51 protein-coding genes and 1 tRNA gene (1 of these 52 running past the window's edge) are annotated in these 52,883 nt (G+C 64.8%); 17 read left to right on the top strand and 35 right to left on the bottom strand.

Annotation, left to right across the window (positions count from 1 at the left end; all coding sequences use genetic code 11):
• The first annotated feature begins 10 nt into the window (after positions 1-10).
• Positions 11-87 (top strand) — tRNA-Met (locus tag BM353_RS11835).
• A gap of 343 nt (positions 88-430) precedes the next feature.
• Here BM353_RS11835 and BM353_RS11830 read toward each other — a convergent pair.
• Positions 431-1,117: a GntR family transcriptional regulator gene (locus BM353_RS11830; RefSeq protein WP_092081110.1), complete on the bottom strand. Its 687-nt coding sequence runs from the start codon at positions 1,115-1,117 to the stop codon at positions 431-433.
• 124 nt (positions 1,118-1,241) lie between these two features.
• On the opposite strand from BM353_RS11830, the gene BM353_RS11825 reads away from it, so the two are divergent.
• Genes BM353_RS11825 through BM353_RS11800 form a run of 6 tightly spaced genes read left to right on the top strand, consistent with a single transcriptional unit; the run spans position 1,242 to position 8,405 of the window.
• Positions 1,242-2,726 (top strand): FAD-binding oxidoreductase, encoded by a 1,485-nt coding sequence (locus tag BM353_RS11825; RefSeq protein ID WP_092081108.1) that lies wholly within the window; start codon positions 1,242-1,244, stop codon positions 2,724-2,726.
• A 33-nt stretch (positions 2,727-2,759) separates the two neighbouring features.
• A complete protein-coding gene (locus tag BM353_RS11820; RefSeq protein WP_218155479.1) occupies positions 2,760-3,716 on the top strand; it encodes an MBL fold metallo-hydrolase in 957 nt (318 codons plus the stop codon).
• A 28-nt stretch (positions 3,717-3,744) separates the two neighbouring features.
• Positions 3,745-4,692, top strand: coding sequence for a Bug family tripartite tricarboxylate transporter substrate binding protein (locus BM353_RS11815; protein ID WP_092081104.1), 948 nt, complete (start codon positions 3,745-3,747; stop codon positions 4,690-4,692).
• Between the two features lie 57 nt (positions 4,693-4,749).
• Positions 4,750-5,178: a tripartite tricarboxylate transporter TctB family protein gene (locus BM353_RS11810; RefSeq protein ID WP_092081102.1), complete on the top strand. Its 429-nt coding sequence runs from the start codon at positions 4,750-4,752 to the stop codon at positions 5,176-5,178.
• Positions 5,179-5,187: 9 nt separating this feature from the next.
• A complete protein-coding gene (locus tag BM353_RS11805; RefSeq protein WP_092081100.1) occupies positions 5,188-6,741 on the top strand; it encodes a tripartite tricarboxylate transporter permease in 1,554 nt (517 codons plus the stop codon).
• Complete coding sequence (locus BM353_RS11800) at positions 6,741-8,405, top strand: sulfatase-like hydrolase/transferase (RefSeq protein WP_092081098.1); 1,665 nt, start codon at positions 6,741-6,743, stop codon at positions 8,403-8,405. Before BM353_RS11805 ends, BM353_RS11800 begins: the two co-directional genes overlap by 1 nt.
• 74 nt (positions 8,406-8,479) lie before the next feature.
• Here BM353_RS11800 and BM353_RS11795 read toward each other — a convergent pair whose 3' ends face one another.
• Genes BM353_RS11795 through BM353_RS11760 form a run of 8 tightly spaced genes read right to left on the bottom strand, consistent with a single transcriptional unit; the run spans position 8,480 to position 15,943 of the window.
• Positions 8,480-9,421, bottom strand: coding sequence for a hypothetical protein (locus tag BM353_RS11795; RefSeq protein WP_092081096.1), 942 nt, complete (start codon positions 9,419-9,421; stop codon positions 8,480-8,482).
• Between the two features lie 22 nt (positions 9,422-9,443).
• The gene (locus BM353_RS11790) at positions 9,444-10,220 is read right to left on the bottom strand and encodes an SDR family NAD(P)-dependent oxidoreductase (protein WP_092081094.1); all 777 of its coding nucleotides are present in this window, start codon (positions 10,218-10,220) and stop codon (positions 9,444-9,446) included.
• Complete coding sequence (locus BM353_RS11785) at positions 10,217-11,320, bottom strand: NAD(P)/FAD-dependent oxidoreductase (protein WP_218155478.1); 1,104 nt, start codon at positions 11,318-11,320, stop codon at positions 10,217-10,219. Before BM353_RS11785 ends, BM353_RS11790 begins: the two co-directional genes overlap by 4 nt.
• Entirely contained in the window at positions 11,317-12,717 is a 1,401-nt protein-coding gene (locus BM353_RS11780; RefSeq protein ID WP_092081092.1) for an FAD-dependent oxidoreductase, read from the bottom strand. Before BM353_RS11780 ends, BM353_RS11785 begins: the two co-directional genes overlap by 4 nt.
• On the bottom strand, positions 12,717-13,001 hold the full coding sequence (locus BM353_RS11775) for a (2Fe-2S)-binding protein (protein WP_092081090.1): 285 nt from the start codon (positions 12,999-13,001) through the stop codon (positions 12,717-12,719). Before BM353_RS11775 ends, BM353_RS11780 begins: the two co-directional genes overlap by 1 nt.
• Positions 12,998-13,897 (bottom strand): dihydrodipicolinate synthase family protein, encoded by a 900-nt coding sequence (locus BM353_RS11770; protein ID WP_092081088.1) that lies wholly within the window; start codon positions 13,895-13,897, stop codon positions 12,998-13,000. Before BM353_RS11770 ends, BM353_RS11775 begins: the two co-directional genes overlap by 4 nt.
• Positions 13,898-13,901: 4 nt before the next feature.
• Positions 13,902-14,780 (bottom strand): SMP-30/gluconolactonase/LRE family protein, encoded by an 879-nt coding sequence (locus BM353_RS11765; RefSeq protein WP_092081086.1) that lies wholly within the window; start codon positions 14,778-14,780, stop codon positions 13,902-13,904.
• Positions 14,777-15,943, bottom strand: a complete 1,167-nt coding sequence (locus tag BM353_RS11760) for a CaiB/BaiF CoA transferase family protein (protein ID WP_092081084.1) — start codon at positions 15,941-15,943, stop codon at positions 14,777-14,779. Before BM353_RS11760 ends, BM353_RS11765 begins: the two co-directional genes overlap by 4 nt.
• An 80-nt stretch (positions 15,944-16,023) precedes the next feature.
• Here BM353_RS11760 and BM353_RS11755 point away from each other — a divergent pair, with 80 nt between their 5' ends.
• Both BM353_RS11755 and BM353_RS11750 read left to right on the top strand, forming a co-directional pair.
• On the top strand, positions 16,024-17,361 hold the full coding sequence (locus BM353_RS11755) for an aspartate aminotransferase family protein (protein WP_092081082.1): 1,338 nt from the start codon (positions 16,024-16,026) through the stop codon (positions 17,359-17,361).
• A 3-nt stretch (positions 17,362-17,364) separates the two neighbouring features.
• On the top strand, positions 17,365-18,243 hold the full coding sequence (locus BM353_RS11750) for a beta-keto acid cleavage family enzyme (RefSeq protein ID WP_092081080.1): 879 nt from the start codon (positions 17,365-17,367) through the stop codon (positions 18,241-18,243).
• 2 nt (positions 18,244-18,245) lie between these two features.
• Here the strand turns inward: BM353_RS11750 and BM353_RS11745 are convergent, their stop codons facing one another.
• On the bottom strand, positions 18,246-19,034 hold the full coding sequence (locus BM353_RS11745; RefSeq protein WP_092081078.1) for an IclR family transcriptional regulator: 789 nt from the start codon (positions 19,032-19,034) through the stop codon (positions 18,246-18,248).
• A gap of 73 nt (positions 19,035-19,107) precedes the next feature.
• Here BM353_RS11745 and BM353_RS11740 point away from each other — a divergent pair, with 73 nt between their 5' ends.
• Both BM353_RS11740 and BM353_RS11735 read left to right on the top strand, forming a co-directional pair.
• A complete protein-coding gene (locus BM353_RS11740; protein ID WP_092081076.1) occupies positions 19,108-19,707 on the top strand; it encodes a dioxygenase family protein in 600 nt (199 codons plus the stop codon).
• 3 nt (positions 19,708-19,710) lie between these two features.
• Positions 19,711-20,379 (top strand): dioxygenase family protein, encoded by a 669-nt coding sequence (locus BM353_RS11735; RefSeq protein WP_092081074.1) that lies wholly within the window; start codon positions 19,711-19,713, stop codon positions 20,377-20,379.
• A 295-nt stretch (positions 20,380-20,674) separates the two neighbouring features.
• Here the strand turns inward: BM353_RS11735 and BM353_RS17130 are convergent, their stop codons facing one another.
• The 15 genes from BM353_RS17130 to BM353_RS11660 form a co-directional block, all read right to left on the bottom strand.
• Positions 20,675-20,821 (bottom strand): hypothetical protein, encoded by a 147-nt coding sequence (locus BM353_RS17130; RefSeq protein WP_245759637.1) that lies wholly within the window; start codon positions 20,819-20,821, stop codon positions 20,675-20,677.
• Between the two features lie 208 nt (positions 20,822-21,029).
• Positions 21,030-21,842 (bottom strand): phosphonate ABC transporter, permease protein PhnE, encoded by an 813-nt coding sequence (gene phnE, locus BM353_RS11730; protein WP_092081072.1) that lies wholly within the window; start codon positions 21,840-21,842, stop codon positions 21,030-21,032.
• Positions 21,839-22,642 carry a phosphonate ABC transporter, permease protein PhnE gene (gene phnE, locus BM353_RS11725; RefSeq protein ID WP_092081070.1) on the bottom strand — a complete coding sequence of 268 codons (804 nt, stop codon included), beginning with the start codon at positions 22,640-22,642 and terminating at the stop codon, positions 21,839-21,841. The genes phnE (BM353_RS11730) and phnE (BM353_RS11725) overlap by 4 nt, the downstream gene beginning before the upstream one ends.
• Complete coding sequence (gene phnC, locus BM353_RS11720) at positions 22,639-23,460, bottom strand: phosphonate ABC transporter ATP-binding protein (protein ID WP_092081068.1); 822 nt, start codon at positions 23,458-23,460, stop codon at positions 22,639-22,641. Before phnC ends, phnE (BM353_RS11725) begins: the two co-directional genes overlap by 4 nt.
• Positions 23,461-23,526: 66 nt before the next feature.
• Positions 23,527-24,483: a phosphate/phosphite/phosphonate ABC transporter substrate-binding protein gene (gene phnD, locus BM353_RS11715; protein ID WP_092081066.1), complete on the bottom strand. Its 957-nt coding sequence runs from the start codon at positions 24,481-24,483 to the stop codon at positions 23,527-23,529.
• A gap of 388 nt (positions 24,484-24,871) precedes the next feature.
• On the bottom strand, positions 24,872-26,548 hold the full coding sequence (locus BM353_RS11710; protein WP_092081064.1) for a tannase/feruloyl esterase family alpha/beta hydrolase: 1,677 nt from the start codon (positions 26,546-26,548) through the stop codon (positions 24,872-24,874).
• A 47-nt stretch (positions 26,549-26,595) separates the two neighbouring features.
• On the bottom strand, positions 26,596-28,143 hold the full coding sequence (locus BM353_RS11705) for an acyl-CoA dehydrogenase family protein (protein ID WP_092081062.1): 1,548 nt from the start codon (positions 28,141-28,143) through the stop codon (positions 26,596-26,598).
• Between the two features lie 538 nt (positions 28,144-28,681).
• Positions 28,682-29,554, bottom strand: a complete 873-nt coding sequence (locus tag BM353_RS11695) for an amidohydrolase family protein (RefSeq protein ID WP_092081058.1) — start codon at positions 29,552-29,554, stop codon at positions 28,682-28,684.
• Between the two features lie 11 nt (positions 29,555-29,565).
• Positions 29,566-31,380: a feruloyl-CoA synthase gene (locus BM353_RS11690; RefSeq protein ID WP_092081057.1), complete on the bottom strand. Its 1,815-nt coding sequence runs from the start codon at positions 31,378-31,380 to the stop codon at positions 29,566-29,568.
• A complete protein-coding gene (locus tag BM353_RS11685) occupies positions 31,377-31,868 on the bottom strand; it encodes a MarR family winged helix-turn-helix transcriptional regulator (protein WP_092081055.1) in 492 nt (163 codons plus the stop codon). Before BM353_RS11685 ends, BM353_RS11690 begins: the two co-directional genes overlap by 4 nt.
• Positions 31,869-31,879: 11 nt before the next feature.
• The gene (locus BM353_RS11680; protein WP_092081053.1) at positions 31,880-33,202 is read right to left on the bottom strand and encodes a TRAP transporter large permease; all 1,323 of its coding nucleotides are present in this window, start codon (positions 33,200-33,202) and stop codon (positions 31,880-31,882) included.
• On the bottom strand, positions 33,199-33,741 hold the full coding sequence (locus BM353_RS11675) for a TRAP transporter small permease (RefSeq protein WP_092081051.1): 543 nt from the start codon (positions 33,739-33,741) through the stop codon (positions 33,199-33,201). The genes BM353_RS11680 and BM353_RS11675 overlap by 4 nt, the downstream gene beginning before the upstream one ends.
• 3 nt (positions 33,742-33,744) lie before the next feature.
• Positions 33,745-34,785: a TRAP transporter substrate-binding protein gene (locus BM353_RS11670; RefSeq protein WP_092081049.1), complete on the bottom strand. Its 1,041-nt coding sequence runs from the start codon at positions 34,783-34,785 to the stop codon at positions 33,745-33,747.
• 44 nt (positions 34,786-34,829) lie between these two features.
• Positions 34,830-35,618: a crotonase/enoyl-CoA hydratase family protein gene (locus BM353_RS11665; protein ID WP_092081047.1), complete on the bottom strand. Its 789-nt coding sequence runs from the start codon at positions 35,616-35,618 to the stop codon at positions 34,830-34,832.
• A gap of 14 nt (positions 35,619-35,632) precedes the next feature.
• A complete protein-coding gene (locus BM353_RS11660; RefSeq protein ID WP_092081045.1) occupies positions 35,633-36,397 on the bottom strand; it encodes an SDR family NAD(P)-dependent oxidoreductase in 765 nt (254 codons plus the stop codon).
• Between the two features lie 263 nt (positions 36,398-36,660).
• Here BM353_RS11660 and BM353_RS11655 point away from each other — a divergent pair, with 263 nt between their 5' ends.
• Positions 36,661-37,308: a TetR/AcrR family transcriptional regulator gene (locus tag BM353_RS11655; protein ID WP_092081043.1), complete on the top strand. Its 648-nt coding sequence runs from the start codon at positions 36,661-36,663 to the stop codon at positions 37,306-37,308.
• A 13-nt stretch (positions 37,309-37,321) separates the two neighbouring features.
• Here the strand turns inward: BM353_RS11655 and BM353_RS11650 are convergent, their stop codons facing one another.
• Complete coding sequence (locus tag BM353_RS11650) at positions 37,322-38,359, bottom strand: helix-turn-helix domain-containing protein (RefSeq protein WP_092081042.1); 1,038 nt, start codon at positions 38,357-38,359, stop codon at positions 37,322-37,324.
• Positions 38,360-38,471: 112 nt separating this feature from the next.
• Between BM353_RS11650 and BM353_RS11645 the strand changes: the two genes are divergently transcribed.
• Positions 38,472-39,485: an alpha/beta hydrolase family protein gene (locus tag BM353_RS11645; protein ID WP_092081041.1), complete on the top strand. Its 1,014-nt coding sequence runs from the start codon at positions 38,472-38,474 to the stop codon at positions 39,483-39,485.
• A 41-nt stretch (positions 39,486-39,526) separates the two neighbouring features.
• Here the strand turns inward: BM353_RS11645 and dtd are convergent, their stop codons facing one another.
• From dtd to BM353_RS11605, 8 genes are all read right to left on the bottom strand, one after another.
• Complete coding sequence (gene dtd / locus BM353_RS11640; protein WP_092081039.1) at positions 39,527-39,970, bottom strand: D-aminoacyl-tRNA deacylase; 444 nt, start codon at positions 39,968-39,970, stop codon at positions 39,527-39,529.
• Complete coding sequence (locus BM353_RS11635) at positions 39,967-40,887, bottom strand: carbohydrate kinase family protein (RefSeq protein ID WP_092081037.1); 921 nt, start codon at positions 40,885-40,887, stop codon at positions 39,967-39,969. Before BM353_RS11635 ends, dtd begins: the two co-directional genes overlap by 4 nt.
• 78 nt (positions 40,888-40,965) lie before the next feature.
• Positions 40,966-42,078, bottom strand: a complete 1,113-nt coding sequence (locus BM353_RS11630; RefSeq protein WP_092081035.1) for a TFIIB-type zinc ribbon-containing protein — start codon at positions 42,076-42,078, stop codon at positions 40,966-40,968.
• 53 nt (positions 42,079-42,131) lie between these two features.
• Positions 42,132-43,250, bottom strand: a complete 1,119-nt coding sequence (locus BM353_RS11625) for an SPFH domain-containing protein (RefSeq protein WP_092081033.1) — start codon at positions 43,248-43,250, stop codon at positions 42,132-42,134.
• A gap of 33 nt (positions 43,251-43,283) precedes the next feature.
• Positions 43,284-44,252: a DUF2927 domain-containing protein gene (locus BM353_RS11620; RefSeq protein WP_092081138.1), complete on the bottom strand. Its 969-nt coding sequence runs from the start codon at positions 44,250-44,252 to the stop codon at positions 43,284-43,286.
• Positions 44,253-44,257: 5 nt separating this feature from the next.
• Positions 44,258-45,457, bottom strand: a complete 1,200-nt coding sequence (locus BM353_RS11615) for a toxic anion resistance protein (RefSeq protein WP_092081031.1) — start codon at positions 45,455-45,457, stop codon at positions 44,258-44,260.
• A gap of 48 nt (positions 45,458-45,505) precedes the next feature.
• Positions 45,506-46,414 carry a 5-bromo-4-chloroindolyl phosphate hydrolysis family protein gene (locus BM353_RS11610; RefSeq protein WP_092081029.1) on the bottom strand — a complete coding sequence of 303 codons (909 nt, stop codon included), beginning with the start codon at positions 46,412-46,414 and terminating at the stop codon, positions 45,506-45,508.
• Between the two features lie 208 nt (positions 46,415-46,622).
• The gene (locus tag BM353_RS11605; RefSeq protein WP_092081027.1) at positions 46,623-47,498 is read right to left on the bottom strand and encodes a pseudouridine synthase; all 876 of its coding nucleotides are present in this window, start codon (positions 47,496-47,498) and stop codon (positions 46,623-46,625) included.
• Between the two features lie 49 nt (positions 47,499-47,547).
• On the opposite strand from BM353_RS11605, the gene BM353_RS11600 reads away from it, so the two are divergent.
• Positions 47,548-48,003, top strand: coding sequence for a nucleoside deaminase (locus BM353_RS11600; RefSeq protein WP_092081025.1), 456 nt, complete (start codon positions 47,548-47,550; stop codon positions 48,001-48,003).
• Positions 48,004-48,119: 116 nt separating this feature from the next.
• On the opposite strand, the gene hrpB is transcribed toward BM353_RS11600, so the two are convergent.
• On the bottom strand, positions 48,120-50,567 hold the full coding sequence (gene hrpB / locus BM353_RS11595; RefSeq protein WP_092081023.1) for an ATP-dependent helicase HrpB: 2,448 nt from the start codon (positions 50,565-50,567) through the stop codon (positions 48,120-48,122).
• Between the two features lie 92 nt (positions 50,568-50,659).
• On the opposite strand from hrpB, the gene meaB reads away from it, so the two are divergent.
• The 3 genes from meaB to BM353_RS11580 all read left to right on the top strand — a co-directional run.
• Positions 50,660-51,670 (top strand): methylmalonyl Co-A mutase-associated GTPase MeaB, encoded by a 1,011-nt coding sequence (gene meaB / locus BM353_RS11590; RefSeq protein WP_092081021.1) that lies wholly within the window; start codon positions 50,660-50,662, stop codon positions 51,668-51,670.
• A 394-nt stretch (positions 51,671-52,064) separates the two neighbouring features.
• Positions 52,065-52,499 carry a universal stress protein gene (locus BM353_RS11585; RefSeq protein WP_092081019.1) on the top strand — a complete coding sequence of 145 codons (435 nt, stop codon included), beginning with the start codon at positions 52,065-52,067 and terminating at the stop codon, positions 52,497-52,499.
• A gap of 31 nt (positions 52,500-52,530) precedes the next feature.
• Positions 52,531-52,883, top strand: the beginning of a protein-coding gene (locus BM353_RS11580) for an alanine/glycine:cation symporter family protein (protein WP_092081017.1). Its footprint extends 1,189 nt past the window's final position; the window shows 353 of its 1,542 coding nt (coding positions 1-353); its start codon is at positions 52,531-52,533; its stop codon lies beyond the right edge, outside the window.

Raw genomic sequence — 52,883 nt, 5'->3', positions numbered from 1 at the left:
CAATGGTTGACGCGGGATGGAGCAGCCCGGTAGCTCGTCAGGCTCATAACCTGAAGGTCGTAGGTTCAAATCCTACTCCCGCAACCAACTTTACCGAACAAGCCGCAGTCAAAAGACCAGCGGCTTTTTTGTTGTACCCAAAACTCAACAGCTTCAAGAGCTGACCTCTCAGGATAGACTTGTCCTGCAACTGGAGGATCTGCAGTGGCGGCGAAACGAGAGAAACCCGAAGAGTGTGTGCTTCAATGCTTCGCAAGGTCGAAGTCCTACGAGGGCAAGGGATGACGATAGCGGCGGCGGTGCGCCAAATCGGCATGATACAGCGTATTAGCGGTGGCCATTTCGCGATTACAGGCTGGCGAGAGGATCACAAGCTGGCCAGAGCTGGATTCAGCGGAGGCTTGTAGCCTCGGGACGTTTCACTGCTAATTTACAACGCTGGGAAACTGGAAGACTGGGCGTTGTGGATCTGCTCTTCCTCGGCGTGTTCTGACAGGTGATTGATATGCTTGATGGAGATGATTTGCGCACGCGATACGTCCTTTTCGGCGCATGCGTCGATCAACTCGGCGTGCTCTTCCATTGACCGGTCAAGGTGAATGCCTCTGACCCTGAAGAGATGCGTTCGTAGGGCCATGAGCGGGCCGATGGTTGTCTCGTATGACTTGATCATCGAATGGTTGTTGCTGCCTGAGATGATGGCACGGTGGAACTTGAGATCGCCGCGGGAATATTGCTTGGTGTCGCCAACCCTGATGGCGTTCAGCATTTGATCCATTCCATCTTGCATGCCGTCCATCAGGCGCTGGTGATTTTGAGAGATCGCCAATGCAAGGCTCGCCGTTTCCAGAATTTCGCGGTGTTCGCATAGGTCACGGGTCATCTGTTCGTCAGGTGAAAAGATGAACGAACCACTTTTGGGGAAGACTTTTACAAGGCCTTCGGTTTGCAGAAGCACCAATGCTTCGCGAACAGGGGACCTGCTTACCTCGTATTGATCGGCCAACTTCTGTTCGGACAACTTCGTGCCAAGCGGATACTCCCCGAGGATGATCGCTTCTCGAATGCGGTCTGCGGTCAGTTCAGCGACGGATTTCTGTCTGGGGTAATGGGTCATTCGCCTGCAATTGATCTGGCTGGGCTGGTTACAAGTTCTTGGATTCTACCATGGTAGAAAGTTATTGACGCGTCGAGTTTGGATGTACCATGGTAGATTTTGAGCCGAGAGGGAAATCTCCGTCATGTGGGATGTCAATGTAGCAACCGGATTGTCTGTCGCACCGGTGGGCGATTTCCTTGCGGGCCTGAAGAGAACGGTAGGTGCGGCGCATGTCATACGTGGCGTTGACGACGAGGCAGCGCCCTATAGGCGGGATTGGACCGGGCAGTTTTCAGGATCGCCGATCGCTGTGGTCAAACCGAAGACCACCCAAGAAGTGGCCGAGGTCGTCAAGCTTTGCTGCGATCACGGCGTGTCCATGGTCCCGACAGGGGGGCGGACGGGACTGTGTGGTGGCGGTGTGCCGATCGGGGACGGCACGTCGGTTCTTATCTCTCTTGAGCGGATGAATTCCGTACGTCACCTGGATCAGGATGGGCGCAGTATCACGGTCGAGGCGGGCGTTGTATTACAGACCGCCCAGGAGCGGGCGCGGGACCGAGGTTTGGTATTTCCATTGACCTTTGGAGCACAGGGCAGCGCGATGATTGGCGGTGTCCTGTCTACAAATGCAGGTGGATCCAATGTTGTCCGATATGGCACGGCGCGGGAGTTGTGCATCGGTATTGAGGCTGTCTTGCCTAATGGGTCCGTCATTAATGCTCTGACGGGCCTGCGAAAGGACAACACCGGGTACGATCTGAGGGATCTGCTGATTGGTGCGGAAGGAACGCTTGGTATCATTACTGCGGCGGTATTTAAGCTGTTTCCGGAGCCCAAGGCTCGGACAACGGGCTTTCTGTCTTTGGCCGCGCTGGCAGACGCTCCCAGGGTCTTGAATGTCCTGCAAGACCGGAGCGGCGGCGGGGTTGAGGCGTTTGAATACATGCCCAAGGCGGCTGTTGATGTAATCTGTCGCGTGTTTCCAAAAGTCCGGAAGCCGCTGGAAGATGCGGCACAGACGGGTGTTTTTTTCGAAGTCACGTCGCCGCGCGAGGATGATGCACAGTCGGCGGATGGAGGCGGAACTCGACTGGAAAGCCTCGTTTTTTCAGCGCTCGAAGTGCTTATGGAAGAAGGGATCGTTGTCGATGCGATGATCGCACAATCAGAGCAGCAGCGTCTGGATCTTTGGGCAATGCGCGAAGCGATCCTTGAGGCGATCACCGAGAACGGCCCGGCCTATCACATGGATATCTCGCTGCCGCTTGCCGCTGTTGCCGAGTTTGTGGCCACGATGGATGAGGCGGTCTCTGAGATGGGGTTCCAGCCGCTAACCGTTGGGCATCTTGGGGATGGCAATCTGCATTATGCGTTGAGCGCGCAGCCTGGGCGGAACTGGGCTGATCTGCCGCTGGCCCGGGCGAAGCAAGCGGCCTTTGCGCTGTTGGCGAAATTGAACGGCTCGTTTTCGGCTGAACATGGCATCGGGCAGAGCAAGCTCGATGTCATGATCGATCTGAAAGAATCCAGCCAGCTGGACGCGATGCGGGCCATCAAGACGGCGCTCGATCCAAGCGGTCTTATAAACCCCGGTAAACTCATTCCGGTACCACGCGATCCCTAGGGGGCGTTCAACATGTCGATGGGAGTAAGTGACATGATGAAACCGACAGGCAATACCTTGGCCGCAGCCATGGCGGTTGGCTTGGCCATGCCTGCGAGCGCGCAGAACCTGTTTGGCGGATGTCCGTCAGAGGCAATCCTTGCCCGGTTTGTCGAGTTTGGGCGGACAGGTCAGATGCCGCCCGATCTGGGGCGCTGGCTGAGTACGCCGGATGCGCAGCACATCGAGCCGTGGGCTGCCTTTGACAACGTGGATTATGTTGGGGTCTGCTGGGTCTCGGCGTGGTTAGTGCACACCGACGAAGGGACGGCGTTGATCGACACGCTATACGGACCGTTCAGCCAGACGTTGCTGGACAATATCGCCAAGACGGGCACCGATTTGACCGATATCAGATACGTGTTGATGACTCATGGCCACTTTGACCATGTGGCGGGTGCCGCCGCGCTCAAGCCGCTTTTGCCAAACGCAACTTTCGTGATGACCCAAGGAGGCTGGGATGAGGCGATCGAGTCCTCTCAATCGTCCCAAGGGGGACCTCGCGCTTGGGACATGATCGAGCAAGACATGGTCGTGGCCGATGGGGATGTGATCACCCTTGGCAACAACAGTTTTACTGTGGTGGAAACGCCCGGCCATACATGGGGGACAGCGTCGTATGTCTATGACGTCATGGACCGCGGGGAGACGTACCGGGCCATCACCATCGGCGGGCTTGGCCTGAACGCTATTGAAGGGCCGCCACAGGTCGAAGCATTCATCGAAAGCTTGGACCGGGTACGGGCCCTGACCGAGGCTCAGGACATGGGTATTCAGGTCCACCTGACCACACACGGTTTTTCCAACGGCTTGGATGAGGACCGTCAGGCGATGGCCGAACGGGGCGAGGAAGACCTGAACGTGCTGATCGATCCCGATGGGCTTTTGGCACAGATAACGACTTTGCGTGAAGGCGCAGTCGAGCGGCTGGCCATCGAACAAAACAAATAGAAGACAGACGAAAAAAGGGAGGAAATCAATGAAACTTGCATCAAAACTCAGGGCATTGGGCGCTGCGGCACTGATCGCCTTTGGAGTGCCAGCACTGGCGCAGGACTGGGCGCCTGATGGCCCAATTACGATTGAGATCGGATTTGGTGCCGGGGGATCGACCGACACGATGGGTCGGGTTCTGGCAGAAGTCATGAAGGAGCAGACCGGCTGGAACGTGATTGTCGAGAACCGTCCGGGTGGTGGGGGTGTGGCGATGTTTACCAGCCTGTCGCAGCGCCCTGTCGACAACCAGACAATCGGTATGGGCGTTGGTATTCCGGTGCTTGTACAACTGGTCCAACGAGGTGATGAATTACCTTTTGACATCGCTAGCTTTGATTACCTCGGGACAATTGCCAAGGCAGAACTGGCCGTAGTGGCGAGTGCGGACGCGCCGTTCGACACGCTGCAAGAGATGATCGCCTACGCCAAAGAACAGGGGAACATGCCGCTGGCGACGATGGCGCCGCCGCAGGTCTTAATGATGAACGCGACGACCAAGGCCTCTGGTGTGGACTTCAATCTCGTGACTGCGGATGGTGGAGCGGAGGTGATCCGCCTGATCCTGGGCGGTCAGGTGCTGGCCGGTTTCGCCTCGGGCGAGCATTTTCCATACATGGAATCTGGTGACATGAAAGTCATTGCCAGCGCAAACCAATCGCGTCTGAGCTACGCACCGGAAACGCCGACCTTTATCGAATCCGGTGTGGATGCCTATGTGGATGCGGTGTTCTTCCTAGCCATGAAAACCGGTAGCGATCCGGCAGCAACAGCAGCCATCGCAGCGGCTATCGATGAGGCCGTGCAGTCCCCGGAAATCGCGGAAATTGTGCGCAATGCTGTGCAGGGCGATCCGATCAACATGGGGCCAGAAGGTGCCAAGTTGATGATGACTGACGGGCTAGAAAACGCCAAACGCCTGTTCGCAAACTAAGCCAAACGCTCCGCCGCCAAAGGTGGCGGGGCCTGACAACAGGGAGGGGAGGCCCGCATGCGCTCGCGTACTGACAGGCTGTCCGGAGCCTTTTTTCTCGTCTTTGGACTTGCACTGTTTTTCCTTGTGATCCCCGAATACGTCGAGGATCCCCAAGGCGGGAACCTGTCCCCTCGGACGATGCCCTATGTCACGGCTTGGGTTTTGGCGGTTTGCGGCGGGCTCTTGATGCTGCGGCCGACCAATCATGCAGCCCCGGATGCCGGGTTCTTCCTGAAAGCAGCGGCCTATGTGGTGGTTTTGGGCGGCTCGATCTATGCGATGTCACTGGTCGGGTTCTTGTATGTTTCGCCCGTTCTGGCCCTGATCGTGATGCTTATGATTGGAGAGCGCCGCCCGCTCTGGCTGGGTGTTGGCGTTGTGCTGATGCCTGCAGCGATCTGGTTTCTTGTGACGCAACTTCTGGAACGGGGCTTGCCGGGATAGGACGCCAAGATGGTTGATTTTTCTATCATTCTCGCGGGGTTCGTGGATGTATTTACCCCCATAAACCTCGCCTTTGTGGTCTTCGGCGTCGTGCTGGGCCAGTTTGTGGGCGCGGTGCCGGGGATCGGGCCCGTGATGGCCATGGCGATAGCCATTCCGTTCACTTTTGGCCTCGACCCGCTGCCCGCGATTGCCTTTCTAGTTGGTGTCAACAAGGGCGGGCTGGTTGGCGGTGCCGTGCCGGCTGTCTTGATGAATACGCCGGGAACGCCGGACGCCGCCGCCACGGCGATGGACGGCTATCCGCTGGCCCAGCAGGGCAAGCCGCTCAAGGCCACGAAGATGGCGCTGTTTTCGTCGATCACGGGCGATACTTTCAGCGACATCGTTCTGATCACGGTGTCCGCCCCGTTGGCCATTCTGGCGCTCAAGATGGGTCCGGTTGAGGTTGTCGCACTCATGGTCTTTGCCTTCTCGATCATCTCTGGGCTGATGGGGGAATCCCTGACCAAAGGGGTGATCGCCGCCGCCCTCGGTTTGCTGTTTTCATTCGTGGGCACGGATCCCGAGCATTTCACACCGCGGCTGATCTTTGGATATTGGGATTTGTTTGACGGCCTGGCCCTGCCGTCTGTGGCGATCGGAATGCTGGCGATTTCCGAGATCCTGAGACGGATGTCTGAAACCCGCAGAGGCGAGGGGAAGGGCCTGTTGGTGGCCGACACCGGCAAACCCGAAGACCGGCGCGTATCCTTTGCCGAATACTGGGCCTGTCGATTTACCCTGTTGCGGGGTGCCACGATCGGAACGATTCTTGGCGCGCTGCCGGGGATCGGCTCCACTGCTGCGGCATTCATGTCCTATGCGATGACCAAGGCCGCATCGAAAGAGCCGGAGACCTTCGGCAAAGGCAACCTGCATGGGATTGCGGCTACCGAGTCCGCTAATTCGGCCGTGGTTGGCGCCAACCTGATCCCGTTGCTTACGTTGGGCATTCCGGGCAGTGTGACGGCTGCCCTCATCATCAGTGCGTTCATGATTCATGGCATGCAGCCCGGACCACTTCTGTTCGAAAATCAAGGACGGCTCGTCTATGGCCTGTTCGGCGCGATGATCATGGCAAATTTCATCAACCTTTGGGTGGGGCAGGCGGGTCTGCGGCTTTGGGTAAAGGTCGTCTCGGCGCCCGAGGCGGTTATCTTTGCCTCGGCGCTTTTGCTCTGCTTTGTCGGGGTTTCGATGGCGACGAATGGGCTGTTTGGGGTGACAGTGATGCTGATCTTCGCGGTCTTCGGATTATTGATGCACAGCTTTGGATACTCGTTGGTGATCTTCATCATCGCGTTTTTTCTTGGGCCGCAATTCGAGAAATCGCTGGCTCAAGCGATTGCCTTGCTGAACGGGAACCTGCTGAACATCTACACCAGCCCGGTTGCAGTCGCTTTGCTGGCGCTGTCAGTTATGTCCGTGTTCTGGTTCCTGTCTAAAAGGAGCAATACGGCTGCGGACACCACTAATCTGGGTGTGCCCGATGGCGAAACACTGGATCAAAAGCATCCCTGATGGCAAAGCCGAAGAATATCCTGTTTATCATGTTCGACCAACTCCGCTGGGACTACCTCAGTTGTTACGGACATCCGCATCTGCAAACGCCCCATATCGACAAGCTGGCATCCAAAGGTGTGCGCTTTGATCGGGCCTATATCCAGTCGCCGCTTTGCGGGCCGTCACGGATGTCGACCTATACGGGCCGCTACGTCCACAGCCATGGCGCGTCCTGGAACAATGTCCCTCTGAAGGTGGGGGAGCGGACGATGGGCGACTATTTGCGTGATCTGGGGATGGGCTGCTGGCTGGTGGGTAAGACCCATATGATGGCGGACGCCGAAGGCATGGCGCGGCTGGGTCTGGAACCCGACAGTGTGATTGGCGCGCGGGTGTCAGAATGCGGGTTTGACGTATTCGAACGGGACGACGGTATGCGCCCCGAGGGCCCCGACGGTTTCTACGACGATCGTGGTGCGCTGAAGTACAACGAATATCTGCATTCCAGAGGCTATGAGGGTAACAACCCGTGGCATGATTACGCCAATTCCGCCAACGACGGGGCGGGTAATGTGTTGTCTGGCTGGTTTCTGGAGAACAGCGATAAGCCGGCCAATATAATCGAGTATGACAGCGAGACACCGTATCTGACCCGTCGCGGGATGGCGTTTATCGATGCGCAAGGCGACGCGCCGTGGTGTTGCCATCTGTCCTACATCAAGCCGCATTGGCCCTATATCGTGCCTGCGCCTTACCACGCCATGTATGGGCCAGAGCACTTTCTGCCTGTGGTGCGGAGCGAGGAAGAACGCGCGACCGATCACCCGGTTTTTGGCGGCATGATGAAGGCCCCGGTGGGGCAGGCCTTTTCTCAGAACCATGTGCGAGAAAAGGCGTTGCGTGTCTATATGGGGCTTATCAAGCAGTGCGATGATCAGATGGGCGTGCTGTTCGACTGGCTTGAGCAGACCGGCCGCATGGAGGACACGATGATCGTCGTGACCTCGGACCATGGCGATTACCTGGGCGACCACTGGCTGGGGGAAAAGACGTTTTGCCACGATACATCGGTCAAGGTCCCGATGATCGTTTATGATCCTTCGGCGGAGGCGGACCCGATGCGGGGCACGGTTTCGAACGCGCTGGTTCAATTGATCGATCTTGCGCCGACATTTGTTGAAGTTGCTGGCGGAGATGCGAGCAGGTTGGATCATGTTTTGGAAGGAAAATCGCTTTTTCCATTGCTAAGGGGGCAGGGCCAGAGTCGCGATCATGCCTTTTGCGAATATGATTTCTCGATGACGCCGTTGTCGAAGAAGCTGGATTTGGACACTGCCGAGTCGCGCTTGTTCATGGTCACGGACGGGCGGTTCAAGCTGATCGAATTTGGCGGCGGCATTCGCCCCATGCTGTTCGACATGCGCGAAGACCCAGATGAATTGGTTGATCTGGGGCAGAGTGAGGACCACGCAGAGGTCATCGTTCGGTTGTCGGACGTCTTGGGCACCTGGGCCAAGCGCCCCGCCCAACGCACCACGATCTCGAACAAGACGCTGGTTCAGACACGCAGCAACCGCAGCACCAAGGGCGTGATCCTCGGGGCGGTCAAAGAAGCAGACGTCGATGCGGATCTGGTCGCCAAATACACGGGCCGCATGGCGCCGCCGGTGCAGGAGACCTGACGGCAGGCGCCCGGGCAGAACACTGCTCGGACCCGACTCGCACAGAGATGAGGCGCGGCCGGCCCCCGCCTACATCAGCTGCGCGGTCCAGCGAGCCCCGCGATGACCTTGGTACGTTTGACGTATTTGCCACGGATGCTCTCGGCGGCCACGCGGCTGTCATCTTTGGAGGCAAGGCTCGAAGTTTCGCCCACGAACCGCAGGCAGACATGCGCGTGAGCGTCATAGGTTTCGGATATGGCCGCGCTGATCCTGTCTAGTTCTTCTTCGAAGTCATCGGGCACTCGTTTAAGAACCCGCAGGCTGGTGACCAACTCTTTATGGTCTGCATAAAACAGGCCTGAAAAATGCGGATCATGGGCAGTCATGTCCGGGCGGATCAGGTCCTCGTAGGCCTCGGCAGAGAAGTTGGCTGCGAGGTGGAAGGCCACTTTTGACGCCTCCATCAGGTCGGCAAAATCACTCAGGATTGTCTGAGTCACAGGCGCATGTTCGCGGTCGAGCGCTTCTTCAAGGACGTGGAGAAGATAAAGCATTCCGTGGATTATGAGGAAGAACAACTGGTGCTGCTGTTTCCAGCGAAACAGGGGGTCAGCAGTCATCTGGGGCGGTGTGAAGTCGGGCATATCCGCGGGTATCAGCGCCCAGTCTGCCAAACGGTGCAGTCCCCGGGCGAGTTTTTCAAACTGTGTCTCGTCCAGTTCCACACCGGTTTCGATGTCGGCGACGCAAATGGGCAGCGCCTGTGCGATTGCTGCCCGCAGCATCTCGACCGGTGGTCCAGAGGCCCGTTCTACCAGAAAGTAGCTGTCGAACAGGCGTTGCGCCCCGTCCAGCGTGCTGTCTGTTTCGCCAAATTCTGTCTGGGCCCGAGCTTGGGATACCCGCGCGGCAAGCCCGTGCAAGGCGCTGCCCTTGGTCTTGAGTTTTGACATCCGAAAGCGGGTTTTCGGCAGGGCGGTTTCAGCTGCGAACCAGTCATGGGGCAGGGGCAGGGTCAGGGTTTCGACTTGCATGTTGGATCCTCCTTGTGGGGCGTCAGAAACGTCCGCAATCCACTTTCATTTTGTCGCCAGTGATCGCAGAACTCAGGTCGCTGGCGTAATAGAGCGCGGCGCGCCCGACTTCGCTTGGATCGACCCATCGTTTCAAGGCGGCCACATCGGTGTAGTTCTCCTTCTCGATTTCGGCGGCAGGGCGCCCTTCGGCCTCGGCACGCCGGGCTAGGATGCGGTCCATGTTCTCGCCCGACACCGCGCCAGGCATCAGGGCATTGACCCTCACGCCATGGGGCCCCAGTTCGCGCGCCATGGTTTCGGTGATCCCGATCAGAGCGAACTTGCTGGCCACGTAGGCTGACCGCATCGGGTAGCCTTGGATGCCCATCAAGGAGGACATATTTATGATTGATCCCGCGCCCTGGGCGGTCATGATCTTGGCTGCTTCTTGCAGGCAATACATGGCACCGACGAGGTTGATGTGCATGCAGGCGACCCAGTCGTCCATGTCCGCCTCGGCCACGGGCGCAATGGGGCCGGGGCCGCCTGCATTGTTTAGCAGCACATCCACCCGCCCGGTGATCGCCTTGGCCTTGGCAAACAGGGCGCGCACGTCGCTCTGGTCTGACACATCGCAGGTGATGGCGTGCCCGCCAACGGCCTTGGCCACCTTTTCCAGCGGCTCTGCCCGGCGTCCGGCAACCACGACCGTCGCCCCGGCCTGCGCAAAGACATGGGCCGTGGCCTCTCCGATGCCGCTTCCGCCCCCGGTGATCACGGCGAGTTTTCCATCCAGCCTGCTTGGATCTTGTGTCATGTCGTGTCCTTTGTGAAATCGCGCCCCGGATCAAACAGGGGAAGTTCGGGGTCTCGCCCCAGAATGAAGTCGCCCATCAACTGGCCGATATAGGGGCCGATGGTGTACCCCCCGCGCACACAGCCCAAGACATAGGCATCGGGCACACCGGGGAGGGCTCCGGCCAGCGGGTAGAAGTCGGGCACATTGGCCTCGAACCCGGTCCAGCTGCGGGTAACGCGAGCCTTGGCCAGTGCGGGGACCGCATATTGTGCCAAGGCAAGGTTGGGTTTGACCGCGTCGGCGTTTACGGTGCCGCGCCCATCTTGCGGCGTGCCGAGTCCCTGCCAGCCGCCACCAATCAGCACCGTGCCGTTGGCCTTTTGCTTCATGGTCAGCAGGCCAGTGGCATGACCGATGACGCTGCCCATCAGGGTGGGAATACGTTCGGTGACAGACACGGTGTTGACGCGGGCGTTGACGGGCAAGTCCACGTCCAGAAGCGCTGCCAGTGGTTTGAGCCATGCGCCTGCCGCGAGCAAGACGCGGCTGGCCCTGATCTGGCCGGTTGTCGTGGTGAGGAGAAACCCGGCGCTGTGACCGATGTCGGTGACCTTGCAGCCCTCTCGGTAGGCAATGCCCGCATCGCGCAGGCGTCCACGATAGTATTGGCCTGTCAGTGAGGAATTGGCATAGCCGTCCTCGGGGCAGAAACTCGCGGCTTCGACTTTTTGGGTCAGATGCGGTTCAGCCGCGCGCAAGGCATTGTTGGAGACGAATTCTATTGGCGCGCCCGCCTGCGCCTTCAGGGTCTGGCGCTCTTGAAGCATCTCGGCCTCGCGGGCGTTGAATGCCAGAGTGTAGCCGCCGGTTTTGGCAAAGCCCACAGCGTCGCCCATCTGTTCCCACAGGTGATGGCCGCGCAACGCATAAGGCATCAGTTTGACGCGCTTGATCTGTAGGCTCAGTGTGCCGGCATTCACACCCGAGGCCCCTTGGCCAAGGTCATCTTTGTCCAGCACGATGGCTGACATGCCCCCTTCCGCGACCCGCAGGGCTGTGGCGCAGCCCATGATGCCGCCGCCGATGATAGCGATGTCATATGTGGGCGTGTGGGTCACAAGGGAGCCGGTTTCGAGATGGGCAAAGCGTCGTACTCGAACGCGCCTGCCGCCTGCCCGAGAGGAACGGGGCGCAGAGGCGGGCGCGGTGTCGGTGGGGGCACGTCGGCCAATGACTTGCCGGTCTGAGCTGCGATCAGGGTGGCGATGGCGCTCTGGCAGTATTTCCCGCCGCAGGGTCCCATCCCCGCGCGGCGCCCTGATTTGACGGCATTGGTGCTGGCGGCACCGGTAGCAACTTCATCGATAATGTCAGTACAGCGCAGGCTTTCGCAGCGGCAGATGATCGTGTCCCTGGTCGTCAGCGCCTCAAGCGCGGGCGTTGGGAGGCTGAGGGCGGTCATCGCCCGTCCGAACCGGTCCGCCTTGTGCCATCTGGCCAGCGGGGAGGTCGGCGCATCGCGACCCAGATCGCGGGCGGCGCGTGCGCCTGTCAGGCTGCCTTGCAGCCCCGCCGCCGTGGCCCCGCGAATGCCGCAACCGTCCCCGCACAGGTACAATCCTTTGATTGCCGTTGCCCCGTCCGGCGCGGCGTCAGGCACCCAGCCGCCAAGAGACGGGTCATGACGGACCGCGACACCCAGAATCTGCGCGGCCTCGATATTGGGGATCAGCCCATGACCGATGCACAGACTGTCCGCCGCGATGTCGGGACCGTCTGTGCCCGTCCGCAGATTGCGAACCTTGAGGGCGGTGACCTGTTCGGCCCCGTCCACTTGCGCAACGGCGTGACCCCATAGGATCGGCACCCGCGCAAGCATGAGATCAGCAACCCACAGGGCGCCGCGGGCCAGCAGCTTGGGCTGCCCCAGCATGTCGGGCAGCGCGCGCGCCCATTGGCTGCGGGTGTTGGGCGTGACAACGGCCGCAACTTCCCCGCCAAGGCGGCGGATTTCGCTGGCGACGTAAAACACCAGTGGGCCGGTCCCGCTGACCACGGTGCGTTTGCCGGGCAGTGTCAGGCTTTGTTTAAACAATGCCGTTGCCCCGGCGAGCCCGATCACGCCGGGCGTTGTCCAGCCGGGAAAAGGCTGGACATATTCCCGCGCGCCGGTGGCGAGGATCAGGGATTTCGAAGTGATCTCTTGCGAGGTAGCTGCGCGTTGGGCCTGCAACACCCAATGATCGTCTCTAAGGCGGATGTCCCAGACGCGGATCTGGCTCAGAGGTGTCACCGCACTTGTCTCGATGGCCTTGCGCAGGGCAGCGCCAGCGCGGCTTTCAGGCGTTACAGGGGCCGACAAGATGCTGGCGGATTTGTCCCGCCAGACCTGACCGCCGGGGGTTGGCTGTTCGTCCAGCAAGGCCACGCGCAGCCCGGCCTGTGCCGCAGCGAGGGCGGCATTGCCCCCTGCCGGCCCGGCCCCGACAACCGCAATGTCATAGTGATCAGCCATCACACACGCTCAACCGTCAAACCGGGGGTGATACCAGTCCGGCATGCTTCGACAACCTGACCGTCGATCATAACCGTGCATTCCTGACAAAGCCCCATGCCGCAAAACGCGCCGCGTGGAGCAGCGTCGTTGGGCGCATTCCGCAAGGCGAGATATCCGGCCCGCATCAGAGCGGCCACAAGGCTTTCACCTGCGTGGCCGGTGACAGGCGTTCCGTCAAAGGTAAATGTGACCTTTTCGGATCGCGTGATCTGCGTTGCCTGATTTGGGACCAGCCGGATCATGTGTATGAGATGCCCAATGCGTCGAAGGTGCGCTTGATCTTGTCGATGTCAGCTTCGCCCAGGGGCAGGACGGGATCGCGCGGCACGCCCGCAGGCTGGCCGATGAGGTTCAGCGCGGCCTTGAAGGCGGCAGGCCATGTGCCCGTGGCCATCAGCAACTCGTAAAGCACGGTCAGTTGGTGGTGGGCGTGGCGATAGGTGTCATTCGGCGCGGCGGTGCCCACGGAGGCCATGTCCTTGGGAAGCAAGTCGGTGAATTCGGGGCCCGTGGCGATAAACCCTTTGGCCCCGAGGGCAAAGGCGGGCAGGATGTAGTGGCACGGCCCTGTCATCACGGACATGCGGTGGCCAAGGCGGTGCAGCAGATGCGTGTGATGGAAGAAATCGCGCTGGCTTTCCTTGATCCCGATGACGTTGTGGTTGTCCAGCAGCCGTTCGGTCTGGTCGATGGTCAGGGAAAACCCCATGCGGCGGGGCGAGTTGTAAAGGACCAGTGGCAGTTTGGTGGCGGTTGACACTTTGTCGAACCGGGCCATCAGTTCTGCCTCGGACGCCTTGAGAACATAGGTCTGGGGCATCGACAGCAGCACATCCGCCCCGTTTTCTTCGGCGGCTTTGACATAGGCCAGAGAGGCGTCGATCGTGGGGGCGGAAATGCCCATCATGACAGGAACGCGGCCCTTGGCGGTGTCTTTCGCCAGCCGGACAAGACGGCCACGCTCGGCGGCGTTCAGCGCCCAGCTTTCGCCGTTGTCCCCGGCGATGCAGATACAGGTGGCCCCGCGCGACAGCAAGAATTCGAACAGATCGACAAAGGCGTCCTCCATGATTTCGCCGCGGTCGTTGAACGGTGTGGCGATGGCCGGGACGTAACCGTGAAGGTCGTCTTTTTGCATTGGCTCAGGTCCTTGATGTCGGAATGTGGCAGGTGAAGACGCCGCCGAACTGGGCGTCCACGATGATCAGGCGCTGCGGGTCGGCAGGGTCAAAGGTGACGGAGGTGGTCCATAGGCCCTTTGGCAGGCGGACATCGGCGATCTTGTCGCCAAGCGCGTCAAACACATAGGCGCGGCCTGCCTGGGCCTGTGCCACGGCCAGCCAGCCATGGGGATTGCAGGCGAGCCCATCGGGGCCAAGCCCACCGGAGAGGTGCAGATAGGTTCCCACCATGGGGGTGCCCGTGTCGGGCAGGCGGGTGGAGAATTTCCACACCTGATTGGCGCGGGTGGCGGCCACATAGACCCATGCGTTATCCGGTGAGACAGCGATCCCGTTCGAATAGGGCACGCAATCGAGCACGCAGCGCAGCGCGTCATCTTGCCATCGGTAGACGCGGCCTGCGGGCTCGCTCAGGCTGCTGCGCCCGCTGTCGGTGAACCACAGCGCGCCGTCGGGGCCGTAGGTCATATCAGACAAGCCAAGGAAAGGTCGGTCGCCGCCTGTGCTGAGCACGTCAAAGGTCGTGTCACCTGTAAGGGCGATCAATCCGAGGCGGTAATCCACGGCCATCCGGGTCCCGTCAGGGGCAATGCGCATGGCATGGGGTTCACCGTCGATCTGGTGTTCCATGGTCCATTGACCGGCAGGGTTGATACGGAACACGCGGCCATAGGGCACGTCAGACAGCCACAGGTCGCCCTCGGCGTCCAAAAAGGCCGCCTCGAGAAAGGAATGCATGTCTTGTCCGGGCCGCGTCATCCGCGCCCAGGCCGAAGGCGCGCCACGATGGTGCAGGGCTTCGGGCAGGGCGGTCCAGGGCGTGGCATTCAGTCGGGTCATTTGACGATCCCTGCTTCCATAAGCTTGCCGATCTGGTCGGCATCCAGCCCAAGTTCTGTCAAAACGTCTTGGGTGTGCTCGCCCAGCGTCGGGGGGGCTTTGGTCACACTGGCCCCGGTGTTGTCCATGTGAAAAGCGGTCGTGGGTAGGTGGGTCACGGGATCAATCGGGTTGGGCTGAAAATACCCTCGGGCCGCAATTTGGGGAAGGGTAACAGCCTCACTGAGAGATTTGACCCGTTCGGCCGGCAGGTCGCAAGCACGCAGATGGGTGACCCATGTGTCGGCATCCTTGGTCAGGAAGATGTCGCGCAGGTTGGCCTTGACCTCCTCACTCAGCGCCCAGACATCGGGCCAGTCCTTGACCTGAGCCAAGGCGGGCAGAGGGTGGCCCAGATCTTCCAGCAAGACTGCCAGCTTGCGGTATTGCGCAGGGCGGAAAGCGCCCAGCATCAGCCTGCCGTCGCGGGTGTCATAGCTGGCGATGCCCGCCTCCTTGCCGCGCGCCACAGGAGCAGGGTGCTGCGCCCCTGCCGCTTCGGGGGCCATCATCTGCAACGCCACTTCCAGCATCGAGACAGACATATGCGTGCCGCGTCCGGTCTGTGCGCGCTGGATCAGACCGGCGCTGATGGCAAAGGCCGCAGCATAACCAGTGGCATAGTCTACAAAGGACACACCGGGTTTGATTCCACCGCATTGCAAGATGGTGCCTGACGTGGCCTGTATGACATTGTCATACGCGCCATGTCGGGCCTGCGGGCCGCTGTCCCCATACCCGGTGATCGAACAATGAATAAGACAGGGGTTGATCTTTGTCAGAACGTCATACCCAAGACCAAGATTTTCCAGAGCCCCGGTGGTGTAGTTTTCCACTAGAATATCGGCGCTTTTCACCAGTGTCCGCAGCACCTCGGCCCCTTGGGGTGTCTTCAGGTTCAGGGCGAGGCTGCGCTTGTTTGCCCCCTGGACCTGATAGGTCAGGCCCAGACCGACGGCGTTCAGTGCATCGTCCGGCCCGCGGCCCCGGGCACAGTCAGGGTTTTCGGGGTCTTCTACCTTGATCACATCGGCACCCATCAGGCCCAGCTGATATGTGCAAAAGGGCCCCGCCAATACATGGGTCAGATCCAACACCTTTATGCCGTTGAGGGCCGATAGCATGAGAGTAAAGCCTTGCGATCGCGATTATTGTCTAATATACAAAACGCGCGTTTACATACAAGACATAAGATGAGTGTGCCATGGGCGAAAGCAGTGTCTTCCACCGAGACTTCAATGCCGTCCTTCCCATGGTGGTAGCTGTTGATGGCAATTACCTGATCGACGACAGCGGGCGCCGCTATCTGGATGCCTGTGGCGGAGCTGCGGTGTCCTGCCTTGGGCATGACCATCCAAAGGTGCGAGAGGCGATCAAGGCGCAGGTGGACAGGTTGGCTTTTGTCCATACAGGGTCATTCACCAATGCCCCGGCCGAAGAGCTTGCTGCTCACCTTGTGGCCTGTGCGCCCGAAGGGACTGGTGCAGGGCGGGTGATGTTCCTCGGCTCTGGATCTGAGGCGATGGAAGCGGCGCTGAAGCTTGCGCGGCAGTATTGTATCGAGAAGGGAGAGCCCGAGCGACAGCAGATTATCGCGCGCAAGCCAAGCTATCACGGCAACACGTTGGGTGCCTTGGCTACTGGAGGGCATGCCGGGCGACGCGCGCCTTTCGCCCCCCTCTTGATTGAGGTCAATCACATCGACGCGCCCTATCCCTATCGTTTGCAGGGTCAGGATGAGAGTGAAGCGGATTTTGCGGAACGGATGGCTCTGTTGCTGGATGCAGAGATTGGACGTCTTGGCCCCGAGACCGTGATGGCCTTTGTGGCAGAACCTGTTGTCGGGGCCTCATTGGGCACGCAGCCTGCGCCCAAAGGCTATTGGCCGCGCGTTCGTGAAATTTGTGACCGCCATGGTGTCTTGCTGATCGCTGATGAAGTCATGAGCGGCATGGGCCGCACCGGCACGACCTACGCATTGGAGCAGGAGGGCATTGCTGCCGATTTGACGACAATGGCCAAGGGACTGGGGGCGGGGTACCAGCCCATAGCCGCCGTGCTGGCCGCGCAAAAAGTTGTGGATGTCATCAAGGCGGGCAGCGGCAAGCTTTGGAATGGGCATACCTATATGTCCCACGCGATTGCGACAGCCGGGGCCTTGGCGGTGCAGCAGGTGATCGAAGAGGAAAACCTGCTGGACAATGTCGTTCGGCGTGGTGCGCAGCTTGAGGCTGCATTGCGCGATACCTTTGCGCAGCACGCCAATGTGGGTGACATGCGGGGGCGTGGGCTGTTCTGGACGGTCGAACTGGTCGCGGACCGTAAAAGCAAGGCACCGTTTGATTCCTCAAGTGGCATCGCCATGAATATCGGGTCAGCTGCCAAGGCTCGGGGTGTAATGACCTACCCCTCACCGGGCTGCATCGACGGCGTAAACGGGGATCACGTGCTTCTGGCACCGTCCTATACATCGACCGAGGCAGAGATCTACGACATCGTCGAAACGCTTGCCGCCGCTGTGCAAGACGTGCTGGCGGGCTGACCGATGAAGTGCAAAACCATCCTGACAGCGGCGATCACCGGCAACCTGATGACGCCCGAGATCAGTCCGCACTTGCCGATCACTCCCGAACAGATTGCCCGCCAGGCGCTGGATGCCGCCGACGCCGGAGCTGCAATCGTTCACTTGCATGTGCGTGATCCTGAAACCGCCAAAGGCTCCATGCGATTGGACCTCTATCAGGAGCTGGTCGAACGGATCCGTGCTGAAAACACCGATGTTCTGCTGAACCTGACCACGGGCGAGGGTGGGCGGTTCATCCCGTCGGAAATAGATCCACAGGTTGCGGCCTCGGGGTCGACGCTATGTGCGCCGGAACGGCGTGTGGCGCATGTGGAGGCCCTGCGGCCGGAGATCTGTACACTGGACTTCAACACCATGTGGTCCGGTCAGGCGTCGGTCATAAACAGCCCGCGCAACCTCGAGATTATGGCGCAGCGCATCTACGCCGCCGGTGTCAAACCCGAGATCGAGATTTTCGACAGTGGCGACCTGCATATGGTCAAGGACTTCGTTGCCCGCGGTGTCCTGCATACGCCTTTGATGGTGCAAATGGTGCTTGGTGTGCGCTTCGGGGCCGTGGCCAACCCGGCCACCATGGCCTATCTCGTCAGTCAATTGCCGGAGGGCAGCCAGTGGGCGGCCTTTGGGATTGGCCGCGCCGCTTTCCCGATGCTCGCTCAGGCCTGGCTTTTGGGGGGGCACATCCGCATCGGGATGGAAGACACCGCCCATATCGCCAAGGGCAATCACTGTGAGAGCAACGCGCAACTCGTTGAAAAAGCAGGCCGGATCATCGGCGATTTGGGAGGCGCGCTTGCCAGCCCCGCCGAGGCCCGCGAACTATTGGGCATCGCCGAATGAGCCTAGCTGCCCTGATACCCCAAGGCGCGCGAAATGTGCAGGGCGGCCTCTTGGGTCTTGGGCAGGTAGAAGCTTTCCATTCGGTCAAAATCGAACCCGCTGTCGGGGCCGGACAGGTTTACGCATGCGATAATCGCGCCGCTGTTGTTGCGCACCGGGACGGCCACGCTCGACCCGCCCGGTTCCCGGAACCCGCGCGAGATTACGAAACCATCGTCTCGGGCCTGTTTGACCCGCGCAGTAAGGCTGTCCGGATCGGTTGGGGTGTGTTCAGTAAACGGATGCCAGCTTTGACGCTGGGCAAAGACCGCAAGGGTGTTATCGTCTTTGGCCCCCAACAAGCACCAGCCGATCGCCGAGGCATAGGCCTGCGTCCGGGTGCCTGTGCGCATGTTGGACACATAGCCGGACCGTGCTTGGTGACTGACCAGATACAACACGTCGTCGCCTTCAAGCACGCTCAGGTGCGTCGAAACACCTGTTTCATCCCGCAAAGACGCAAGGATCGGGCGGGCAATCTCGGCGATTGGTTGCTGATTGAGATAGGCAAACCCAAGGTTCAGAACCCGCGCACCGAGGGTAAACGCATTGGCCTGTTCCGCCTCGCGGATGAACTCCATCTGCCGCAGGGTATAGACAAGACGAAACGCCGAAGATCGGCTCAGGCCCATCGCGCGGGCAATCTCGCTCAGGGACATGGGCGTTTCGGCGGCGCCGAGAATTTCCAGCACTTTCAATCCCCGGTGCAGACCGGGAACGAAGTAGACATCATGATTGGTCGCTTTGGCCATGGGCGATTGGTTCTTCTGTTGTGGCTAATGATGTTTAATATGCAAAACACACCAGGACAATGGAGGACAGGCGATGACCGATCCGGCATCCAACCTTTTGCCAGCCACAAACGAAGACACCTGCGGGCCCTATTTTCCGATCTTTTTTGCCGATCCCGGGCTGGAAGATCTGACAAAGTTCGATCCCGGCGTGGTCGGCCAGGCTGCAGGCACGTCACTTGTGCTGCGTGGCCGGGTTTTGGACCGGCATGGGGAACTGGCCAACGGCGTCGTGATGGAATTCTGGCAGGCCAATGCCAATGGCGTCTATCGGACGCCCGCTACCGAAGGGCACGCGGACATCGACCCGTGGTTCCATGGCTACGGGCGGTTGCGGTCGGCCACGGGGGCATATGAATTCCGCACAATTCTGCCCGGCGCGGCCGAGGGACGGGCACCCAACATCACGATCACGATCTTCTCAGATGGGATCAATCGGGTCGTGACCCAGATGTTCTTTGACAATCAGCCGGGCAACGAGGCCGATCCGCTCTTGCTGGCCGTGGGCGACGACGCGCCGAAACTGATCGCACGACACGACGGGCGCACGTCCAGCGGGGCCGAGGTTTATGTCTTTGACATTGTCATGGCCGGCGACGGTGAAACCCCTTTCTTTGACGATCTGGAGAGCTGAGCGATGGGCAACCAAGGACGTATTCTGGCCATCGGTCCGACAGACAATACATCAGACCAGCGAACCCCGCGCCAGAGGCTGCGCCTGATCCCCGAAGAGGCGAGGTCGAGTTTCGTACCTGTCGTGCCCGCGCGCTACGCCACCACGCCGCATGAATGGGACATGACCCGCACGGCTCCTGACCGGCCGCGCGCCGATGGTGTTCCGATCGAGGTAACAGGCCGAGTACGCACCGCATCAGGCCGACCTGTGGCTGGTGCCCTGTTGGAGGTGTGGAGCGCCAATCACTACGGGCGCTATCGGCACATCGAGGATCATTCCGGACTGCAACTGGATGAAAACCACCTTGGGCTGGGCCGCGTACTGACCGATGACGAGGGGTGCTACAGGTTCTGGGCTATCAGCCCCGGAGCCTATCTCGCGCGTCCGGACATTGGCCGTTGGCGGCCCAAGCACATTCACATGTCGCTGAGCGGGGGATCCTCGCGGTTAATTACCCAGATGTATTTCCCGGGTGAGCCGAACAACGCAACCGATCCGATGGCCATCCTCATGGGCGATGCCTTTGAGCGCAATATTGGCCGGCCCCGCGAGGTTGGCACCGCGGATGTGGTCCAGGCCTTTGATTTCGACATCGTCGTAGGGGGGCGCAACGCAACCTTCTTTGAATAGCACGTAAGTCGCTATGCGACCGCAAGTATGAAACCATTAAAAAAAGCGGGCAAACAGCGGGTATCCTCGATCGACTGGACGTCCGCATTGAGTTGATCCGGCCGGGTGATTGGCAACGCTCTCCGTGCTGTCGGTCGATACGGCGGAGGTCGCAAGCGCTAGGCCCGTCCATGTGGTCGCAGCAACTCCTGAACAACCGCGCTGTCTGTTCCTGTTGTCACCAAAGCCGTAAACAGATCTGGAAAGCCTGCTGGCCACAGAGATGGACTCTGTCGCCGTGGCATCGCTTCGCAGATCAAAGTTGCAAGGTGAAGATATGTGCAGCGAGGAGTTCGGACCAGAAGGTGTTGATCTCGGGCGGGCCGGAAAAGGTCGGCATCATGCTGGCCACGCTGACATCGCTCAGCCCGTCGGTGTTGATCACCGACGAGGTAACCGCCACGAGGCTGTTGGAGGCTGACAGCGCCCGGTGACCATCGGGCCTTCGCGGCAGGCGTCCCGGAGCAGGCGTAGCCGAGTTGGGGCGGCCACCGGGAAAGTCATTTGGTCGATGTCTCCCTTTGCGCCCATGGTTTCCACCGGGCTCGCAGCGGCTTTATCTCAGGGGCAGGGTCGTTCTCAACCCGCCGCCACCGGAGGGACCGCCCTGATCAGATGATCGCGCGGCGGATCAGGGCCGAGATCCATTCGCTGACGATGACGGTGCCGAGGATCAGCAGGAGGATCACCGTCACCTGATCCCAGGCCAGAACCGCCATCGAGGCGTTCAGCTTGAGGCCGATGCCGCCTGCGCCGACGAGGCCGAGGATGGTGCTTTCGCGGATGTTGATGTCCCAGCGGAAGACCGAGATGCCCCAGAGCGCGGGCATGACTTGAGGCACGACGCCGTAGGTCAAGACCTCCGCCGGACCGGCGCCCGTGGCCTGAATCGCTTCGATCTGTTTGGGGTCGGTCTCCTCGATCGCCTCGTAGAAGAGCTTGCCGATGAAGCCGATGGAGCGCAGGGCGATGGCGATGATCCCGGCCAGCAGACCGGGGCCGATGATCGTGACCAGCAGGAGCGCCCAGATCAGCGAGTTGATCGAGCGCGACGCGACGATGATGAAAAGGGCGATGGGGCGCAGGATGGTGACCGATGGCGTCGTGTTGCGCGCCGCCAGCAGGGCGACGGGCACGGCCATGACAACGCCGCCCAGCGTGCCGAGCGTGGCGATGTTGAGCGTGTCCCACAGGGGCAGCATCAGCTCGGGCAGGTAGCCCCATTCGGGGGGGACCATGCGCCCGCCGATGTCCGCCGCCTGGCGCGGGGCGTCCCCGACGAAGGCCCAGATCGTCGTTTCGGTCATCACCTGCCAGCACCAGACGAACAGGGCGACAAGCGCGAGCCAGCCCGTCCAGATCGCGAGGCGGGTGGCTCTGCTACGGTAGGACCAATCAGCCGGAAGCGAAGCGGTATCGGTCATTGCAGGAACTTTCTGAGATAGCTGGAGCCATATTCCGCGACCATCACGATGGCGATGATGATCAGCAGGATCGCTCCGGCGCTGTCGTATTCGTAGCGGTCGATGGAGGTGTTGAGCGTGGCGCCGATGCCGCCCGCGCCGACGATGCCGATCACCGCGCTTTCGCGGAAGTTGATGTCGAGTCGGTAGAGCGACAGGCCGATCAGGCGCGGCATCACCTGCGGCTGAATGGCGTAGTTCAGAAGCTGGAGCCAGGTCGCCCCGGTGGAGCGGATGGCTTCGGCCTGGGCCTCGTCGATCTCCTCGATATCGTCGGCCAGCAGCTTTGCGATGAAGCCGATGGTGGCGAAGGTCAGGGTCAGGAACCCGGCGAAGGGGCCGAAGCCGAACATCGCCACGAGGAAGATGGCGACGATCACCTCTTGCAGTGAGCGGCTGACCGCGACGATCGAGCGGCAGACCAGGTAGACGGGGCGCGGCACGAGGTTACGCGCCGCTCCGATCCCGATGGGCACCGAGATCAGCACCCCGACAACCGTCGAGGTCAAGGTCATGGTCAGGCTCTCGACCAACCCCTGGCTGATGTCGCGCCAGCGGCTGGTGAAATCGGGCTGCAGGAACCCCATGATGAACCGCTGTCCGCGCTCGAGCCCTTCGGAGACGCGCTGCCAGTTGACCTCGAGCGAGCCGACGGCCAGCACGAGGTAGACCAGCACCCCGATCTGGAGGCCGATCCGCAGGCGCCGGTCGGTGATGATCTGGGGCGGGCGGCGCCAGGTGGCCGGATAGGTCCCGCTCATGCGCCGACCTCGGCCAGTTGGCGGATCGCGTCGTTTTCGGCCTCGGCCTGGTCGATGTCGCCCTTGCGCATCGCGTCCCAGTCCTCGGCGCCGTAGATCCGGGTCAGCGCGTCTTCGGTCAGGGCGGTCGGCGCGTCGTCGAACACGATCTGGCCGGCGCGCAGCCCGACGATGCGCTGCATGAATTGCCGCGCGAGAGGCACGTCATGGATATTGACGATGGCCGGCAGATCGCGCTCGGTGCAGATTTCGGTGAGCAGGCGCATGATCTGGCGGCTGGTCTTGGGGTCGAGGCTCGCGGTCGGCTCATCCACCAGCAGCAGATCGGGGTCCTGCGCGAGGGCGCGGGCGATGCCGACCCGCTGGCGCTGCCCGCCCGAGAGCGCATCGGCGCGCTTGTCGGCATGATCGAGCAGACCGACACGGTCCAGCAGCTGATAGGCGCGCTGGATGTCGGAGGCGTCGAAGCGGCGCAGGTAGCTGCGCCAGAAGGGGACATAGCCGAGCCGCCCCGACAGGACGTTTTCCATCACCGTCAGCCGCTCGACCAGCGCGTATTCCTGAAAGATCATGCCGATGCGGCGTCGCTGCTTGCGCAGATCGCGCCGGCCCAGCGTCACGAGATCCACCCCGCCCAGCTCGATCTTGCCCGTGCTCGGCTCCACCAACCGGTTGATGCAGCGGATGAGCGTCGATTTCCCCGCGCCCGAGGGGCCGATCAGCCCGACGATCTGACCTTTGGGAACCTGGAGGGAGACGTCCGACAAGGCGGCGTCGCCGGTCCGGTAGGTCTTGGACAGGGAGATGAGTTCGAGCATGGTCGGGACTTTCGATAGGAATGGCCAGGCGGACCTTAGCCCGCCCGACCGGTTTTTAGGAAGATGTTACTGACAGTCGTAGGTGACGCCGTTGGCTTCGTCGATCTTGCGGATGACGGCCCAGTCTTCCTTGAAGGTGATCTCGATGAACTGGTCTTCGCCGTTCTTGCCGAACTCTTCTTCAAGACCGGTGCCGGCCCAATCGAAGGAGAAGAACGCCTCGCGGATGGTGTCCTGAAGCTCGGGCGTCAGGTTGTGGGCCATGCCGTAGCCGGTCGTCGGGAAGGTCTGCGAGGTGTAGATCACCGTGAGCTGGTCCTCGGAGACGACATCGCGTTCGATCATGCGGGCCTTGACCGAATTGGCGATCGCGGCGGCCGGGTAATCCTTGTTGGCGACGCCGAGGATCGAGTTGTCATGCTTGCCGGAGAAGACGGGTTCGAAATCGCGGCCCGCTTCCATGTCGAAATCGGCCTTGAGGATCGCCGACGGCGCCTTGAAGCCCGAGTTGGAGGTTTCCGAGGTGAAGGCCATCTGGCCGTTCTTGATGTCCTCGACCGCTTCGATGCCCGAGCCGGGGTAGGTGATGATTTCCATCTCGTAGCCAAAGGAGCCGTCTTCGGCGGCCATCATCGCGAAGGGGCGGAAGCCGGCGCAGGCAACCGCGAGCGGGTTGGAGCCGGTGTTGAAGCCCGCCACGTGCAGACGGCCGGCGCGCATCGCCTCGATCTGGGCGGCGTTGGATTGGACGGGGAAGAACTGGACGTCCTTGCCGGTGAGCTCGCTCATGTGGTCGAGGAACTCGGACCAGACATCGGCATAGACGGCCGGGTCTTCGACGGGGGTGTAGGCGAAGATGAGCGTGGACGGGTCGATCTGGTCGGCGGCATCCGCGGGGATGTCGGCGATGAGGTCGCCGTCGGTGTCGGAGTAGCGGTCGCCGAGCTGGAATTCAGCCATGGCCGGAACGGCGCAGAAGGCCGCGAGGGTGGCGCCTGCGATGCTGTTGGAAAGAAGGGACATGATATCTCCGTCAGACAAGCGGTCGGTGCCGCGTTGGGTTTGTTGCAGTCTCTCCCGCGCCCGATCGCGGGGCGGGGCATTCGGCCACGCCGGTTGCGGCGCGGTGGTTTTGCTATTTCACAAAACGGGGATATATCAAGCTTCCCGAGGCGCGCCGGGGCCGAAAAAGCGTTTTTTTACAAAAACTTCACATTAGGATTTGGTATTTTTGGGTGATCTGCTTTAGCATTGCGCGCTCCGAAATTCGCGCTGCGCTACGGCTGAAACGGGCGGGCGCTTTGCACCGGGTGTGCCCGAAAACCCGGGCAGTGGGCAAGGCAAAACCGGCCTGCGCGCTGCGGCAATGCAGCCGCCGACAAAGCCGGCGGCTGCGGGTGGTCAGGGGGCGCTACAGGCAGATGAAGCTCGCGGCATCCGCCGGCTCACTCCCCAGATATTGTGCGACCATGGGCCAGGGGCAGAGCTTGCGCGTCACGTCGCCGAGGGCCGCCCGACCTTCGGCGTTGCCCTCCGTGACCCCGGCGACGATGTGATCCGGCTCGGTGCCGTTCTCCACCCAGTCGACGAGCGGCGTGAAGAAATCCACCTCGTCGGTCGTGGGCCCGCTGGCCCCGTGCGGCATCCCCGGCACGACGAACAGCCGCGCGAACTCTGCCGCGTTGCCGCCGGTGTTGGCATCGAGCGTCTCGTACCAGTTGACGGTGTCGAGTACCGAAAAGACCGGATCGGCCACGCCGTGGAAGATCATCAGCTTGGTCCCGGCCGCCCGCGTTTCTTCAAGATGCGGATCATCCGCGCCCGGGGGCGTCATGAACTCCATGGCGCTTTCGGTAAAGGTCTCGTCGGTGGCGGTGATGCGGGCTGAATCTTCGGCGACGTCGAAGTCTAGCAAGTATTGCAGCAGCGCATCATTCGCGCCGTCGATCCGCGTCGGCGGCGTGGTGAAGACCTGCGCCAGCGAGGGCGCGCCGAGGACGACGATCCGCGGATAGTTGCCCCAGGGCGGCACGTTGCTCTCCAGTTTCCACAGCCGGTAGTTGGTCGAGGCCATGCCCGGATCCCAGGCCCATGGCGCATAAAGCTGGACGCCATCCGCATCCTTCGGCCCGGCCTGGATGGTTTGCAACGCGGTGACTTGGGCGGCGCTCAGGCAGTCCGAGTTCTGGCCCCCGGTGCATTGCAGCGCGGTGATGTCGAACGCGCCCTGACAGGCGGCCGTGTCCTGCACGAAGCCGTCCTCCAGCCCGTCGAGCCCGTCACAGGCGGCGAGGATGCCGCTTTGCAACACGGTCATGTCATCGGTGCTGAAGGCGGTGCGGATGTCGCCGGTCAGCTCTGTCAGCGTCTGGACATCCAGCGCGTGCTGGACCGCGGCGCGGGGCAGGTTGAAGCCGGGATAGCCGATCAGCAGCCCGTCAAAGGCCTGGGGCATCCGCGCGGCGGCGACCATGGCGTGCCGGCCGCCATTGGACGCCCCGCCTCCATAGATGACATCGGGCGGGGAGCCGTAGTACGCTTCGGTCATGTCCAGGGCGACGGGATGCAGCTTGACGACGGCCCCGTAGCCGTAGTCGGCCCGCGCTTGCGGATCGAAGCCGAAGCGCGAGGCGCCCGCCATGCCCGCATCGGGATGCGCGCGCCCGTCGTGGCCGGCGTCGGAGGAGACAACCGCATAGCCGCGCCCGAGGGCGGTTTGCGAGCGGTCGCCCGACTTCAGATCGCCCGTGGCGGGGACGACGGAGCCATCGTTGCCGCCGTTGAACTGGTGATAGAAATCGCCATTCCAATCGTCGGGCAGGCGCAGGTTGAAGGTGATCGCGTAGTCATTGCCGTCAATGCCGGTGTGCTGGCCGATCCGGGCCATGATCGAGCAATGATCCACCGGCGCGGGGCCTGCGCGCCCCAGATCGGCGCCCGTTGCGACGGGCTCGGCGCTCACCAGCTCCAGCCCCTCTATGCCGAAGCTCTCGGCGCTGAGCGTGCTGCAGTCCTCCACCTGCGCCTGCGCTCCGGCCGCCGTCAGGCCCAGAAGCGTCGTCAGGATCGCTGTTGTCGCATGTGTCATGCCGGGTCTCTCCCTCCCAGTTGGTTGTGCGGGCCGGGGCCCGCGGTCTATGCCGCGCGGTGCCATCCCGGGCGGGTGCGGAGCACCCGGCGGGATAGTCTTGCGGCGTCGTCCTTCGCTGAAACCCGCGCGATCCGGGCCCAGACAGCGCGATAGAACAATGTGCCGGTCAGGGCGGTGAACTCCGTGGCGAGCTCCGCAGCGGTCTCGGCCTGCGCCACCGCGTCCCGCGCCGCGCGCCAGTCTTCGCGCAGCGCCATGACCTGTGGATGATCGGTCAGCCGTCCGATGAGCCCATCGAAGGCCGCCACGCCCTCGGTGTTGCGCAGACCGCGCGTCGCGGTGGCCAGGGCGTGAATGCCGTTGGCCCCCTCATAGATCGAGGTGATGCGCGCGTCCCGCCATGTCTGGGCGATGCGGTATTCCGTCAGGTAGCCGTAGCCGCCCAGCACCTGGATCCCCAGATCGGCGGCGCGGATGCCGGCTTCGGTACAGAACACCTTGCAGACGGGCGTGAGGAAATCGACCAGCGCGCCGCGTCCGCGCTGCATTTCGACCAGCGTGATATGGGCCATGGCCCGCGCGCCGAGCGCGAGGCTGCGTTGCTCGTCCAGCATCCGGCGCACGTCGGGGTGGTCCGACAGCACCGCGTCGCTGCCGTCGGGTTTGCGGCCTTGGGTGCGCTCTGCGGCGTAGCTTGCCGCGATGGCATGGGCCCGGGCGGCATGGGCGACGCCTTGCAGCGCGACGTCGAGACGCGCGTGATTCATCAGGGTGAACATCGCCGCGAGCCCGCCCCCTGCGTTCCCGATGAGCTCTGCCGGCGCGCCGTCGAAGGCCATCTGGCAGGTGGGCGAGGCGTGCAGGCCCAGCTTGTCCTCGATCCGGGTGATCTTGATCGCGGGCCCGGCGAGGGATCTGGCCGTCAGGAAGAGCGAAAGGCCCTTCACCCCGTCCTCGGCCGCGCCGGTACGCGCGAGGACCAGGTGGAGGATGTCCGGGGACAGATCCTGATCGCCGCCGGAAATGAAGATTTTCTCGCCGTGAAGTTGCCAACCGTCGCCATCCCGGATGGCTTTGGTGCGCAGGCGGGCAAGGTCGGACCCGGCGCCGGGTTCGGTCAGGCACATGGTCGAGAGCGCTTCGCCGCTGGCCAGACGGGGGATCCAGGCCTCCTGCTGCGCCTCGGTGCCGAAGCGCAAGAGCGTCGAGACCGCGCCGGGCACGAGGTTGCAGATCATTTGCATGGCATGGTTCGCGCCCGAGAACACCTCCGAGACCATCGCCGCCATCAGCGGGCCCTGCGCCATGCCGCCGAACCGCTCCGGCGCGGTGAGGCCCTGCCAGCCCATCTCCGAGAGCTGCGCGAAGGCCTCGGCAAACCCGGCAGGCATCCGGACCCGGCCGTTTTCCAGATGGCAGCCCTCCGCATCGCCCGGCGCATCCAGCGGCGCGATCGCGCCCTCGGCGAAAGCGGCGAAGGCGGTCAGGATATCGGAGGCGAGGTCATCATCCCAATCGGGCAACTCCGCCGCGCCCGCGACCTCGCGCAGGGAGAATAGAATGTCGTCTACCGGGGCGGAATAGGCAACCATCGGGGGACCTCATGCTTTGCAGGGAGGGTGAGGGTCCAGCGGGCCGGCAAGACGGGCCCGCTGGTGCGTTGGTTTTCGTCTTCATGCGGCGCCGGGCGCGGGCAAAGACGCCCAGACCGCCATGACCCGCGCCCGCGACAGAGCGCAGCGCGACCGGCTCCGCGCGCCCCCTGCGCGACGAGGGTATCATGCATGCGCTGCGATTGCAGAGGTGAGGCGACCCCGTCTGACGCGCCGTGCTGCAACAGGAGGTCCGGCAGTTTCGCGCGGCTCTCAAGCCCCGCGGCGAAGACCCGGGCACTGGCCGCGCCGGCGTCGGCCTTGCCGTCGGCCGCGGAAATGCCGCTCAGATCGGTCTCGGTCTCATAGCCGATGCGCGGGAGGACCTTCGCGGCGCGTGACGTGGTCGTGGTTTGCATCAGTGTCTCCACCAAAGTTCTTGCCAGGCATAGTGCGCGTGCCTGGGGTCGCGGCGGCGTCTCCGGGGGGGCGGAGACGTCAGTTGCGGGGGCCATCCTCGGGGGCCTCTAGGTGCGGGTCAGGCGCCCGTGAGCAGGCGGATCGCGTTCTCCTTGAGGATCAGCGGGCGCACCTCGTCCTTGAACTCGGCCTTGCCGAAGGCATCGAGCCATTTTTCGGGCGAGATCATCGGCCAGTCGGAGCCAAACAGCATCTTGGTCTTCAGCAGCGAGTTGGCATAGCGCATCAGGATCGGCGGGAAGTATTTCGGCGACCAGCCCGACAGGTCGATGTAGACGTTGGGCTTGTGCTGCGCGACGGCGAGCGCCTCTTCCTGCCAGGGAAAGCTGGGGTGCGCGGCGATGATGTTCATGTCGGGGAAATCCACCGCGACATCATCAAGATACATCGGATTGGAGTATTTCAGCCGCATCCCGTTGCCCGCGCGCATGCCCGACCCGACGCCGGTCTGGCCGGTGTGGAACAGCGCGACGCAGTTATGCTCGGCCAGCACCTCGTAGAACGGATAGGCCATGCGGTCGTTGGGGTAGAATCCCTGCATCGTGGGGTGGAACTTGAAGCCCCTGATCCCGTGCTCTTCGATCAGGCGCCGGGCCTCGCGGACGGCCATCTTGCCTTTCCACGGATCGATGGAGGCAAAGGGGATCAGGATGTCGTCGTTCTGTTTGACAAGCTCCAGCACCTCGTCGTTGGAATAGCGCCGGTAGCCGGTCTCGCGCTCGGCATCGACCGGGAAGATCACCGCCGCGATATTCTGCTCGCGGTAATGCGCCGCCGTCTCGGGGATGGTGGGCGGATGCTCCCAGGGGGCGCCGAAATAGCCCGCCATGGTGCGTTGCAGATCGTCATACCCGTCGTCGCTGTGGCAGCCGCAGGGCTCTTCGGCGTGGGTGTGGATGTCGATCGCGCGGACCTTGGAAAAGTCGACCATGAGTTCCCTCCTCAGACCCGGATCAGCGCCGGGTCTTCGTTGTCGTAGAGCCGTTCCAGAAGCGCGGCGCGGCGGGTGATGATCTTGCGGACGTTGAGCGAGCCCTTGTCGGTGATTTCGCCATCCTTGAGCGAGGGCGGCTCGGCGAGGATGATCGCCCGGCTGATCCGCTTGGCCGAGCCCGTGGCGGCGCGGGCCATCTCGCGCAGCCGCTCCTCGATCCGGGCTTGCAGCGCCGGGTCGATCACCGCGCCCTGCGAGGTGTTCTCGCCATGGACATGATCGGGGCGCGGGATGATGAAGAGGCCAATGGCATCGCGGTCATGGCCGCAGACAACCACGTCCTGCACCAGCCCGCGCAGCCCGTCGAGCGCGTCCAGCCGCAGCTTGCCGGCCTGCACCCAGGTGCCGGTGAGCAGCTTGAAATCCTCCGACACGCGGCCATCGAAGCTCAGCCCCCGGTCGGGATCTTCGGGATCGACAAAGCGCAGCGCGTCGCCGGTGATGAGGAAGCCTTCATCGTCGAAGGCCTCCGCCGTCCTGGCCGGATCGTTGTAGTAGCCGGGCATGATGTTGGGCCCCTTGACGCGCAGCTCGCAGCGCATCTCGTCATCGGGCAGCAGCTTGATTTCCGTCCCCGGCAGCGGCACACCGATGACGCCGGAACGGCCGATGGGCTCATGCACCATCAGCGTCGCCGGCGCGGTCTCGGTCATGCCCCAGCTGGAGATCATCAGCGGCAGCTTGCCGCGGACGTCGAGCGCCATCTGCTCCAGCGCGGTCCAGACCTCCTGCGGCAGCGAGGCGCCAGCGTAGAAGATCAGGTCGAGATCGCGGAAATAGGCCTCGCGCAGCGCCGTGTTGTCCTGCATCTCCTGCACCAGCATCGCAAAGCCCACGGGCACGTTGAACGACAGCGTGCCGGGCCGGTCGGTGATGTTGCGCACGGTCTCGGCGAAGGCCCGCTTGGTCGGCTTGCCGCCGTCGATCACCAGCGTGCCGCCGTTCGCCAGCATCATGTTCACGTTGTGCGAGCCGCCGAAGACGTGGTTCCACGGGAGCCAGTCGCAGATCCGCGGCGGGCGATCCTTGAGGAAGGGCAGGACGGCGGCCATCTGCGCCTGGTTGGCGCACATCATCCGCTGCGTGGTCAGCACGCCCTTGGGATCCGACGAGGAGCCCGAGGTGAAGAGGATCTTGGCGACGGTATCGGGCCCCACAGTCTCGTGCCGGGCATCGACGGCGGCGGTCACTTGCGTGGCGAGAAGATCGGCAAAACCCGTGGCATCGCGGGGCGCGCCCGCCACCGACGAGGCGATGATCTCCAAACCGTCGCACTGCGGCAGGGCCAGCGCGGCGGCATAGCGCCCGGCATCATCGGCAAAGACCATTCCCGGGTTCACCTTGTCGAGCACATAGATCAGCCGCCCATGCGCTTCGGGGATCAGCGAATATTGCTCGGCCAGCGGCACGGTCGGCACCCCGGCATATTGCGCCCCGAAGGACAGCAGCGCGTGGTCCACCGAATTGCCCGAGAGGATCGCGATCGGCGTCTGTGGCCCCATGTCGCGGGCGATCAGCGCCGCGGCGATGGCGCGGACTTGGGCGAGCGCCTGGGCGTAGGTGACATCGCGCCAGCCCTCGCCCGCGCGTTCGCTCAGAAAGACCCGGTCCGGCGCCTCAGCGGCCCAGCGGTGCAGCCAGTCCGCCGTTCGCCGGGCAACGGGGTCGAGCGGGGTGTTCGATGTCAGGTAAAGGTGTGCGCCGTCCCGCCGCATCGCGACGGAATGGGGGACGAGCCGCAAGCCGGTGGTTGCGTCTGTCATTTGCCGGCCTCCCGGGTGTGCTTGGCGCTGCGCGCCGCCCGCACCAGAAGCTCCTGCAGCGCGCGCTGCTCGGGGGCCTCGAGGTCGGTAAAGAGCGCCGCCTCGTGCGCCTGCACCGCGGCCTCGGCGCGTTTCCAGAGCTGGCTGCCCTCTTGCGTCACATGGAGCGCATAGGCGCGGCGGTCGGTCCGGACCGGCTTTCGCTCCACCGCGCCGGCGCGTTCGAGATCGTCGACCACGACGACAACGCCCGAGCGCTTGATGTTGAGCACCTCCGAGAGCTGGGTCTGCGAGATGCCGGGGCTGCCCATGATCACCGCTAGCGCCGAGAAGGTCCCGACCCGCAGGCCAAGCGGCTCAAGCGTCCGGGCCATGTCCTCCTGGACCTGCAGATAGGCGCGCTTCATGTTGTAGCCGATGAACTGACGCAGCAGCATGTCGGTCTGTTTTGGCGTCTCGGCCTTGGCCGCCTGGGCTTTCCGGTTCATGTCGGTCCTCCTTAGGGCGCCACCAGGTCCACCAGCCAGAAGCTGAGGGCCGGGAAGCTGATGAGAATGGCGATGCGGGTGAATTCGGCCGCGATGAACGGCAGGGTGCCGCGGAAAATCTGGGTCATCGGGATGTCGCGGGCCATGGCGGAGATGACAAAGAGGTTCATCCCCACCGGCGGCGTGATCAGCCCCATCTCGACCACGACGAGCGAGATGATCCCGAACCACATCGCCTGCTGCTCGGGCAAGAGGCCGAAATCGAGGGCCATGATGGTCGGGAAGAACACCGGCACGGTCAGCAGGATCATCGACAGGCTGTCCATCAGGCAGCCCATCACGAGATAGAAGGCGACCATCGCCATCAGGATCATCATCGGCGGGATGTCCGATGCGCCGAAATAGGCGGCGACCTCGACGGGCATCCGGCTCAGCGCGAGGGCGACGTTGAAGATGTCGGCGCCGAAGACGATGGCGAAGATCATCGCGGTCGAGCCGGCGGTGGCGATCAGGCTTTCGAGGATCGCGCCCATGGTCAGCCCGCCCTTGAGCACCCCGAGCACCAGTGTCAGCACCACGCCCACCGCCGCGCCCTGCGCCGGGGTGAAGAAACCGCCATAGATCCCGCCGAGCACCACGACGAAGATGATGACCACGTGCCAGATATCGGCCAGCGAGCGTATCCGCTGGCGCAGATCGGCTTTCTCGCTGACCGGGCCTTCTTCGGGGAAGAGCCGGACATAGACCGAGATCGCGATCAGGAAGCCGATCACGGCGAGAATGCCGGGCACGGTCGCGGCGAGGAAAAGCTTGACGATGTTCTGCTCGGTGATCAGCGCAAAGATGATCAGCACGACCGAGGGCGGGATCAGGATCCCCAGCGTGCCGCCCGCGGCCAGCGCGCCTGAGGAGAGCGCGCCGGAGAAGCCGTGCTTGCGCATTTCGGGCATGGCGACGCGGCTCATGGTCGAGGCGGTGGCGAGCGACGAGCCCGAGATCGAGCCGAACATCGCGCAGCCCGCGACGGCCGCCATGGCGAGCCCGCCGCGCAAATGACCGATCCAGGCCTTGGCGGCGGCGAAGATCGCAGCGGAGATGCCGGAGCTCGTCGCCAGGTGGCCCATCAGGATGAAGAGCGGCACGACGGCGAAATCGTAGGACATGAACTTGTCGACCCAGGCGGTGCTGAGATAGGCCATGAGCCCGGCGGTCGAGCTGAGCTGGATGTAGCCGGCCGCGCCGACCAGCCCCATCGCCAGCGCGATGGGCATCCGGATGAAGATCAGGATGAAAAGCGCCACGATCAGCACCATGGCGATTGCGAAAGGCGTCATGCGTTGTCTCCCCGAAGCGCCGGCCCGGCCCGTAGATCCGCCACGACCATATAGACCGCGACCAGCGCCGAGAGCCCGGTGCCCAGAACGGCGGGCACATAGGCCCACCAGACCGGCGCGCGCAGCAGCATGGTCCGATCGCCGTAGCCGTGAAGCTCAATCAGGCCGTGAAACAGCCGCCAGCAGAGCAGCGCCCAGACCGCCGCGAAAACGGCCGTCCAGAGCGCGTCGATCGCCCGGTTGGCGCGGCCGGGCAGCCAGCCGGTAAAGACGTCCACCATCACATGCCCCTTCGTCAGCTGGCACAGCGGCAGGAACAGCGAGGCGCAGGCGGCGCAGGCCAGCTCGACCAGCTCGAACTCGCCGCGGAACGCGCCGAAGCCCAGGGTGCTGCTGATCACCGAGCCCGTCACCACGACGGCCGATCCGAAGATGATCAGCGCGCCGACCCCGGCGAGGGCGGTGCAGAGGGCATGGAGGCTCCGGTGCAGGGGGGTGCCTCCCCCCTGCGTGCCGTGCCCGGGAAGATGCTCGGACATGGGTCAGCCCGCGTCGAGCAATGCGTTGGCCCGCGCCATGATGGCCGCGCCGTCCTTGCCCATCCTGTCGAGCTTTTCGATCCAGGCGTCGTGGACAGGCTTCGCCGCCTCCTGCCAAGAGGCGATTTCCGCGGCCGGGATCTCGACGATCTCGTTGCCCTGCTTTTCGACCAGCGACTTGCCGAAGGCTTCGAATTCATCGAACTGCTTGCCGATCCGCTCCGACAGTCCCATGCCCGATGCCGCGTCGATGACGCCGCGCAGATCGTCGGAGAGCCCCTCGTACCTGGCCTCGTTCATCACCAGCGCGAAGGTGTTGGCATAGAGCCCGCGCGCACCGGGCGCTGGCGCGGCGCTGTAGGAGGTCAGCTCCTGAAGCTTGTAGGCCGGCACCACCTCGTAGGGCAGGCAGCAGCCGTCGATCACCCCGTTGGAAAGGCCCACGACCATGTCGGTGACCGGGAAGAACACCACCTCGGCGCCGAGGGCGGTCAGCATCTCGCCCGTCGCCTGGTTCGGCGCGCGCAATTTCAGCCCGTCCAGATCGCCCTGGCTCGTGACTGGCGCGCCTCGGGTGTGCAGCTTGCCGCCGTCATGGGTGTGGAAGGCGAGCGGCTTCATGCCGCGATATTCGCCCGCGCCGAATTCATCCATCAGCTTGTGCAGGACCACCGAGGATTTTTCGGCATTGGTGACCATGAACGGGTTCGACATGGTCTCGGCGACCGGGAAGCGATCGGGGGTGTAGACCGGCAGCGTCCAGGCGATGTCGCAAATGCCCTGCCGGGTCTGATCGGCCAGTTGCGGGGGCTTGCCGCCAAGCTGCATCGAGGGAAAGATCTGTACCTCGATGGCGCCGTTCGACGCCTCGGCCAGTTCGGCCGCCCAGGGCTCGAAGAAGCGTGTGTGCATCGGCGCGACGGCGGGCAGGAAATGGTGCAGGCGCAGCGTGACCTCGGCCGCATTGGCGCGGGACAAAAGCGCTGGCGTGGCCAGAGCGGCCCCCATCGAGCTCAGAACGGTACGGCGTGTGAAGGTTGTCATTTCGGGTCCTCCCTTGAAATCGACCTTGGATGAGTGTTGGCGTGTCAGCGGAACTGGGGCGGGCGCTTCTCCAAGAACGCCTTCAGCCCCTCCCCGGCATCCGCGCTGGTTTGTGACACGGCGGCGGCGAGGCTTTCGGTAAAGAGCCCGTCGCTGCGCGACATGTCCGAGATCCGGCTGATCGCCTGGATCATCATGTAGTTGGAGAGCTGTGCGTTCCGGGCGATCTTCAGCGCAAGATCCCGCGCCAGCGGCAGCGCCTCTCCCTCGCCGACGGCATAATGCGCAAGGCCCAGGGCCAGCCCCTCTTCGGAGGTGTATTTCCGCCCGGTGAGCATCATCTCGCACATCCGGTCCGCGCCGAGGATCCGGCCGATCCGGACACTCGCGCCCCCGCCGACATAGATCCCGCGCCGCCCCTCGGGCAGCTGGAAGATCGTCGACGGCTCGGCGATGCGCACATGGGTCGCGGCCGCAAGCTCCAGCCCGCCGCCGATCACCGCGCCGAACATGGCCGAGATCACCGGCAGGCCGCTGAACTGGATCACATCCATCACCCGGTGCCAGTTGCGCGAATGGCGCATCGTGCCCTCGGCATCGCGGGCGACGTGTTCGCCAAGATCGAGGCCCGAGCAGTAGTGCCCCGCCGTGCCGGTCAGCACGACCGCGCGCACGCCCTCGGGCGGGGCGCTGAAGAAGGCCTCCAGCGCCGCGAGCAGCGCGTCGCACATGGCGTTGCGCTTGTCGGGCCGGTTCATCGTGAGGATCGCGAGGGGCCCGTCGCGCTCGATGGTCAGGAGCTTGGGCTCAGGGGTGGGGTGTGGCTGCGGCACGGGCGGAAAGCTCCTTATTTGATCGGCATACGGGCGGCGGCATCTAGCCGGATCACCGTGCCGTTCAGCATCGGGTTCTCGACGATACTCTGCACAAGGCGCGCGTATTCTTCGGCGTTGCCCATCCGGGATGGGAAGGGAACGTTCTTGAGAATGTCGGCGCGGATGTCATCGGGCAGGCCCGCGCTCATCGAGGTCTCGAACAGGCCGGGCGCGATCGTCACCACGCGGATGCCGAACCGCGCCAGCTCCCGCGCGGCGGGAAGCGTCATCGAGGCGACACCGCCCTTGGAGGCGGAATAGGCGGCCTGTCCGATCTGGCCATCCTCATAGGCGACGGAGGCGGTATTGACGATCACCCCGCGCGCGCCGTCGTCATCGATCGGATCGGCCGCGGCCATCGCCCGGGCGGCGACACTCATGACCGTATATGTGCCGAGCAGGTTGATCCGAAGCGTGCGTTCGAAGCTGTCGATGGTCAGGCTGCCGTCGCGCGGCAGGATCCGGCCGGCGGTCCCGATTCCGGCGCAGGACACCGCGATGCGCGGGGTGCCGAGCTTTTCGCCGATCTGGCCAAAGGCCGCGTCCACGGCGGCCTCGTCGGAGACATCGGCGGCGATGGCAAGCCCGCCTATCTCGGCCGCGGTGGCCGCGGCGCTCTCCTGCGACAGGTCGATGCAGGCGAGCTTGGCCCCCAATGACGCCAGATGCCGCGCGGTCGCGGCCCCAAGGCCACTGCCCGCACCCGTCACAACTGCCGTTTGTCCCGAAAGAATCATGTCTCGTCCTCCCATGCCTTATGTTCAACAACATGATTGTTATGTCAATGAACAATAAGTAAACGATTGCTTGTGCCAGCCAAGGTCCTGGACGCCTTGGGAGAGCCGCTGGACGTCAACCGATCTGGCGACAGAGCCGTACGCAATGCCTTGGGTTCAAACCCCGGCGCGATAGGGCCGCATGTCCTTCACATGGCGACGTTGAGGCGCTAGGTTTTTTCGAGGCACGCAATGCCGCCGGAAACCGGACAGGAGGGCGGATCTTGGAGGATGAGGCGCGAGAGCCGAGCAAGAAGCATCGGATACTCGACGCGGCCGCGAGCCTGCTCAGCAGCCGGGGCCTGCAGGCGCTGTCCTTCGAAACCGTCGCCCAGGAGGCGGGGCTTTCGCGGCAACTCGTCCGGTATTACTTCGAGGATCTCGACGCTCTGATCGCCGAGCTGTGCGACCATCTGGCCCACATGTACCGCGAAATGCTGCTCAGCGGCATCGTGGACGTCGGGAAAGCGGGCAAGGTGGAGCGGCTTGGCTTCTTTCTCGATTTCTTCTTCGATCTCGCCGAAGAGCACCCCATGCCGGTCAATCTTGAGGCCTATGATGCGATGATCGCCTATTCGGTCGGCTCCGAGGAGTTGCGCGACCGGATGTGCAACCAGTACCGGACGCTCGGCCATGTCATCACCCATGAGCTGGCCATCGCCCATCCGCAACTCGGTGCGGCGGCCTGCGAGGAGTTGTCGTTTCTCTTTGTGTCGATGATGCATGCGCACTGGAGCTTCGTGGCGAGCCTTGGCTATTCGCGCGCGCACAGCCGTCTGGCGCGCCGGGCGTTTGACCGGCTGATCGCCTCCTACCTCGACGATGCCTCCGACGTTCCGCTGATCGAAGAGCCCTGGGCGCGCGGCCCCTGAGCGCGGCGCGGGGTCACGTTGCCTTGGCCAGCGGGGTCACGTTCGTCAGGGCCTGCGCCTTTTCCCGCCATGTGCTGGGGGCGACGCCGGTCTCCCGGAGGAACTCCCGGTTGAAATTCGACTTGGTGTTGAAGCCACTGTCCAGCATCGCCTCGGTGACGCTTTGCCCGTTTTCGATCAACCCGCAGGCATGGCGGATGCGCCAGCCGTTGATGTAGCGCGAGACATTGGCGCCCGTCGTGCGGTTGACCGCCGCGGAGAGCCGCTTTTCCGGCAGATGCAGGCGGCGCGCGAGGCGCGTGAGGGTCAGGTTGGGCTCAAGGTGCAGCGGCTCGCGCGACAGGAAGGCCTCAAGGCGGGCGAGGATGTCCACGTCTTCCTGGCTGGTTTGCGGGATCGGTGCCGCTGCGGGCTGGTCGTCCTCGTCCTCCTCCTCCTGCGGGCCCGAGGCGGCGGGGCTGCCGCTGAGCATCCCCAAAGCGAGGAGGATCAGCGATGAGGAGATCGTGATGAGCCAGCCGGCCCAGCCTGCGTGGCCCGAGGCAAAGGCCACCGCGATCAGAACATCGCTGATGGCCGAGGCGATCAGGGCCCAGCCGAGGACCTGCCAGATTGCCGCCGGAACGCGCCCGGCCTCCAGACGCGCCAGCGGCATGTCGGCCGTGCCGTGGAGCCGGATCAGGATCGCGACGCCGTAGCCCGCGAAGACCAGCAGCACGACGACGTCGGTCGTCTCGGGGGCGAAGATGCGGCAAAAGAGCGTGAAGGCGGGCGCCGCGCCATGCAGTGCCATCGCGCGGACGGGCAGGCGGCTGACCAATGCGCCCTGAAAGGTGATCCAGGCCAGCGGCGGGATCACTGTCGCGACCACCGGCAAGGCCGGCCGCAACCAGGCGGTTTGGTATCCGACAACCGCCGTGACTAGAAGCGATTGCAGCGCGCAGGTCATGAGAAACGCGACCAGAAGCGGGCGCCCCTCGGACAGGAGGGTCCTTATGGCGAGGTAGCCGAGGACAAGGGCGACGAAGGCGGGAAGCGGAAGCATGGGCATGGGGCGACTATGGTCCGAAATCCCGATCCTGGCGACCTGAATCCCGGATAGAGGACGCGGCGGCGGGGAGATCCGCCGCATCAGTGGGCCACGTTCATCAACGGAGGTTCCCATGAAACGTCTCGCCCTGCTGTCTCTTCTCGCCCTCACCCCCGCGCTGCCCGCCGCCGCGGACATGATGCCCGGCTACGACCGGTTCGACCTGATGGCCGATCATCGGGCGCGGCCCGTCGCGGCGTCGGTGTGGTATCCGGCGGCGCTGCCGACCTATCGCGCGCCGGTGGGGGATGGGCCGATCTTCGAGCCGACCTTTGCCTTCATCGGCCCCGCTGTTGCCGAGGGGCCGCATCCGCTGGTGCTGCTGTCGCACGGCTCGGGCGGCAGCGCCGACACGCTCGGCTGGCTCTCCAGCGGACTGGTGGCGCGGGGCGCCGTCGTGCTTGCGGTCAACCACCCCGGGTCCACCTCCGGGGACAGCTCGCCGCGCAGGTCCGTGGACCTTGAGGCCCGGGCAAAGGATCTCTCGGCCGCGCTCGATATGCTGCTGTCCGATCCCGCCTTCGCACCGTTCGTGGACCAGACCCGGATCGGGGCGGTCGGCTTCTCACTGGGCGGCGCCACGGCGCTGGGTCTGGCGGGGGTGCGCTTCGACGGGGCGGCGCAGGACAGGAACTGCACCACTGGCCCCGAGGCGGCCGATTGCGTGTTCTTCCGGCTTGGCGGGGTGCGCTTCGCCGATCATCCCGGCTACGACGCCGATGCCCGCGATGCCCGCGTTACCCGCGCCGTGCTCATCGATCCCGGCTTCGGCGGGTCGGCCGTTGCGCAGTCGCTGGACAATGCGCTGCCCGCCATGACGCTGATCAACCTCGGGCGCGAACACCGCCTCGGCGCCGTAGATGTGAGCGCCACGGGCAACAACCTTGCGGGCCGGCTTCCGGGTGCGGCCTATGTCGAGATCGCGCCGGCAAACCACTTCACCTTCCTCGGCACCTGTAAGAAAAACGCGGTCGAGTTGCTTGAGATGGACGAGGATGATCCGATCTGTACGGACCCGGCCGGTACGGATCGCGCGGGCGTTCACGCGGCGCTGCTCGACGCCATCGCGGCGGGACTCGGCCTCTGAAGCGAGGCCCCCCCCTGTTCATCGCGCGGTGGCGCGGTGATCTAGGCGGCGGTATCCATCCAGATCGTCACCGGGCCGTCGTTGACCAGCTCGACGTCCATATGCGCGCCGAAACGGCCGGTCTGTGTCGGGATGCCATGCCCGCTCAGAGCGGCCGCAAAGGCCTCGTAGAGCGCGCGGCCAGTGTCGGGATCGGCGGCGCCCGAAAAGCCGGGCCGATTGCCGCGCCGGGTGTCGGCCGCGAGGGTGAACTGGCTGACGACGAGCGCGCTGCCGCCGGTGTCACGCAGGGCGCGGTTCATCTTGCCAGCCTCGTCGCTCAGGATCCGCAGCTTGGAAATCCGGCTCGCGAGGGTGGTGCACTCGGCTTGGGTATCGCCCTGCATGGCGCAGATGAGGATGAGCAGGCCGGGGCCGATTTCGCCGACGGTCTCGCCCGCCACCACGACCCGGGCGCGGCTGACGCGCTGGATCAGCGCCCTCACATTTCATGGTCCCAGGGCGGGTTGGCGCCCGCGCGGCTCACGGTCACGGCGGCGGCGCGGCTGCCGAGGGTGAGGGCGGCGCGAATGGCCTCTTCATCGAGCGCGGCCACGGCGGATTTGCTCAGAAGCCCGGCCCGGTGGAGCGCGGTGAGCGCGCCCGCGTTGAAGGTATCGCCCGCGCCGACGGTGTCCGCGACGGTGACGCGCGTGCTCTCCACATGGACCTCATGCGCCGCGCTGTAGCCCGAGGCGCCGTCGCCGCCGCGGGTGATCAGGACGAGCTTCGGCCCGCGCTGGAGCATATCGCGCGCGAGCGCACCGATATCGCCCGTGCCGCCGAGCCAGTGCAGATCCTCATCCGAGAGTTTCACGATGTCGCACATTGCGATCATCCGCTCGATCCGGGCGCGATAGGTGGCCTCGTCGCGGATGAACCCGGGCCGGATGTTGGGATCCATCATGACAACGCGGTGCTGTGCCTCATGGGTCATCAGCGCCTCGTAGGCCGCGCCGCAGGGATCGACCACGAGGGAAATCCCGCCAAAGAACATCGCCTCGACCTCGGGGCCCAGCGTCGGCACATCGGCCGGTTGCAGCATCCGCCCGGCGGTATTCTCATCATAGAAGGCATAGCGCGCCTGACCCTCGGTGAGGGTGACGAAGGCGAGCGTCGTGGGGCGGTCGCTGACGCTGGCATAGGCCGCATCGACGCGGCTCTCGATCAGCGCCCGGGCGAGCATTTCGCCAAAGAGATCGCGGCTCAGCCCGGTGAAAAAGGCCGATGGCGCGCCGAGTCGGCCGAGAGCAATCGCCGTGTTGAAGACCGCGCCGCCGGGGTAGGGGGCGAAGGCCATCTCGCCCGCTTCGGTCTCGCGGGGCAGCATGTCGATCAGTGCTTCACCACAGCTCAGGATCATTGGATACTCCCATCTTTGACGCGCAGCTAACCCGACTGCCTGATCGCGCGCAAGCCGTGGAATCGGCAAAGCGCGGGCTCAATACTGTTCCATCGCGCCGAAGTAGCCGACCGCGCCAGCCACAAGCAGGCCGAGGATCACCGCGACCGCGATCTTGACCACAGACCAGGGGCGCTCGCCCTGGACCCGGCCGGTGCGGCCATTGACCACGAAGCGATAGCTCCGGCCCCGGTACTTGTAGGCGGCGAGCCAGACCGGGAGCAGCAGGTGTTTGAACGTGATCGCGCCGATGCGGGTGTCGACCGAGCCGATGCGCTGCGCGTCGCCGCCGATGTCGAAGCGGATGTCGCGGCGGATCACCGCGTCCATATGGGCGCGCGCCTCGTCGAATCCGGGCTCCAGCTCGATCTGATAGGCTTCGGCGCGAAACCCGGCGAGGAACTCGGGCCGGTAGGGCTCCAGCGCGGAGAGATCCCAGGGCTCGAGCGCATCGGTGTATTTCTTGGGCAGGCTGCGCGAGGCGAGGACAAGCACGTCATCGAAAAAGCGCGCCACACGCCCCGACACCCCGCGCCAGCGCGTCTTCTGAACGCGGACCTGCTGGCGCTTGCCGTCGCGCATGACCGTGCGCGTCTCGTAGTAGTGCGTGCCGCGCTGGCCGGTGTAGTCGGTGCGGGTGTCGGCGTCGAAGGTCCAGTAGGGGACATAGATCCCCTGCATCCGGCGCCCGTTGCGCGCGTAGTCCTTGAGCCCGTTCGGCGCGAACCACAGCGCGCCGAGCCAATCGCTCATCGCGTCATGCGCCTCTGCCTCCGAGAGCGCAAAGGGCAGGACGCCCCGCGGCTTGATGTGGCGGTGCGTGCCGGTATCGGTGACCACCGGGGTCGCGCAAAAGGGGCATTCGGCCGCGTGCACATCGCCATCGAACTCCACCTGCGCCGCGCAGTTGGGGCAGGTGACGACGCGGGTCTCTTCCATCTCGGCGGTGCCGAGTTGATCGGCGGCGGCGGCGCGGAAATCCTGCTCGGCAATCGCGCCGGTCCAGGGGCCCGTTTCGGTGATGTGACGCGCGTGGCCGCAGTGGTCGCATTTCAGCGCGCCGCTGGCGGGGTCAAAGCGGTAATCCGCGCCGCATTGTTCGCAAGGGAAGCGATGTTCCTCGGGCTGCGGCGGCGCGTCGTGGTCTTGCATGGGGCGCTCTCGTCAGGCGGGATGTTGCGCGGCGGGTGTGTCGGACGGGGGCCTCAGCCCGCGGGCGGGGGCGGCGGCGGCAGGATGGTGAAGAGCTGGGCCAGCTCGGTGACCTCCTCGGCATGTTTCCAGCCGTCCTGACCCGGGGTCCAGACATGGGTCGAGCGGGTCAGCTCGCCCTTCACCGCCATCTGGCCCAGGTCTGCCTTGGAATAGGGGCCGAAGGTTTGGCCGTCGCGGGCGAGGTGCCAGACGTGTTCGACCGGTTGGGGCGCCGCGGGGACAGGGGACGCCTGCGCGGGGCTTGCGCCCCAAGGGCCCTGCCGCGCCATCTGGTTGCCCATGGCCATCCCGACGCCCATCCCGAGGCCCGCGCCGATCCCCGCGCCCGCCTCGCCCGAGCCGCCGCTGCCGGCCATGGCCTCGGCCGCGCTGAACTGGGTGTATTTGCCCAGATCGCCGACGATCCCCATCGAGGTTCGCCGGTCCATCGCCTCTTCCACCGCCTTGGGCAGCGAGATGTTCTCGACGTAGAATTCCGGCATTTCCAGCCCGTATTCCGCCAGTTGCGGCGAGACCTGCGCGGCGATGAGCTTGCCCAGATCGGGCGTGTTGGCGGCCATGTCCAGCACCGGAATGCCGGAGCTTGCCAACGCGGCGGCGGCCTTGGCCACGATCACATTGCGGATCTGAAAGCTGATCTCGTCGGCGGTGAACTCGCCGTCGGTGCCCACGATCTCCAGCAGGAAGCGCGCCGGATCCACCACCCGGATCGCATAGGTGCCAAAGGCGCGCAGGCGCACCGGGCCGAACTCGGGATCGCGGCACATGATGGGGTTTTTGGTGCCCCATTTGAGATCGGTGAACCGTGTGGTGTTGACGTAGTAGATCTCGGACTTGAACGGCGAACGGAAGCCGTGATCCCAATGCTGGAGCGTGGTGAGCACGGGCATGTTGTTGGTCTCGAGCATGTAGAGACCGGGGGTGAAGACATCGGCAAGCTGGCCTTCGTGGACGAAGACGGCGGCCTGTCCTTCCCGAACGGTCAGCTTGGCGCCGTATTTGATCGCGTGGCCCTCGCGCTCGAAGCGCCAGACCATGGTGTCGCGGCTGTCATTGACCCAGTGAATGACGTCGATGAACTCGCCCGTCAGGAAATCCAGAATACCCATGTCAACTCTCCTCAGACCGGCCGCTCGCGGGCCTTAGACGGGGCCGCCGACAAGCTCGGCGGCAATGGTTACGATGATCGGATGCGCCTCGTCCAGCGTCATGCCCGGCGAAAGGCGCGGATCGTAAAGGATCTTCAGCAGCAGCTCGTCTTGCCGGGTGAGCAGCGCGAATTCCTCGTTGTCGTTGAAGATCGAGGGGCGGGCCGCGGGGCTGTCATTGCCGAGGCCGAGGCCCTGGGCGATCTCCTCGTGGAAACAGGCCTCGCGCAACTGGGCGGGATGCTCGCCCCGCACCAGCGCGATGGCCCGATGATAGCGCATGTCGCCTTCGACGCCGGGGAAGGCGAGCACAAGGCAGAGCACCCCGCGCGGCAGGTTCTCGACCGTGTTGACCGAGCCCTCGTTGATCCCCGGGACGATCTCGCGCAGGCGCGGGCCGATCGTCCGGCGTTCGTCCTCGTTGAGGACCAGCACGTGGAAATTGGGCGCGCTGTCGGTCATGGTGATGGGATGGCCGGTGAGATTGGCGAGCCGCGCGACATAGCCGCGCACGAAGCTCCGGTCGATCTCGCGCTGTTGCGGCGCGACGGTGGCGCCGAACTCCATCGAGATCCGCACCGGATCTTCCCAGCGGCGGAGCGGGATCTCGGTCTCGCGGCCGCGCAGGGTCCCGTTGCCGCCGCCGTATTCGTCATAGAGCGCGATCTGCTCGAAATTGCGCGCGAGCATGGCCGAGGTGAAAGGCGTATCGGCCCCCCCGCCATCGCGGCGCAGCAGCCCGCGCTCCAGAAGCCCGGCCTGCACCCGCGCGTAGTAGCGCGCCAGCGTCTGGCTTGTCTCCGACGGGACGGTCGGCGAGACGCGCGGGGAGGGCGGCGCGGCGGGCGCCTCGGCCGAGGGCCCCCCGCCCGGCGCGGGCGCGGGGGTCATGGGCGCGTCGCAGCCCGCCAGCGCGGCCAGCGTGAGGGCCGCGATCCATCCGCGCCGTGCCGCGCCCCGCATCGTCATTACTGCGCCGGAACGGAGGTCCCGGCGGTATCGCCCAGCCCGGTCTTGCGTGCCTTGGCGGCGGCCAGCGTGGTGCGCAGCTCGGCCTCCATCGCCTTGAGCTCGTCTTCCGCCGCGGCCCGGCGCGCCTTGCCCTCGTCGGCGATCTGAAGACTCTCCTCGATCGTGCCGATGAGATCGGCATTGGCCTGTTTCACCGCTTCGATATCGAAGACACCGCGCTCCATCTCCTCGCGGATGACCCGGTTGCTCTCGCGCAGGTTCTTGGCGTTGGAGGTCAGGAGCTCGTTGGTCAGATCGTTGGCATCGCGCACCGCGGCGGCGGCCTCGGTCGAGCGCTGGATCGTGACCGCCTGCGCAAGCTGGGTCTCCCAGAGCGGGACGGTGTTGACCAGCGTCGAGTTGATCTTGGTCACGAGGCTCTTGTCGTTTTCCTGCACCAGACGGATCGAGGGCAGCGATTGCATCGTGACCTGACGCGTGAGCCTCAGGTCATGCACCCGCCGTTCCAAATCGTCCCGCGCGGCGCGCAGATCGCGCAGCTCCTGGGCCTTCATGACCTGATCGCCCTCCGGCGCGGCCTGCACCTCGGCCTCCTTGGCGGGGATCACCTGCCCGTCGAGCTCGGCCAGCTTCTCCTCGCCCGCGGCGATGTAGAGCGCCAGCTCGTCATAGAAGGCCAGCGTCTTTTCATAGAGCAGGTCGAGCGACTTGATGTCCTTGAGCAGCGTGTGCTCATGATGGAGCAGGTCATCGGTGATCTTGTCGATCTGGCCCTGCACCTGTTCGAACCGGGCGGTGAACTTGGCGAAGGGCGCGGCGCGGCCCATCAGGCGCTCCCACCAGCTGCGCTTGCGGCGCACATCCAGCTCGGAGACGGCAAAGCCCCGGATCGTGCTGACGATCCCGCGCAGGCTGTCGCCCGCGGGGCCCACGTCCTTGTTGCGCACCCCGTCGAGCATCGACTGGCTGATTTCCTGAAGCTCGGTCTGGGCACCGCTGCCGAAGGCGACGATGGAGTTGGTGTCGGCCATGTCGATCTCGTCCATGCGCCGGCGAATTTCGTCGCTGACCCCGGGATCGGCTTCGGCAAGCGGGACGATCTGCCCCGCGTCGACCGGCTCGGGCAGGACGACGTCGTTGAGCTCCTTGACCATGGTCATGGTCTTTTCGGCTTCCTTGCGGATGGTTTCAGACATCGGGGTCCTCACTGTTGGAACTTGGGAAAATCACGGGCGGCGGGGCGATCATTCTGGCCGGATCCCCTCTCGCGACAAGCGCTCGCGCAGCACCTCGATCTCGACCGTGAGGTCGCTGCGGTCATCGAGCAGGAGCTTTTCGGTGCGGGCGGCGAAATTCTGCTCGAGATCATCAAGCAGGGCGAAGTAGTCGGCACGCGCCTCCGCGTCGCGGTTGCGGGTGTAGATGTCGGCGAACTTGACCGTCGCGTCCTTGGCGCCGGTGAGATAGACCGAGAGGTAGCGGCGCGCGGCGGTGAGATCGCGGGGATCTTCCTCCACGGTGCGGAACAGGCGCCTTGCGGTCTCGTGAAAGCCTTCGATCCGGGCGAGGACGCCCCGGTCCTGCGTGCGCAGGGCGGCGTCGGACATGGCGGCGAGCTCGCGCTCGGCGGCCTCGACGGCGCGGGCCACGCGGTCACTGTTGAAGGCATCGACCCCTTCCATCCCCTTGTTGCGCATCGGATCGGGGCCGAAGGCAAAGGCGTGGAGCGCGGCGCCAATGAGCCCGTAGATCAGCGCGCCGGCGATGCCGCTGTCGGTCACGGCGGCGCAGGCCAGGCCGAGCCCGGTGAGCCCGGCGCCGGCGATCTTGCGTGGGAAGGCGGGGCGGCGGGCGATCTTGCGCGCGTCATAGGCCTCATGCGCGCGCACGCCCTCGCGGGTGAGCCAGGCGGCCAGAAGCAAAAGCCCGAGCGCCAGAAGGGTGAGGGCAAGGCCGGTTGGCCCGCCACGAAAGAAGGCAACCCAGGCCAGCGGGAGCGGCGCGATGAAGAGCAGGTTGACCCGGCCGCCCGCGCGGGTGCGGCGCGCGCCCTGAAAGCTCGCCCCGGGGGCGGACTTGCCGGTGGGGCGCTCGGAGTCGGAGCCCGAAATGGAGTCGGAGGGGCTGTACTTGCCGCCGAACCGCTGGGCCATCTCAGGCGCCTCCCGTAAAGGAGACAAAGAGGATCAGCGCCACGAGAAGCGCGAAGGCGAGTTTTCGCAACCCTTCACCGCTCATAAGTCCCTCCACGTTTCACGTGTCACCCGGACGGAGCCTTGCGACTCTCCGAAACAAAATACCAGCACCGCCGAGACGTTAGCCGCTTGGCGCGGGGGAAGGCAACAAAACCGGTAAGAATTCTCAGCTTCTGCGGCGCGGTGTGCGCGTCACGCGCGGTTTTTTGCCGCCTGACCCAGCGGAAGCCTTGCCGCCGGCGGGCGGGGCGCCGGGTTTTTCGGCGTCGTCCTCGCTCAGTCCGAGCTGGTCCTTGAGCACGCGGGGGCGGATTTCCTGCACCTCGCCGGATTTGAGCTGGCCGAGCTGGAACGGGCCATAGGAGACGCGGATCAGGCGGTTGACGGTGAGGCCGATCGCCTCCATCGCGCGGCGGATCTCGCGGTTCTTGCCTTCGCGCAGGCCGACGGTGATCCAGGCATTGGCGCCCTTCTGACGATCGAGAGTGACGGCCATGGGCTGGAACCGCGTGCCCTCGACGTCGATCCCCTGCCGCAGCGGTTCGAGATCGCCCTCCTGCGGGCGGCCGTTGACCCGGACGCGATACTTGCGGAGCCAGCCGGTCGAGGGCAGCTCCAGCCGGCGCTTGATGCCGCCGTCGTTGGTCAGGAGCAGCAGCCCCTCGGAGTTGAGGTCCAGCCGGCCGACACTCATCACCCGGGGCAGATCCTCGGGGAGCGCGTCGAAAATGGTCTTGCGGCCCTGTTCGTCGCGGGTGGTGGTCACGAGGCCGGTGGGCTTGTGATAGAGCCAGAGCCGTGCGGCCTGCGGCGGCTCGACCGGCTTGCCATCGACGGTGATCTTGTCCCGGTCGGTCACGTTGAGCGCGGCGCGGGTGATGGTCTTGCCGTTGACCGAAACCCGCCCGGCCTCGATCATCCGCTCGGCATCCCGGCGCGAGGCGATCCCGGCGCGGGAGAGGACCTTGGCGATGCGATCCCCGTCGGGGGTGTCCGTGGCGCCCGCGTCTTTGGGGCTGGCTTTGGGGCTGTCTTTGCTCATGGCTGTTGCGATAGAGGATATCGCGGGACAGGGAAAGAGACAGATCTGCATGGGCTTCACCTCCTACATGGATACAGCGCTTGAGGAAGCGCGCGCCGCGGCGGCGCGCGGCGAGGTGCCGGTCGGCGCGGTGATTGTGCGCGGCGGCGCGGTGATCGCGCGGGCCGGAAACCGGACGCGGGAGCTGTCGGACCCCACGGCCCATGCGGAGGTGCTGGCGCTGCGGGCGGCCTGCGCGGCCGCGGGCAGCGAGCGGATCGAGGGCGCGGATCTCTACGTTACGCTGGAGCCTTGCCCGATGTGCGCGGCGGCGATTTCATTCGCCCGGGTGGCTCGGCTCTACTACGGCGCGGCGGATCCCAAATCAGGCGGCGTGGCCCAGGGCGCGCGGGTCTTTGCCCAGCCGCAGTGCCACCATGCGCCGGAGGTCTATGACGGGATCGGCGCGGACGCCTCGGCGGAGCTGTTGCGCAGGTTCTTTGCAGAACGCCGGCTGTCCCCCTGATCAAACGGAGCGGGCCGTGCCGGCCCGCACGACATGAGGTTTTGCGCCCCTTCCGGGGCGCGCGGCGCGGGGCTTGCGCCCCGCGTGGGCCGGGTGGAGGCCGCTGCTTGCCGGTCTCAGCCGCGGCGCGGCTTGGCGCGGAGCGTCGGGTCGGCCTGGCTTGGGTCTTCGGGCCAGGGGTGTTTGGGGTAGCGGCCGCGCATGTCCTTGCGCACATCGGCGTAGGAGTTTTGCCAGAAGGCGGGCAGGTCCATCGTCACCTGTACCGGGCGTTGGGCCGGGGAGAGCAGCGTGATGCGCAGGGGGCGGCCGGCGCTTGTCGGGTGCGTGGTCTGGCCGAACATTTCCTGCAGGCGCAGGGCGATGGCGGGGTGCTCGCCGGAGTAGTCGATGGGGATCTTGCGGCCCAGCGGCGTGGTGAAGGCGGGTGGGACCGTGCGGTCGAGGGCCTGGCTCTGCTCCCAGGTGAGGATGGCGCGCAGGGCGGGCAGGAGGTTGAGCGCGCGGATGTCTTCGGCGCTGCGCAATCCGGTGAGGTGGGGCAGGAGCCAATCGTCGAGCGCCCCCAGGAGGGCCGCGTCCGACAGGTCTGGGACGGTCTGGTCCCAGTCGCGCAGGAGGAGCGCCCGTGCCTGGAAGCGGCGGGCGGCGTCGGTCCAGGGCAGGCCGAGGTCGCGCACCCCGTCGAGCAGCGCGCGGGCGATGGTCTCGGGCGGAGCGTCCTGCCAGATGCGGTCATCGAGGGCGAGGGCGCCGAGGCGTTCCTGACGACGGGCCTCAACGAGGCGGGAGCGGCGCGACCAGGCGCAGCTGCTGTCCCACGCGATGAGATCCCCGAAGAGCGCGCGAAGCTCGGTTTCGGCGATGGGGAGGGCCTGGCGGATGCGGGCCTCGCGCCGGTCGCCATCGAGGGAGGTTGCGACAAGGAGGCGCTGGCCGGCGAGCGGGTCGGCCTCGTCCAGAACCGCGCCGGAGCCGGAGGAGAGTTGGTAGCGGGGCGCGGCGCCCTTGCGCCTGAGGGCGATGCGGTCGGGGTAGGCGAGCGCGGCCATGGCGGCGGGGGAGAGCGCCTCACCGGAGGGGGGCGGGGCGAGGGCGGCGAGGCGGCGGGCCTCGGCCCGGATGCGCTCCAACGCGCCGCGGTTCAGGGCGTAGGGGCGGCGGGCGGCGAAGGCCTTTGCGTCCTGCAACGCCTCAAGGCGCAGCGCGAGATCGACGGGGGCGCCCGAGAGCGGATCGCGGTCCCCCAGAAGGGCGGCGAGCGGGGCGGCGGCCTTGCCCGCCCGGCTCAGCATATGCGCAAGGCGCGGGTGGAGCGGCAGGGCGGCGAGGGCGCGGCCGTGGGCGGTGATCCGATCGTCGCGATCGAGCGCACCGAGCAGACGGAGCAGGGCGCGGGCCTCGGCCAGAGCGCCGGGGTTGGGCTGCGCGAGGAACGGCAGATCCGCAGGTTCGGCCCCCCAGGCCGCGAGGTCCAGCGCCAGCGGGGCGAGATCGGCGGTCTCGATTTCGGGCGGCGGGAAGGGGGCGAGCGCGCCCTCTTCGCCGCGGGTCCAGAGGCGATAGGCGCGGCCCGGCCCGGTGCGGCCCGCACGGCCCGCGCGCTGCGTGGCTTCGGCGCGGGTCACGCGTTCGGTCACGAGGCGAGACATGCCGTTGGCCGGATCGAAACGCGCGCGGCGGGCCCGGCCGGCATCGACCACGGTGGTGATGCCGGGGATGGTCAGCGAGGTCTCGGCGATGGCCGTGGCGAGGACGATCTTGCGGCCCCGGGCGAGCGGGGAGAGGGCGGCGCGCTGCTTTGAGAAGTCCATCGCGCCGAAGAGCGGTTGGACCACGTGATCGGGGGGCAGGCGCTTGCCGAGGAGCGCGGCGGTGCGGCGGATTTCGCCCTCGCCGGGCAGGAAGACGAGCATGTCGCCCGCGGTCTCGGCGGCGGCATGGGCGACCAGATCGGCGGCGGCCTCCGGCAGGCGCGTGCGCGGCGGCAGCGGCGCGTCGATCCAGATCGTCTCGACCGGAAAGCTGCGCCCCTCGGCGGTGAGGATCGGGGCGTCCATCAGGGCGGCGACGGGGGCGGCATCGAGTGTGGCGGACATGGCCAGAAGGTGCAGATCATCGCGCAGGGCGCCGGCGATTTCGAGACAGAGGGCAAGGCCGAAATCGGCGTTGAGGGAGCGTTCGTGAAACTCGTCGAAGATGACCGCGCCGACCCCGTCGAGCCCGGGATCCGACTGGATGCGGCGCGTCAGGATGCCCTCGGTCACCACCTCGATCCGTGTTGCGCGGCTCACCCGCGCCTCGCCGCGCATCCGGTAGCCCACGGTCTGGCCCACGGGTTCGCTTAGGTTTTCGGCCATCCGCTCGGCGGCGGCGCGGGCGGCGAGGCGGCGGGGTTCGAGCATCAGGATCGTGCCGCTGGTGATGCCGGCGCGCAGCAGCGCGAGCGGCACGACGGTGGTCTTGCCCGCGCCTGGCGGGGCTTGCAGAACGGCGCGGCGCCCGGCGGCCATGGCGGCGATAAGATCGTCGAGGATCGCGTGAATCGGGAGCGTGTCGGCCATGGGCTCGTTATGGGCGCGGGCGCGGGCGAGGTCGAGAGGCGGCTTGCGCGGGCGCGGGGCGCGGGGGATAAGCGGGCCAAAAGGAGAGGCGCATGGAGATCGCGGCACTCGCGGAACAGATCCTGAAGGGCGACCGGCGGAGCCTCGCGCGGGCGATCACGCTGGTGGAGAGCCAGCGCGCCGATCATCAGGCCATGGCGGCGGAGCTTCTGGACCGGGTCTCGGGCGCAGGGCGGCAGGCGGTGCGGATCGGCCTTTCGGGCACGCCCGGCGTCGGCAAATCCACCTTCATCGAGGCGTTCGGCTGCATGCTGACCGGGCAGGGGCTGCGCGTGGCGGTGCTGGCGGTTGATCCTTCCAGCGCGCGGACCGGCGGCTCGATCCTCGGCGACAAGACACGGATGGAGCGCCTCTCGCGCGAGCCGAACGCCTTCATCCGCCCCTCTCCGGCGCAGAGCCACCTCGGCGGCGTGGCCCGCCGGACGCGCGAAGCGGTGGCGCTTTGCGAGGCGGCGGGGTTCGACGTGGTGCTGATCGAAACCGTGGGGGTGGGGCAATCTGAGACGATGGTGTCGATGATGTCCGATCTGTTTGTGCTGCTGCTCGCACCAGCGGGGGGCGACGAGTTGCAGGGCGTCAAGCGGGGGATCATGGAGATCGCCGATCTGGTGCTGGTCAACAAGGCCGATGGCGCGCTCAAACCCGCCGCCCAGCGGACGCGGGCCGACTACGCCGGCGCGCTGCGCCTCATGCGCCGCCGTCCGCAGGATCCGGAAGACTTTCCCAAGGCGCTGTGCGTCTCGGCGCTGGAGGCCGATGGGCTGGAGACGGTCTGGGGTGAGATGCGTGGGCTTCTGGAGTGGCGCCGGGCGCGGTCGGTCTTCGCGCAGACCCGCGCGGAGCAGGCGCGGCACTGGTTTGCCGAAGAGGTCCGGCAGGCGCTTCTGGCGCGGTTGGAGACGCCGGGGGCGCGGGCGCGCATGGCCGCGCTTGGCGCAGAGGTCGCGGCGGGGCATCTGGCCCCGCTGGCCGCCGCGCGCGACATGCTGGACGCGCTGGACGCGCCTGACGCTGGGGAAAACGGCCCGGCCGGACCCGCCTGAGGATCGGCCAGCGCCCCAGCCGCGGGCCCGCCATGCGCCCCCTTGCCGCAGGCCAATTTCTAAGCGAAGCGGTGCGAATTTGCATCGCTTTCACACCGAGCATTTGAAAATGCTGCTAAAATTCGCGGTCATGATATAGTCATAAATTGAACTGCGGCAATTTCGTGGCACGGTGCAGTGACGCCGCACCCGTCCGACGCGCGTGGTTTCCTCGCGGCGGGGGCATTGGGGCCCCGGGATTTGAACAGGTTTGCGTGCGAGGCTGAGAGGGCTACGGGCGGAGGCGTTTGCCGATCCGGCCGCCCGGAGCCAGACTGCGACACCACCGCTGGCGCCCCAAGGTGCCCGCATATCTCGAACACTCCCAAAGGGGAGTCGACGCAGGAGACAGCAGATGACGACGAAAATCGTTGTTGCCTATGATGGCAGCGACAGCGCGGTACGTGCACTCGAATACGCGATGGATCAGGCCATAAAGGCCGGGGCGTCGGTCGTGGTGGCTCATGTACTGGAGTGGTCGCCCTACACATTCCTCACACCCGAAGAGATCGAAGAGCGCCATGCCCGGCGCGAGGATGAGCTCAAGCGGGCCAAGACGTCGGTGATCGATCCGGCGCTGGAGAAATACGCCGCGAGCGGGGTGACGGTGACGGGGACGGTCAAATATGGCCACGTGGCCGAGACGCTGGCGCGCCTTGCCACTCAGGAAAAGGCCGATCAGCTCGTCGTGGGCCGGCAAGGTCAGAGCACGCTGTCGAAGCGCTTCTTCGGCTCGGTGCCAATGACCCTCGCCCAGACCACCCCGATCGCGCTGACGATCATTCCATGATCCGACAAAAAATAAGCAGGGACAGTCAACAATGACACATTTCAGACTTCGAGGGGCGCTGGCCGGTCTCGCCGCGATCGCCGCGGCACCGATCCAGGCGCAAACCCTCGATCAGCAGATCAATGACGCCTTCGCCAGCTCGACCGGCTGGTTCGTCAATTTCATCTTCAGCCCCTTCCCGGGGACGTCCTTCCCGTGGATCGTGGCCTGGCTGGTGGTCGCGGCGACGGTCTTCACGCTCTATTTCGGCTTCATCCAGTTCCGCGCCTTCCCGCATTCCATATCGCTGGTGAAGGGCGATTATTCGGACCCCGATGACGCGGGCGAGGTGAGCCACTTCCAGGCGCTCGCCACCGCGCTGTCGGGTACGGTCGGGCTCGGAAA

The organism is Poseidonocella sedimentorum (genome assembly GCF_900116005.1).
In the GTDB taxonomy this organism is placed as follows: Bacteria; Pseudomonadota; Alphaproteobacteria; order Rhodobacterales; family Rhodobacteraceae; genus Poseidonocella; species Poseidonocella sedimentorum.
The sequence above is the reverse complement of the archived record's forward strand: the minus strand, read 5'-3'. Positions and strand labels throughout refer to the sequence as shown.

Bases quoted from the DNA above. Each gene is read 5' to 3' on its own strand.
- BM353_RS11675 (WP_092081051.1), bottom strand. From the start codon at position 33,741: ATGTCCGAGCATCTTCCCGGGCACGGCACGCAGGGGGGAGGCACCCCC.
- BM353_RS11775 (WP_092081090.1), bottom strand. From the start codon at position 13,001: ATGATCCGGCTGGTCCCAAATCAGGCAACGCAGATCACGCGATCCGAA.
- BM353_RS11795 (WP_092081096.1), bottom strand. From the start codon at position 9,421: ATGCAAGTCGAAACCCTGACCCTGCCCCTGCCCCATGACTGGTTCGCA.
- BM353_RS11810 (WP_092081102.1), top strand. From the start codon at position 4,750: ATGCGCTCGCGTACTGACAGGCTGTCCGGAGCCTTTTTTCTCGTCTTT.
- BM353_RS11695 (WP_092081058.1), bottom strand. From the start codon at position 29,554: ATGGTCGACTTTTCCAAGGTCCGCGCGATCGACATCCACACCCACGCC.
- BM353_RS11760 (WP_092081084.1), bottom strand. From the start codon at position 15,943: ATGCTATCGGCCCTCAACGGCATAAAGGTGTTGGATCTGACCCATGTA.
- BM353_RS11805 (WP_092081100.1), top strand. From the start codon at position 5,188: ATGGTTGATTTTTCTATCATTCTCGCGGGGTTCGTGGATGTATTTACC.
- BM353_RS11585 (WP_092081019.1), top strand. From the start codon at position 52,065: ATGACGACGAAAATCGTTGTTGCCTATGATGGCAGCGACAGCGCGGTA.
- BM353_RS11800 (WP_092081098.1), top strand. From the start codon at position 6,741: ATGGCAAAGCCGAAGAATATCCTGTTTATCATGTTCGACCAACTCCGC.
- BM353_RS11630 (WP_092081035.1), bottom strand. From the start codon at position 42,078: ATGCAAGACCACGACGCGCCGCCGCAGCCCGAGGAACATCGCTTCCCT.
- BM353_RS11615 (WP_092081031.1), bottom strand. From the start codon at position 45,457: ATGTCTGAAACCATCCGCAAGGAAGCCGAAAAGACCATGACCATGGTC.
- BM353_RS11710 (WP_092081064.1), bottom strand. From the start codon at position 26,548: ATGACACATGCGACAACAGCGATCCTGACGACGCTTCTGGGCCTGACG.
- BM353_RS11625 (WP_092081033.1), bottom strand. From the start codon at position 43,250: ATGGGTATTCTGGATTTCCTGACGGGCGAGTTCATCGACGTCATTCAC.
- BM353_RS11610 (WP_092081029.1), bottom strand. From the start codon at position 46,414: ATGGCCCAGCGGTTCGGCGGCAAGTACAGCCCCTCCGACTCCATTTCG.
- BM353_RS11645 (WP_092081041.1), top strand. From the start codon at position 38,472: ATGAAACGTCTCGCCCTGCTGTCTCTTCTCGCCCTCACCCCCGCGCTG.
- BM353_RS11830 (WP_092081110.1), bottom strand. From the start codon at position 1,117: ATGACCCATTACCCCAGACAGAAATCCGTCGCTGAACTGACCGCAGAC.
- BM353_RS11685 (WP_092081055.1), bottom strand. From the start codon at position 31,868: ATGAACCGGAAAGCCCAGGCGGCCAAGGCCGAGACGCCAAAACAGACC.
- BM353_RS11620 (WP_092081138.1), bottom strand. From the start codon at position 44,252: ATGCGGGGCGCGGCACGGCGCGGATGGATCGCGGCCCTCACGCTGGCC.
- BM353_RS11780 (WP_092081092.1), bottom strand. From the start codon at position 12,717: ATGGCTGATCACTATGACATTGCGGTTGTCGGGGCCGGGCCGGCAGGG.
- BM353_RS11735 (WP_092081074.1), top strand. From the start codon at position 19,711: ATGGGCAACCAAGGACGTATTCTGGCCATCGGTCCGACAGACAATACA.
- BM353_RS11740 (WP_092081076.1), top strand. From the start codon at position 19,108: ATGACCGATCCGGCATCCAACCTTTTGCCAGCCACAAACGAAGACACC.
- hrpB (WP_092081023.1), bottom strand. From the start codon at position 50,567: ATGGCCGACACGCTCCCGATTCACGCGATCCTCGACGATCTTATCGCC.
- BM353_RS11765 (WP_092081086.1), bottom strand. From the start codon at position 14,780: ATGACCCGACTGAATGCCACGCCCTGGACCGCCCTGCCCGAAGCCCTG.
- BM353_RS11770 (WP_092081088.1), bottom strand. From the start codon at position 13,897: ATGCAAAAAGACGACCTTCACGGTTACGTCCCGGCCATCGCCACACCG.
- BM353_RS11705 (WP_092081062.1), bottom strand. From the start codon at position 28,143: ATGGTTGCCTATTCCGCCCCGGTAGACGACATTCTATTCTCCCTGCGC.
- phnC (WP_092081068.1), bottom strand. From the start codon at position 23,460: ATGCTCGAACTCATCTCCCTGTCCAAGACCTACCGGACCGGCGACGCC.
- BM353_RS11680 (WP_092081053.1), bottom strand. From the start codon at position 33,202: ATGACGCCTTTCGCAATCGCCATGGTGCTGATCGTGGCGCTTTTCATC.
- meaB (WP_092081021.1), top strand. From the start codon at position 50,660: ATGGAGATCGCGGCACTCGCGGAACAGATCCTGAAGGGCGACCGGCGG.
- BM353_RS11690 (WP_092081057.1), bottom strand. From the start codon at position 31,380: ATGACAGACGCAACCACCGGCTTGCGGCTCGTCCCCCATTCCGTCGCG.
- BM353_RS11815 (WP_092081104.1), top strand. From the start codon at position 3,745: ATGAAACTTGCATCAAAACTCAGGGCATTGGGCGCTGCGGCACTGATC.
- BM353_RS11670 (WP_092081049.1), bottom strand. From the start codon at position 34,785: ATGACAACCTTCACACGCCGTACCGTTCTGAGCTCGATGGGGGCCGCT.
- phnD (WP_092081066.1), bottom strand. From the start codon at position 24,483: ATGTCCCTTCTTTCCAACAGCATCGCAGGCGCCACCCTCGCGGCCTTC.
- BM353_RS11755 (WP_092081082.1), top strand. From the start codon at position 16,024: ATGGGCGAAAGCAGTGTCTTCCACCGAGACTTCAATGCCGTCCTTCCC.
- BM353_RS11635 (WP_092081037.1), bottom strand. From the start codon at position 40,887: ATGATCCTGAGCTGTGGTGAAGCACTGATCGACATGCTGCCCCGCGAG.
- BM353_RS11825 (WP_092081108.1), top strand. From the start codon at position 1,242: ATGTGGGATGTCAATGTAGCAACCGGATTGTCTGTCGCACCGGTGGGC.
- BM353_RS11790 (WP_092081094.1), bottom strand. From the start codon at position 10,220: ATGACACAAGATCCAAGCAGGCTGGATGGAAAACTCGCCGTGATCACC.
- BM353_RS11750 (WP_092081080.1), top strand. From the start codon at position 17,365: ATGAAGTGCAAAACCATCCTGACAGCGGCGATCACCGGCAACCTGATG.
- phnE (WP_092081072.1), bottom strand. From the start codon at position 21,842: ATGACCGATACCGCTTCGCTTCCGGCTGATTGGTCCTACCGTAGCAGA.
- BM353_RS11600 (WP_092081025.1), top strand. From the start codon at position 47,548: ATGGGCTTCACCTCCTACATGGATACAGCGCTTGAGGAAGCGCGCGCC.
- BM353_RS11660 (WP_092081045.1), bottom strand. From the start codon at position 36,397: ATGATTCTTTCGGGACAAACGGCAGTTGTGACGGGTGCGGGCAGTGGC.
- BM353_RS11745 (WP_092081078.1), bottom strand. From the start codon at position 19,034: ATGGCCAAAGCGACCAATCATGATGTCTACTTCGTTCCCGGTCTGCAC.
- phnE (WP_092081070.1), bottom strand. From the start codon at position 22,642: ATGAGCGGGACCTATCCGGCCACCTGGCGCCGCCCGCCCCAGATCATC.
- BM353_RS11605 (WP_092081027.1), bottom strand. From the start codon at position 47,498: ATGAGCAAAGACAGCCCCAAAGCCAGCCCCAAAGACGCGGGCGCCACG.
- BM353_RS11820 (WP_218155479.1), top strand. From the start codon at position 2,760: ATGATGAAACCGACAGGCAATACCTTGGCCGCAGCCATGGCGGTTGGC.
- BM353_RS11650 (WP_092081042.1), bottom strand. From the start codon at position 38,359: ATGCCCATGCTTCCGCTTCCCGCCTTCGTCGCCCTTGTCCTCGGCTAC.